Source organism: Lactiplantibacillus paraplantarum (assembly GCF_003641145.1).
Lineage (GTDB): Bacteria > Bacillota > Bacilli > Lactobacillales > Lactobacillaceae > Lactiplantibacillus > Lactiplantibacillus paraplantarum.
Genome location: NZ_CP032744.1, coordinates 345735 through 403405 on the forward strand (window position 1 = coordinate 345735; position 57671 = coordinate 403405).

At 42.6% G+C, this 57671-nt stretch carries 55 protein-coding genes, 1 pseudogene and 1 other annotated feature (2 of these 57 cut by a window edge); of the genes and pseudogenes, 46 read left to right on the forward strand and 10 right to left on the reverse strand.

The window, feature by feature from the left end:
• The 5 genes from glpK to LP667_RS01630 all read left to right on the forward strand — a co-directional run.
• Positions 1-404, forward strand: partial view of a glycerol kinase GlpK gene (glpK, locus tag LP667_RS01605; protein ID WP_021731939.1) — the 3' end only. 1114 nt of this gene lie to the left of the window's left edge; only the last 404 of its 1518 coding nucleotides appear in the window; its start codon lies off the left edge, out of view; its stop codon occupies positions 402-404.
• Between the two features lie 14 nt (positions 405-418).
• Positions 419-2248 carry a type 1 glycerol-3-phosphate oxidase gene (gene glpO / locus LP667_RS01610; RefSeq protein ID WP_021731938.1) on the forward strand — a complete coding sequence of 610 codons (1830 nt, stop codon included), beginning with the start codon at positions 419-421 and terminating at the stop codon, positions 2246-2248.
• Between the two features lie 14 nt (positions 2249-2262).
• Positions 2263-2985, forward strand: a complete 723-nt coding sequence (locus LP667_RS01615) for an MIP/aquaporin family protein (RefSeq protein WP_003641945.1) — start codon at positions 2263-2265, stop codon at positions 2983-2985.
• A 741-nt stretch (positions 2986-3726) separates the two neighbouring features.
• Entirely contained in the window at positions 3727-4296 is a 570-nt protein-coding gene (locus LP667_RS01625; protein ID WP_021731936.1) for a helix-turn-helix domain-containing protein, read from the forward strand.
• On the forward strand, positions 4296-4706 hold the full coding sequence (locus tag LP667_RS01630) for a protein-export chaperone SecB (RefSeq protein ID WP_021731935.1): 411 nt from the start codon (positions 4296-4298) through the stop codon (positions 4704-4706). Before LP667_RS01625 ends, LP667_RS01630 begins: the two co-directional genes overlap by 1 nt.
• Before the next feature lie 87 nt (positions 4707-4793).
• Here the strand turns inward: LP667_RS01630 and LP667_RS01635 are convergent, their stop codons facing one another.
• From LP667_RS01635 to LP667_RS01650, 4 genes are all read right to left on the reverse strand, one after another.
• Positions 4794-5411, reverse strand: a complete 618-nt coding sequence (locus tag LP667_RS01635) for a sugar O-acetyltransferase (RefSeq protein WP_021731934.1) — start codon at positions 5409-5411, stop codon at positions 4794-4796.
• Positions 5412-5414: 3 nt separating this feature from the next.
• Positions 5415-6575, reverse strand: a complete 1161-nt coding sequence (locus tag LP667_RS01640) for an MFS transporter (RefSeq protein WP_021731933.1) — start codon at positions 6573-6575, stop codon at positions 5415-5417.
• Positions 6576-6578: 3 nt separating this feature from the next.
• On the reverse strand, positions 6579-7370 hold the full coding sequence (locus LP667_RS01645) for a Cof-type HAD-IIB family hydrolase (RefSeq protein WP_021731932.1): 792 nt from the start codon (positions 7368-7370) through the stop codon (positions 6579-6581).
• Positions 7371-7440: 70 nt separating this feature from the next.
• Positions 7441-8313 carry an AraC family transcriptional regulator gene (locus LP667_RS01650; protein WP_021731931.1) on the reverse strand — a complete coding sequence of 291 codons (873 nt, stop codon included), beginning with the start codon at positions 8311-8313 and terminating at the stop codon, positions 7441-7443.
• 159 nt (positions 8314-8472) lie between these two features.
• Between LP667_RS01650 and LP667_RS01655 the strand changes: the two genes are divergently transcribed.
• From LP667_RS01655 to LP667_RS01675, 6 genes are all read left to right on the forward strand, one after another.
• Positions 8473-9300 carry a Cof-type HAD-IIB family hydrolase gene (locus tag LP667_RS01655; protein ID WP_021731930.1) on the forward strand — a complete coding sequence of 276 codons (828 nt, stop codon included), beginning with the start codon at positions 8473-8475 and terminating at the stop codon, positions 9298-9300.
• A gap of 67 nt (positions 9301-9367) precedes the next feature.
• Positions 9368-9648 (forward strand) — a binding site (T-box leader).
• 165 nt (positions 9649-9813) lie between these two features.
• Complete coding sequence (brnQ, locus tag LP667_RS01660) at positions 9814-11190, forward strand: branched-chain amino acid transport system II carrier protein (protein ID WP_021731929.1); 1377 nt, start codon at positions 9814-9816, stop codon at positions 11188-11190.
• 44 nt (positions 11191-11234) lie between these two features.
• Positions 11235-12419 carry a cation:proton antiporter gene (locus LP667_RS01665; protein WP_021731928.1) on the forward strand — a complete coding sequence of 395 codons (1185 nt, stop codon included), beginning with the start codon at positions 11235-11237 and terminating at the stop codon, positions 12417-12419.
• A gap of 520 nt (positions 12420-12939) precedes the next feature.
• A complete protein-coding gene (locus LP667_RS01670) occupies positions 12940-13224 on the forward strand; it encodes a hypothetical protein (protein ID WP_021731927.1) in 285 nt (94 codons plus the stop codon).
• A 40-nt stretch (positions 13225-13264) separates the two neighbouring features.
• Positions 13265-13426, forward strand: coding sequence for a hypothetical protein (locus LP667_RS16665; RefSeq protein ID WP_021731926.1), 162 nt, complete (start codon positions 13265-13267; stop codon positions 13424-13426).
• A gap of 84 nt (positions 13427-13510) precedes the next feature.
• Positions 13511-14782, forward strand: coding sequence for a glycosyltransferase (locus tag LP667_RS01675; protein WP_021731925.1), 1272 nt, complete (start codon positions 13511-13513; stop codon positions 14780-14782).
• A gap of 1165 nt (positions 14783-15947) precedes the next feature.
• Here the strand turns inward: LP667_RS01675 and LP667_RS01695 are convergent.
• Complete coding sequence (locus LP667_RS01695; RefSeq protein ID WP_021731924.1) at positions 15948-16616, reverse strand: hypothetical protein; 669 nt, start codon at positions 16614-16616, stop codon at positions 15948-15950.
• 1417 nt (positions 16617-18033) lie between these two features.
• Here LP667_RS01695 and LP667_RS01710 point away from each other — a divergent pair.
• From LP667_RS01710 to LP667_RS01740, 6 genes are all read left to right on the forward strand, one after another.
• The gene (locus LP667_RS01710) at positions 18034-18192 is read left to right on the forward strand and encodes a bacteriocin (protein WP_021731923.1); all 159 of its coding nucleotides are present in this window, start codon (positions 18034-18036) and stop codon (positions 18190-18192) included.
• A 23-nt stretch (positions 18193-18215) separates the two neighbouring features.
• Positions 18216-18371, forward strand: coding sequence for a bacteriocin (locus LP667_RS01715; protein ID WP_021731922.1), 156 nt, complete (start codon positions 18216-18218; stop codon positions 18369-18371).
• An 845-nt stretch (positions 18372-19216) separates the two neighbouring features.
• On the forward strand, positions 19217-19363 hold the full coding sequence (locus LP667_RS01725) for a bacteriocin (protein WP_003641979.1): 147 nt from the start codon (positions 19217-19219) through the stop codon (positions 19361-19363).
• A 190-nt stretch (positions 19364-19553) separates the two neighbouring features.
• Positions 19554-20882 (forward strand): sensor histidine kinase, encoded by a 1329-nt coding sequence (locus LP667_RS01730; RefSeq protein WP_033609518.1) that lies wholly within the window; start codon positions 19554-19556, stop codon positions 20880-20882.
• Positions 20883-21626, forward strand: coding sequence for a LytTR family transcriptional regulator DNA-binding domain-containing protein (locus LP667_RS01735; RefSeq protein WP_021731920.1), 744 nt, complete (start codon positions 20883-20885; stop codon positions 21624-21626).
• A 119-nt stretch (positions 21627-21745) separates the two neighbouring features.
• Positions 21746-22489, forward strand: a complete 744-nt coding sequence (locus LP667_RS01740) for a response regulator transcription factor (RefSeq protein ID WP_021731919.1) — start codon at positions 21746-21748, stop codon at positions 22487-22489.
• 303 nt (positions 22490-22792) lie between these two features.
• Here the strand turns inward: LP667_RS01740 and LP667_RS16940 are convergent, their stop codons facing one another.
• The 3 genes from LP667_RS16940 to plnE form a co-directional block, all read right to left on the reverse strand.
• Entirely contained in the window at positions 22793-23293 is a 501-nt protein-coding gene (locus LP667_RS16940) for a CPBP family intramembrane glutamic endopeptidase (RefSeq protein ID WP_244282796.1), read from the reverse strand.
• Positions 23294-23659: 366 nt separating this feature from the next.
• Positions 23660-23818: a two-peptide bacteriocin plantaricin EF subunit PlnF gene (plnF, locus tag LP667_RS01750; protein ID WP_033609517.1), complete on the reverse strand. Its 159-nt coding sequence runs from the start codon at positions 23816-23818 to the stop codon at positions 23660-23662.
• Between the two features lie 24 nt (positions 23819-23842).
• Entirely contained in the window at positions 23843-24013 is a 171-nt protein-coding gene (plnE, locus tag LP667_RS01755; RefSeq protein WP_003641985.1) for a two-peptide bacteriocin plantaricin EF subunit PlnE, read from the reverse strand.
• Between the two features lie 265 nt (positions 24014-24278).
• Between plnE and LP667_RS01760 the strand changes: the two genes are divergently transcribed.
• From LP667_RS01760 to LP667_RS01790, 7 genes are all read left to right on the forward strand, one after another.
• Positions 24279-26429 carry a peptide cleavage/export ABC transporter gene (locus LP667_RS01760; protein ID WP_056988339.1) on the forward strand — a complete coding sequence of 717 codons (2151 nt, stop codon included), beginning with the start codon at positions 24279-24281 and terminating at the stop codon, positions 26427-26429.
• Between the two features lie 16 nt (positions 26430-26445).
• Positions 26446-27822: an HlyD family secretion protein gene (locus LP667_RS01765; RefSeq protein ID WP_021731915.1), complete on the forward strand. Its 1377-nt coding sequence runs from the start codon at positions 26446-26448 to the stop codon at positions 27820-27822.
• A 90-nt stretch (positions 27823-27912) separates the two neighbouring features.
• Positions 27913-28602: a CPBP family intramembrane glutamic endopeptidase gene (locus tag LP667_RS01770; protein WP_021731914.1), complete on the forward strand. Its 690-nt coding sequence runs from the start codon at positions 27913-27915 to the stop codon at positions 28600-28602.
• A 67-nt stretch (positions 28603-28669) separates the two neighbouring features.
• Positions 28670-29338: a CPBP family intramembrane glutamic endopeptidase gene (locus tag LP667_RS01775; protein ID WP_021731913.1), complete on the forward strand. Its 669-nt coding sequence runs from the start codon at positions 28670-28672 to the stop codon at positions 29336-29338.
• Between the two features lie 87 nt (positions 29339-29425).
• On the forward strand, positions 29426-30106 hold the full coding sequence (locus tag LP667_RS01780; protein ID WP_033609516.1) for a CPBP family intramembrane glutamic endopeptidase: 681 nt from the start codon (positions 29426-29428) through the stop codon (positions 30104-30106).
• 95 nt (positions 30107-30201) lie between these two features.
• Complete coding sequence (locus LP667_RS01785) at positions 30202-30888, forward strand: CPBP family intramembrane glutamic endopeptidase (RefSeq protein WP_021731911.1); 687 nt, start codon at positions 30202-30204, stop codon at positions 30886-30888.
• Positions 30889-31043: 155 nt separating this feature from the next.
• Entirely contained in the window at positions 31044-31247 is a 204-nt protein-coding gene (locus LP667_RS01790; RefSeq protein ID WP_033609515.1) for a hypothetical protein, read from the forward strand.
• Between the two features lie 92 nt (positions 31248-31339).
• On the opposite strand, the gene helD is transcribed toward LP667_RS01790, so the two are convergent.
• Complete coding sequence (gene helD, locus LP667_RS01795; protein WP_082618910.1) at positions 31340-33649, reverse strand: RNA polymerase recycling motor HelD; 2310 nt, start codon at positions 33647-33649, stop codon at positions 31340-31342.
• Positions 33650-33907: 258 nt separating this feature from the next.
• On the opposite strand from helD, the gene LP667_RS01800 reads away from it, so the two are divergent.
• The 18 genes and pseudogenes from LP667_RS01800 (at position 33908) to LP667_RS01885 (ending at position 54301) form a co-directional block, all read left to right on the forward strand.
• Positions 33908-34684: a carbon-nitrogen family hydrolase gene (locus tag LP667_RS01800; RefSeq protein WP_021731909.1), complete on the forward strand. Its 777-nt coding sequence runs from the start codon at positions 33908-33910 to the stop codon at positions 34682-34684.
• A gap of 437 nt (positions 34685-35121) precedes the next feature.
• A complete protein-coding gene (gene trpS, locus LP667_RS01805; protein WP_021731908.1) occupies positions 35122-36138 on the forward strand; it encodes a tryptophan--tRNA ligase in 1017 nt (338 codons plus the stop codon).
• Positions 36139-36528: 390 nt separating this feature from the next.
• A complete protein-coding gene (locus tag LP667_RS01810; RefSeq protein ID WP_021731907.1) occupies positions 36529-37239 on the forward strand; it encodes a GntR family transcriptional regulator in 711 nt (236 codons plus the stop codon).
• A gap of 72 nt (positions 37240-37311) precedes the next feature.
• Positions 37312-38673: a PTS sugar transporter subunit IIC gene (locus LP667_RS01815; protein ID WP_021731906.1), complete on the forward strand. Its 1362-nt coding sequence runs from the start codon at positions 37312-37314 to the stop codon at positions 38671-38673.
• A 6-nt stretch (positions 38674-38679) separates the two neighbouring features.
• Entirely contained in the window at positions 38680-38868 is a 189-nt protein-coding gene (locus LP667_RS01820; RefSeq protein WP_003641999.1) for a hypothetical protein, read from the forward strand.
• A complete protein-coding gene (locus tag LP667_RS01825; RefSeq protein ID WP_003642000.1) occupies positions 38858-39280 on the forward strand; it encodes a DUF3284 domain-containing protein in 423 nt (140 codons plus the stop codon). Before LP667_RS01820 ends, LP667_RS01825 begins: the two co-directional genes overlap by 11 nt.
• Before the next feature lie 222 nt (positions 39281-39502).
• Positions 39503-40854 (forward strand): annotated as a pseudogene (locus LP667_RS01830) (PTS sugar transporter subunit IIC).
• Positions 40855-40871: 17 nt separating this feature from the next.
• Positions 40872-42308: a 6-phospho-beta-glucosidase gene (locus LP667_RS01835; protein ID WP_021731904.1), complete on the forward strand. Its 1437-nt coding sequence runs from the start codon at positions 40872-40874 to the stop codon at positions 42306-42308.
• Between the two features lie 120 nt (positions 42309-42428).
• Positions 42429-43325: an ROK family protein gene (locus tag LP667_RS01840; RefSeq protein WP_021731903.1), complete on the forward strand. Its 897-nt coding sequence runs from the start codon at positions 42429-42431 to the stop codon at positions 43323-43325.
• A gap of 151 nt (positions 43326-43476) precedes the next feature.
• Positions 43477-44223, forward strand: coding sequence for a MurR/RpiR family transcriptional regulator (locus tag LP667_RS01845; protein WP_021731902.1), 747 nt, complete (start codon positions 43477-43479; stop codon positions 44221-44223).
• Between the two features lie 112 nt (positions 44224-44335).
• Positions 44336-45349 carry a tRNA dihydrouridine synthase gene (locus LP667_RS01850; protein WP_021731901.1) on the forward strand — a complete coding sequence of 338 codons (1014 nt, stop codon included), beginning with the start codon at positions 44336-44338 and terminating at the stop codon, positions 45347-45349.
• Between the two features lie 416 nt (positions 45350-45765).
• Positions 45766-46683, forward strand: a complete 918-nt coding sequence (locus LP667_RS01855; protein ID WP_011101010.1) for a Ppx/GppA family phosphatase — start codon at positions 45766-45768, stop codon at positions 46681-46683.
• A gap of 27 nt (positions 46684-46710) precedes the next feature.
• Positions 46711-47985, forward strand: a complete 1275-nt coding sequence (locus LP667_RS01860; protein WP_021731900.1) for a hydroxymethylglutaryl-CoA reductase, degradative — start codon at positions 46711-46713, stop codon at positions 47983-47985.
• Positions 47978-48937: a hypothetical protein gene (locus LP667_RS01865; RefSeq protein ID WP_021731899.1), complete on the forward strand. Its 960-nt coding sequence runs from the start codon at positions 47978-47980 to the stop codon at positions 48935-48937. The genes LP667_RS01860 and LP667_RS01865 overlap by 8 nt, the downstream gene beginning before the upstream one ends.
• Positions 48938-48958: 21 nt before the next feature.
• Positions 48959-49663: an NAD-dependent protein deacylase gene (locus LP667_RS01870; protein ID WP_021731898.1), complete on the forward strand. Its 705-nt coding sequence runs from the start codon at positions 48959-48961 to the stop codon at positions 49661-49663.
• Positions 49663-50505, forward strand: coding sequence for a DUF72 domain-containing protein (locus LP667_RS01875; protein ID WP_021731897.1), 843 nt, complete (start codon positions 49663-49665; stop codon positions 50503-50505). The genes LP667_RS01870 and LP667_RS01875 overlap by 1 nt, the downstream gene beginning before the upstream one ends.
• A gap of 327 nt (positions 50506-50832) precedes the next feature.
• A complete protein-coding gene (gene metG / locus LP667_RS01880) occupies positions 50833-52884 on the forward strand; it encodes a methionine--tRNA ligase (RefSeq protein WP_021731896.1) in 2052 nt (683 codons plus the stop codon).
• A 235-nt stretch (positions 52885-53119) separates the two neighbouring features.
• Complete coding sequence (locus tag LP667_RS01885) at positions 53120-54301, forward strand: multidrug effflux MFS transporter (protein ID WP_056988340.1); 1182 nt, start codon at positions 53120-53122, stop codon at positions 54299-54301.
• Positions 54302-54369: 68 nt separating this feature from the next.
• Here LP667_RS01885 and LP667_RS01890 read toward each other — a convergent pair whose 3' ends face one another.
• On the reverse strand, positions 54370-54783 hold the full coding sequence (locus tag LP667_RS01890) for a MerR family transcriptional regulator (protein ID WP_021731894.1): 414 nt from the start codon (positions 54781-54783) through the stop codon (positions 54370-54372).
• 88 nt (positions 54784-54871) lie between these two features.
• On the opposite strand from LP667_RS01890, the gene LP667_RS01895 reads away from it, so the two are divergent.
• The 4 genes from LP667_RS01895 to rsmA all read left to right on the forward strand — a co-directional run.
• Positions 54872-55612, forward strand: a complete 741-nt coding sequence (locus tag LP667_RS01895; protein ID WP_021731893.1) for an SDR family oxidoreductase — start codon at positions 54872-54874, stop codon at positions 55610-55612.
• A 142-nt stretch (positions 55613-55754) separates the two neighbouring features.
• A complete protein-coding gene (locus LP667_RS01900; protein ID WP_021731892.1) occupies positions 55755-56531 on the forward strand; it encodes a TatD family hydrolase in 777 nt (258 codons plus the stop codon).
• A complete protein-coding gene (rnmV, locus tag LP667_RS01905) occupies positions 56518-57081 on the forward strand; it encodes a ribonuclease M5 (RefSeq protein ID WP_033609514.1) in 564 nt (187 codons plus the stop codon). Before LP667_RS01900 ends, rnmV begins: the two co-directional genes overlap by 14 nt.
• On the forward strand, positions 57078-57671 hold the 5' portion of the coding sequence (gene rsmA / locus LP667_RS01910) for a 16S rRNA (adenine(1518)-N(6)/adenine(1519)-N(6))-dimethyltransferase RsmA (protein WP_033609513.1). 297 nt of this gene lie beyond the right edge of the window; 594 of the gene's 891 nt are visible here — the first part of the coding sequence; its start codon is at positions 57078-57080; the stop codon falls past the right edge of the window. The genes rnmV and rsmA overlap by 4 nt, the downstream gene beginning before the upstream one ends.

Below are 57671 nucleotides of genomic sequence, written 5' to 3' on the forward strand. Positions count from 1 at the left end.
CTCGTGAAGATTTTATTAAAGCAACCTTGCAAGCATTGGCTTACCAAACGCGGGACGTGGTTGAAACAATGAAGAAAGATTCCGGTATTGAGATTCCAGTATTAAAAGTTGACGGTGGCGCTGCTCGTAATGACTGGTTGATGCAATTTCAGGCGGATATCTTGGATACGCAAATTATGCGGGCTGCTAATCTGGAAACGACAGCGCTTGGTGCCGCCTTCTTGGCCGGGCTTAGCGTTGGTTATTGGCAGGATTTGGAAGAATTAAAAGCGTCATATAAGCCCGGCACGAGTTTTGACCCTGAGATGGGGCCAGCTGAACGGACGAACTTATACGAGGGATGGCAGGCAGCGGTCAAAGCGACCCAAGTCTTTAAGCACACCCCATACCACGCAGGAAAATAGAGGAGGACAACAACATGGCATTTTCAGCAACGACGCGTCAACAAAATATTGAACGCTTACAAAATGAAACGCTAGATTTACTCGTTATCGGTGGTGGGATTACCGGTGCCGGTGTCGCCATTCAATCAACCGCCATGAACATGAAGACCGGATTGATCGATATGCAAGACTTTGCAGAAGGGACTTCATCACGGTCGACGAAACTGGTCCATGGGGGCATTCGCTACTTAAAGACATTTGACGTGGGGGTAGTCGCCGATACCGTTAAAGAACGGGCGGTCGTCCAAGGGATTGCGCCACACATTCCTAAGCCCGACCCAATGTTATTGCCGATTTATGATGAGACGGGGGCGACATTTGACCTCTTTTCTGTCAAAGTGGCGATGGATCTGTATGATAAGCTCGCCGAAGTTAAAGATCCTAAATTCACTAATTACACCCTTTCGCGCGAGGAAGTCTTACAGCGGGAACCACAGTTGAACCCCAAGCACTTAGTCGGTGGCGGTGTTTACCTTGATTTCCGGAATAATGATGCGCGCTTAGTGATTGAAAACATTAAGAAGGCTCACGAAAATGGTGGGATTATGGCAAGCCACGTGAAGGCAACCGGCCTCTTACATGATGATGATGGCCGGATCAATGGGATTACTGCTGAAGACTTATTGACTGGTGAATCGTTCGAGATTCATGCCCGAATCGTCATCAATACGACCGGTCCATGGTCAGACACGATTCGTAAGATGGACCATACTGAAAAGTATCAATCCCAGATGCGGCCAACCAAGGGTGTGCATTTAGTCGTTGACGCTGAGAAACTTCCGGTACCGCAACCAACCTATTTTGATTCTGGTGATCAGGATGGCCGGATGATCTTCGTGGTGCCACGTGAAAACAAGACGTATTTCGGAACGACTGATACAGATTACCATGGCGATCTGAAACACCCGACCGTTACGCAAGAAGATGTTGATTACTTGTTGGAGATCATCAACCGTCGTTTTCCAACTGCCAAAATCACCTTAGATGATATTGAGGCTAGTTGGGCCGGCTTACGGCCACTGATTGCGGCTAATGGTAGCTCCGATTATAACGGTGGCAATTCAGGGAAGATCAGCGATAAGAGCTTCAAGGAAGTTATCAAAGTTGTTGATCAGTTTGAAAGTCAGGAAGCCAGTCGTGAAGACGTTGAAAGTGTCCTGAACGATTTAGAAAGTTCACTGGCCGAAGACAAGTTGAATCCATCGGCCGTTTCACGCGGTAGTTCGTTGACTAGTAGCCCTGATGGATTGTTAACGCTTGCTGGTGGGAAGATTACTGATTACCGTAAAATGGCTGCGGGTGCCATGGCACTGATTGCCAAAATCTTAGCGGATAAGTATGATGCCCACTTTAATGAAATCAATTCGAAGAATCTTCCCGTTTCTGGTGGCGATATTGATCCGCACAACGTGGATGCAACGATTGCCTTTTATGCTAAACAGGGGACGGATAATGGTTTGGCGAATGATGAAGCGTTGCGGATTGCCAATATGTACGGTTCCAATGCTGCGCGGGTCTTTAGTTTGATTGGTAAAGTTGAACCGACGCATGGTCTCAGCTTAGCCGAAACGATTAGCTTACGTTATGCCTTGGATGAAGAAATGACCCTGACGCCAGTCGACTACTTGCTGCGGCGCACTAACCACTTGTTATTCATGCGAGATACGCTGGATGACTTAAAGGATGGCGTCATAGCGACAATGGCCGATTACCTTGGTTGGGATGCTGCAACGGTCAAAGCACAAACCGAATTATTGAATCAGACGATTGCTGAATCGGACTTAACAGCACTGAAGCAGGGCTAAGGAATGGGGTGGTCATGATGAAAGATCCATTAGCACTACAATTGTTGGGGGAATTTCTCGGGACCTTTATCTTGATTCTGTTAGGTGATGGGGTTGTAGCTGGGGTAACACTCAATAAATCCAAAGCGCAAAATGCGGGCTGGGTCGCGATTACCTTAGGTTGGGGATTTGCAGTCACGATGGGCGTCTATGCGTCCAGCTTTATGAGCCCCGCACATCTTAATCCGGCGGTCTCACTAGGAATGGCAGTGGCCGGTAAGTTCCCATGGGCCTACGTGATTCCATATAGTGCGGCTCAGATTGCTGGTGGGGTGATTGGTGGCCTCGTGGTTTGGTTGCACTACTACCCACACTGGCAAGCAACTAAGGATGCTGGCGCGATTCTCGGCATTTTTGCAACCGGTCCTGGTATCCGGCGGTATTTCTGGAACTTTATCAGTGAAGTGATTGGAACGTTCGTCCTAGTCTTTGGCTTGTTAGCCTTCACGAAAGGCCAATTTACGGCGGGATTAAACCCGATTGTTGTCGGAATTCTGATTATCGCTATCGGGCTATCTCTGGGTGGAACGACCGGGTATGCAATTAACCCGGCCCGGGATTTAGGTCCCCGCATTGCGCACGCGGTATTGCCCATCGCCAATAAGGGGACATCTGATTGGGCCTACAGTTGGGTGCCAATCGCTGGACCATTGGTTGGTGGTGCGTTAGGCGCACTGTTGTTTAATGTATTGCCATAATTTTATGACTGATTTGATATAAACCGTGAGGACTGTTGGAATTGACAACAGTCCTCACGGTTTTATTTGTGAGTATTGTGGTTCGAGTATGTTGTTTAGCGAGATTAGTAAGAAAATGTGTTTTGAAATGTGATTAAACTAAAATAAACATGTCGTATTCAACCGTGCTGTTCACGTAGAATGTGTTGAGTTTGGTAATGTTAGTCGAACCATGAATTAAATGTCTAAGATATTGGATCGGAGGCGTGTGCGGTGACATGTCTTAATTCAACTAATTAGCAGCATTTTGTAATTTCACAAGTCAATTTGTTTTTCTTGAAAAACATTTATGGTAGCATGGAGATATAAATTATGACCGATGATGGGTTGTGAATCGACATGGCGAGTCCCCAGGAAGTACGGATGATTGTTCAAGATATTAAGAAGCGGAGAAACGCGTGGCGTATTTCTAAGCGGGCAAAGAATACCGAATTAGTGAGTAAATTGGGTCTTCCCCAATCAGAGATTTTAAAAATCGTGTTCGATAAGTTGAGTTGGCAGGATTACAGTTCAGGCCCCGAGATTGATGATCACCGGCCACCACGTCCAGGATCTATTTGGAAGTTTGGGTTAATAATTGGCCCATATAATTGTTATTTAAAATTTCAAGATAAGCCCAGTGGGACCGTGTTATGGATTTCAATTCATCCAGCAGAGCGTCCAATGAACTTACCATATAGATAGGAGAAGGAGGAACTTGCGATGACGAAGGTTACAAAAAGGTTTTACAATGATGAACTGGAAACAACTGAGCTGTATACAGAAGCTTGGAAGATGGAGAAAACGCAGGTAAAAGATATCTCGGACTTGCTCGTCTGGCATCACTATTGGGTAGATGCAGATGGGGAGCTTTGGAGTGATTTTGATGATCCGATGGAAAATCCTAAAGCTGACTTTGAGGCGTATCGTGCCAGAAAGAATTATCTCAAGCCTGAGCAGATCAAACAATTTCGCCAGAATACTGGACTAACGGTTCGTGCGTTGTCCTTTTATCTAGGCATGGGGTCATCAACATTATCTCAATTGGAGAACAATAAACGAGTACAAACTAAAGAACAGGATAGCTTATTGAAAATGGCGATTGACTATTTCCGGTTGAATGGAGAATTACCTGAGCTAGGACATGAATCGTCACAGAATGATTTAGATTGTTTGATTAATACTACGCTTGCAGTTGGTACCTATGCGACAAGTTGTTCGTATCATGAAACAATCAGTAATGATGAGTTATTCGAATATGATTTAAATAATATGAATAGTGAGGCGTCGTAATGGCTGTTCTAAATTTTAAAGGCTATATTGTTGAAGATAGCAGTTATCAAAGAAATAATAATTACGTTCCGGTGGCTAAACCAGTAAATTTAACGCCGGATATTGAGACGACTAATGACGTGCAGGGTAGTAACATTCTAGTTAAGTTACGCGTTAGTGTTGGATCAACATCTAACAAGGCGATGCCTTTCAGAGCAAGCATTACGATTAATGGAACGTTTGAATTTAATGTTTCTGAAGACGACAGTGGTGTAGGTGTCGATATGTTGATTCGGAATAATGCCGTTGCGATTCTGTATCCATATGCACGAGCACTCATCGCTAATCTAACGTTATCTTCAAATGAATACCCAGCCGTAACGTTGCCAACAATCAACGTTGCTAAGGTGTTAGCAAACAGTGAACGATAGATTGGTGTTGTAACGAATAGTAAAAATCAGCTCAGTGTGTTCTGCCGTGTAAAAGGCGAAACATACTGGGCTGATTTTTTGAAACCACTAATTTAACAAGTTAGGATCAATCTGGCGGTCTTTAAAGTAGTACTGACGGTCGTGATCATTAATGTGTCGCAAGATATGGGCGGGATTCCCCACGGCGACGACGTTATCGGGTAAGTCTTTGGTCACGATGCTGCCAGCGCCAACGACGACATTGTCGCCAATCGTAATACCGGGTAGTACGATGGCACCTGCGCCGAACCAACAGTTACGGCCGATATGAACTGGCATATTGTACTGATAAGCTTGTTCGCGCAATGATGGCAAAATCGGATGGCCCGCGGTTGCAATTGTCACGTTGGGGCCGAACATCGTGTAGTCGCCAACGTAAATATGGGTATCATCGACTAGTGTTAGGTTGAAGTTGGCGTAAACCCCCTTGCCGAAGTGGACGTGGTGCCCACCAAAGTTACTGTGGAACGGTGGTTCGATGTAACACTGCGGGCCGATTTCTGCGAACATCTTGCTAAGTAGAATTTGGCGCTTGGTTAGTTCGCTGGGCCGAGTTTGGTTGAAATCATAGAGCAGATCGAGATAGCCAAATTGGCGTTTTTCAAGTTCAGGGTCGTTAGGCAAGTAGAGTTCGCCGGTATGAAGGCGATCATTATTATTAGTCATTAATTAAGCTTCCTTTCGTGGTTGGTGGCAACCAGTCATTATCGCTAAGCTTCCGAGAATTAGCATAATCCATACTAAAACGTTAGCAGTAAGGGTCTGCGGGCCAAAGTGACCGAGTCCGTTCCAGATGAGTGGGGCAAAAAACGCGCTAATGATGGTGGCAATCGTCAAGTAACTGCTTAGAACGTTGACTTGGGAGCCGTCCAAGCCAGTATTGCTAGTGAAGACTAGGTATGGTCCGGTGTACGAGTAAATAAAGTTAAAGAACACGGCGGCACTGATTGCTACGTTCGCATTGGGGGCTAACCACAATACTAAGACCGAAATAGCAGCGCCGGCATAGCCTAAGGTTAGGGTGAACCGGTGCAAATACCGGTACAGATAGCCAAAGGTCAGGCCGGCCAGCAAACCGCCGATATTCATGGCTGCTAAGGTTAGATTGATGGTGGCAGCGTTACCAAAATGGCGGGCGCTAAAGTAACTCGGCAGCTTTAATTGAACGCCCCAGATGAGCAAGTAGGTCATAAAAGTGAGGCCAAGTAATGTCCATTGACGCCGCGGTAGTCGCGTTTTTTCGGTGGTCGACTGATTCGTTGGGGTCGTTTTTGCTGGCTCGGCAGGTTCGGGAACGAAGCAGGCAACGCCCACTGCGATCATAATGAGCAGCCCGTACAACCAAAAGACGGCGTGCCAGCTAAGGCCAATTAGAATGCCCGCCAATCCTAGCAATATTGCGTTACCAAGGGCTGAGAGGCCCGTCTGGTAACCTAACAGTCGGGCCCGCAAATCACCGGTAAAGCTGTGGGTCAACAAGCTGATGGCGTGTGGTGAAAAGAGGCCGACACCTAAGCCTAATCCGAGCCGACTGACCATGATGACGGTAAAGTTAGTCGTGATAGCGGGAATCAGCCCCATGATGGCACTGATTAAGAGCCCACTAATCACGACCGGTCGCAAGCCCCACCGATTCGTTAGTCGCGGGTTGAGCAACAGCGTGATTAACGCACTACAATTGGCAATCGTGACGACCCACTCGATCATCGTCGTCGGAACGGTGGGAAAGGTCCGTTTAAGCTGAGGAATGATGCCCGTAATAACGGTAGTGATTCCCGTCACCGTAGAGAGGCTAAGAATACTGACTGTGGTGATCAACCGTGGTTGCATGGCTTATGCCTCCAACCAGTGCTTGATCCACTGTAAGACACCTTGTTCTTGGTTTGTACCTGTCGTGGCGTTGGCTACGGCCGTCACGGCTGGTTGAGCATTCGCCATGGCGACGCCGCAGCCGACTTCCCGGAGCATTTCTAGGTCGTTACCGCCATCGCCAAATGCGGCCATGTCAGCGAGGTTGATTCCTAATACTTGCCCGAGTTGCGCTAAGCCCGCTGCCTTATTCATGCCGGGTTGGATAATGTCGATGTCGCCGTGACCACTGCTGGTTGGTTCGGCGATACCCGTCAGTAACTCACGGAGTTCAGTTACAATCGCGGTGGTGCGTTCTGGTGGACACGTGATGGCGAACTTCATAATATCATCGTCAAGCTGATCGTAGCTTTCAACGACGGCTAAGTGATGATAATAATGTCGCATTTGCGCCACGTGCTCGGGATCAGTGGTCGCTAGGGTGTAAGCACTTTTGGCACCGCAAACCAGTAGCTTTAAATCCGGGATGGTTTGAATCTTAGTCAGAATCGTCTGGATTGCGTCTGGCTGAAAAGCGTTAAGTGCGTAAACGTGGTCGGCATCGCGGATGTAGGCCCCATTTTCAGCAAGGTAGATCATCTCAGGATAGTCCTTGAAGAAGGACTTGAGTTGAAAGTATTGATTGCCACTCGCAATCACGAACCGCACGCCCCGTAGTTGTAATTGTTGATAAAGCAGTGCAAATTGAGCTTCGTCGTAAGTCATATCGTCACGCAAAAAGCTGCCATCCATATCAGTTGCTATTAATTTAATCATGGTTAAAATCTCCCGTCGTTTAATTGATAGCCGTAGCTTACCACGAAATTCAGACCACGAAGGGACATTTTTAGAGGCAACTAGTATCAATTCGATGATAACGGGCATAGGCTTGGCGATAGTCGGTAGGCGTCATGCCCTTCCAAGATTTAAAATTCCGATTGAACGTCTTACTATTCGGAAAGCCGCATTGCATGGCAATATATTCAATCTTGAGATCAGTCTCTAATAAGAGGCGTCGCGCGTTCATAAGCCGGATGAGCCGCAAGTATCGGTTAACGGATAGTTGGACGTTCGCGTTGAATTGCTGATTCAAAGTCGTCAGTGAGACGTGAAACTGCTCGGCTAAAGCGTTACCGTCGATTGGTTCAGCATAGTGCTGGTTGATCGCATTCATGACGGTATCTGTCAACGTCAGATTGGGCGTAACCGCAGTAGTCGTCAGGGGCACTGTAAATGTCTGGCCAAGGGTCACCAGTAATTGATAAAAATGGCTGAGAATTTGTAACCGTAGTAGATCAGTTGTGGGAGTCATCAACAGGTCGTGAATGGCGACTAATTGTTGACGAACATTGGCATAGGCTTGAGGGTGGGCCTTAGCCGAAGCGGCCCCGTTTAAAGTCAATTGCCAGTTGACGCTTGCCGGAAGTTTGGCCTGTAAGAAGTCGTCGTCAATGATGAGACCGAACTCCACCCAGTCAACTTCGGTGGGGCCACTAGCACTGTGGACGACCCGTCGATTAGTAGTCCACAGATCACCAGGACGATATTCAGTTGTGTGGCCATCGGTGACGAATTTTAGAGTTGTGCCGCTGACGAGATAGTTCAATTCAATCCCTTGGTGCCAATGTGGGGCAACGTTGATATCAGTCAATGGATCATGTTCGTAATATTTAAAGGGGAGACGGGGGATCGTTTGGACCGTCTCGTGTAAGATTTTCATAACTAGACCTCGCTTCAGGATTTTGCAAAATCGCACCGCTTCCTTTCAAAAATCAACCTTGATGGCTGACGAGCTATGCTATATTAGAAACATAGCAAGCGAAGGACGGTGGCATGCCTTAATTGTAACCGTATTCGCGATTGAAAGGAACGAAAACTCATGACAATTAAATTAATCGCGATTGATATTGATGATACGCTCTTGAACAGCAAGGGTGAGCTGTTACCGAGTACGATTACGGCCGTTAAAGAAGCGCGTGATCAAGGAATCAAAGTAGTTCTGTGTACTGGCCGACCACTCGCTGGCGCACAACAGTACTTAGACGCGCTAGGCCTTACCGGTGATGACCAGTACGTGATTACGTATAACGGTGCTGTAATCGAGAGCATTGCTGGCCGGATCGTCGCCAAACATTTAGTGGATAATGCGCACTATCGGCAATTAACGGCGTTTGGGAAAGAACACCACGTGCCCTTTAACGTCCTCGATGCGGACAGTACGATCTATACGGCTGACCGGGACGTTAACTGGGTGACGGTGGTACAGGCGTGGGAGAATCAGGCGGGCCTGTTAATTCGGGACCCTGACGATTTACCAGCTGATTTTCAAATTGCTAAGGGCTTATTTGTGGGTGAAGGCCCGCAGCTTGACGCTGTCGAAGCGCAAGTCAAGGCAACTTTTGATCAGGATTTATACGTGGTCCGTGCGGCAACTAACTTCTTGGAGTTGATGCACGCTGGCGTTAATAAGGGGCAAGCCGTTCAGGATCTAGCCGCTGTTTTAAAACTACAACCAGACGAAGTGATGGCGCTGGGAGACGAACAGAACGATCTACCCATGTTCGCCTTTGCTGGAACAGCCGTCGCGATGGGCAATGGTAGTGACATTGCTAAGGCGCATGCCAATCATGTTACCGCTACTAATGATGCCGATGGGGTCGCGGCTGCGATTCGTCAATGGGCTTTGTTAGACTATTCCAAGAATTAGTTTCACTAAAACAGTTGACAAGTCTTCACAATGAGTTTATGATTGCAAATATTAAAAATAAATGAGACTAAACGTGATGATCAGGAGAGTAAAGTCAGGGTAATCTTAAGCGAGCCGCTGGATGGTGTGAAGCGGTGGTGAACTTGGCTGGAAAGTAGCCTGAGAACTGCTAATGCGACGGGTTGGAGTGTTAGCTGGGTGCCCCCATTAACGGGCCAACGTATCGTCAGTTAGCGATTACTGTTCGGGGAAACTCGTCATCGGTGTTGATAATTGGCCGTACGCGTAAAGGTGACGAGCTGCGGTTCGTGACGAATTAAGGTGGTACCACGCGTTAGCGTCCTTACAAAATCAATTGATGATTTTGTAAGGACGCTTTTTTAATCTCATGGCAGTTGAGAGGATGGGGACAATGCGCTTAACAAGTAGTGATGGTGGTTTGTATCGAGTGTTCCTGCGGGTGATTGTTCAAACTGGTTGATAAGAACGACGCTTAACGGAGGAATGATAAATATGCAAACAACGCGAAAATTAACAATCAAACATTATATCATTATTGGCTCAATGCTCTTTGGAATGTTTTTTGGGGCCGGTAACTTAATTTTCCCAATTCACTTAGGGCAGCTGGCGGGGGCCAATTGGTTGACAGCCGGTTGGGGATTCTTGCTGACGGGGACGTTGTTACCATTGTTGGGAATTATCGCCATTAGTGTGACACGCAGTAGTGGGATTTATGAGTTAGCACGGCCAATTGGCAAGCGCTACGCAACAATTTTTATGGTACTGACTTGCGCAACTTTGGGACCCTTGTTCGCAACGCCACGGACAGCCACCACGCCGTTTCAAATTGGCATCGCTAGCCATGTGAGTGCGGCGCAGGCACCATGGTATCTGCTAGCTTACTCGTTGATTTTCTTCAGTATTACCTACTGGGCTGCACGTAAGCCCACCCGAATCGTTGATACGATCGGTAAATTGTTAAACCCAGCTTTTCTGATTTTGCTCGCTTTGATTTTTGGCATGGCCTTTAGTCGACCACTGGGGACCACGAATGCGACGCCGACCGCGGCCTACCAACACGGGGCGTTCTTGAACGGCTTTTTGCAAGGGTATAATACGATGGACGCGTTAGCCGCCTTGTTGTTTGGGATTGCAGTTGTCACCACGATTCGGGGCCTTGGTCAACGGGATGCCGGAGCGATTGCTAAGACGGCCGCCAAGTCCAGCTTGTTGAGTATTAGTTTAGAAGCAGTCATTTATCTTGGTCTGATCTGGATTGGCGCGACGTCGTTATCGCAATTTAAGTTATCTGCGGATGGTGGCATTGCTTTTGGTCAGATTGCTAATGCTTTTATGGGTATACCAGGAGCGATTATTTTAGCAATTATGGCGACCTTGACGTGTCTGACAACGGCAGTGGGTTTGGCGACGTCGTTTGCGGAAGCCTTGCACGCTAAATTTCCCAAAATCAGTTATCGCGCTTGGAACCGCTTGGCCTGTGGGGCCTCATTTCTCATCGCTAATATTGGGTTGGATCAAATTATTGCATGGTCGACGCCGATGCTGATGTTCCTGTATCCGTTGGCGATTACACTGATTATCTTAGCAATTGCCTCACCGCTATTTCAGCGTGATCCGCTCGTTTATCGATGGACGACGGCGTTAACTTTGATTCCAGCGTTCATTGATGGTCTAGGTGCTGCACCAGCACTGATTACTCGGTTAGGATGGGTTCAAACGATTCTTGCATGGGATCAACGGTACTTACCATTAGCTAAACTAGGATTTGATTGGGCACTTCCCGCCATTATTGGTCTACTGATCGGCTTGGGCTGGCACTATGCGCGCCGCTTCCAGAACGCCCATGCTTACAAGATGAGCCAGGACTAAAGGTGTATGATAGATGGTAAGACTTTTGATGGATGGGTGAGCACATGGATTTTTTGGGAATACTTTGTTTGTTGATTTTGGCGACAACCCTCGCTGGGCACTTTGCTCACCGTGCGGGGATTCCTGCCGTGATTGGTGAGATTCTGGTCGGGGTGATATTAGGGCCGGCGCTACTTAACTGGGTCCATTTAACGACTTTAGTTCAAACGTTCTCAGATATTGGGGTCGTGGTACTGATGTTCATCGGTGGACTGGAAAGCAACTTAGCACTTTTACGTAAGTATTTGCGTCCCGCCATTATCGTGGCTATTATCGGGGTGATTTTTCCGGTCATCATTATGGGACTTACGAGTCGCTTCTTTCAGTTCAGTTGGTTTGAATCACTGTTTATCGGTGTCATCTTTTCAGCCACGTCGGTTTCGATTTCCGTGGAGGTACTAAAAGAATTTAAAGTATTGGATACTAAGGAAGGGGCCACGATTCTAGGGGCAGCGGTCGCTGATGACATTATCGGGGTGATTCTGTTGAGTGTCATGATTGCGATGATGGGTGGTCAGAGCGGCGTTGCCCAGACTAATCTCGGTATCGTGCTCTTGGAACAGGTTGGCTTCTTCATAGGGGTCTTCATCGTGATTAAGTGGGTTGCCCCGTATCTGATGCGCTTGAGTGATCATCTGTTGATGGCTGCCAGCCCAACTATTATGGCGATTATTATTTGTTTAGCGTTGGCATGGTTGGCAGAACTAGTGGGCTTGAGTGGTGCTATAGGTGCTTTCTTCGCCGGAGTTGCAATTGCACAAACTGATTACCAACACGTGGTGGACGTTAGTATTGAACCAGTGGGCTACACGACGTTTATTCCATTATTCTTCGTCAGTGTGGGTTTAAATATGACGTTCAAAGGGGTCTGGCAATCGCTACCGTTCATCGTGGTCATGACGGTACTCGGTGTGTTAACTAAGTTGTGGGGGTGTGGACTGGGCGCGAAGTTAAATGGGTTCAGTCACCATAGTAATTACTTAGTCGGTGCCGGCATGATTTCGCGTGGTGAAATGGCATTGATAACGGCACAAATTGGGTTTTCAGCGCACTTACTATCAAACGATTACTATTCGGATATTATTTTGGTCATCATTGTGGTGACGATGATTGCACCGTTCGTCTTAAAGAACGCCATTCATCGCGCCGGTCAGGTGACCGCAACACATAGCATCATAGAAGAACATTAACCACATAGATTGGGCGGAAGTTAAGAACCGCTTGGACGCCGTAGTTTGGGACTACGGCGTTTTTTTAGGGGGACGCGTGAAGTGTTATTTGGGAAGTTGGGCTAGATTTCTTGTTTGATTTTCAGTTGGGCGGGATAATTTGTGGAGTCGATTGGCGTATTGGATTATTGTAGTAAATAATTTTTATAGCAACTATCAGTAAAACTGATTCTTTTGTAAATTTGATAATCATCTTACGATAAAACTGAAAAATGTAACGTTTATAAAAATATTGTTCAACTGGCTTGTTAGGCGGTATATTGAAGGTAAAGTAAATAAGAATATTAATTTTTTTAAACGCAAGCGCTTTCTGCAATGTGCGTAAAGATAGCTTGTGATTTAGTGGTGTTTATTGAAGGGATGACTGAAATAAAAAAGTCAGTACTGATTTCTGTGACGACGTAATGAGAGATATTAAAACAATTGAATTTTTTCTTAGAGATTACTTTGAATAGTTCATATAATACGAGAGGTGTTGGGGATGGGGTTAACGAATGTTTTGTATAGACGTCAATATAAGATACAGATTGAACCATCGGTACCAGCTTTAGATTTAAGTAAATTAAGCGGTCTGGGACTTTGGATCAATCCATTAAAGCGGCATTATGTTGTTACAATAACGACTAGTGATGATCCAAATAATGATTTGGAGACATTTATAACTAATTTTAGAAGATTAACTAAATTAGAGTTAAAGGATTTTAAAATAGAAACTCAATTTGGACCGTTTACGTTACAAAATGCAGTAGATTCACCATGGTTTTGAAATGGATAAGTTGTTATTAATTATTGCAGGAGGCGCTAATATGAAAGACTTTAAAAATATTGATGCGATTTTTACTTCTTTAGAGACAGAAGATTTGGTAAAAACAAAGGGTGGTAAGAAAAGAAAAGTTCCGGGTTGGGCAAAGCTTGTAACTGCTTTCGGGTCTGAATTTAATGATGTTACTGGTAAGTTGGGTTGGTAAGTTAAAAATGTGATATTAAGTGAGTTTATATCAGTGTTAGGTATAAACTCGCTTTTATATACATTTAAAAATTGAGGGAATAAAATGGATGATAAAACGTTATTTACTGATTACAGATTTAACAATTTTGTTAATGTCTTTAATTTGATGGATTTAGGGATTTCAGAGGAACGTATAAAGCGAGATTTGGCTAATGCTAAAATAAGGCAAGTGATTTTGTCGATTTACTTGCAAATTAAAGTAAATGGTGCAATTTTAGTGAAAAATCAAGAACAAAGAATAGCCACTGCCATCAATAGTATTCAACCATTTTGCGATAAGATATTTATATTTGATACAGGTTCAACAGATCAAACTATGGATGTGGTCAGTTCTTTCCATAATAGTTCTATTGTGTTGACACAAATACAGTGGCATGAAAATTATGCCTATATGCGAAACTATGTGAATGATAATGTACCGGATGGCTGGGTTTTATTAATTGATTCTGATGAAGAACTTCAGAAAGCCCAATATTTAACTAGAAGACAATTGAAGTTTGATCTAGCAATGCTTTCTTTTTATATTGCAGAAAAAAAAGATATTGCAATAAAGTTTAAGCAAAATTTCGATAAGGAACAAGATATTAATTGGCCCACACGTTTATATAAGAAGACAAAGACTGTAACTTTTTTTGGCTTTGTTCACGAAGAAGTGAGATCAACTAAAAGCTTGAAAAGCATTAGGGCACAACTCAGAATTATTAATCATGGTTCTTTAGAAGCAGAAGTAAAAAAGTTTCAAAAAAAAGAACGTTATTATCGGTTACTTAAAAAGAATATAGAAATTGAACAGGATAATGTTCAATGGTACGCGATAATAACACCAGACCAGGTATTGGAGTGTGATCAAGAGTGGTATAAAAAACATATAATAGTTTTTGCTGATATGATTTTAAAGAATAAGCTTAAATCACCCTTTAATGAGATGCTGTTAATTAACTATATAAAGCTTTTGATGAAAGAGTACCAGGTAAACAAAGCAATTACTGTGTCTGAAGCTGCGTTTGAAATGTATCCAAGCAATCCGTATTTTTTGTATTTGAAAAATGCAAATAAATTAAATAATATTGAAATGGCCTGTCTGAAAATGTTGGACGAGCTCAAAGAGGATTCGAATAAGCTGCGAGAAGCTAGACGGGATAATGATCAGTGGCTAGTATATAATGCGATCGATTTAATACCAGATATTATGCTGAAACTATTAACTAAAGCAGAATATTATGATCATGCTAAAGAGCTTTTGAATGAAATTAATTTAACTATGGGGCATCACAATTATATTGAACCGGAGATAGGTTTATATAAATCCGAATGAGGTAGGTTATACCACGTGCTGTTTTTTGGAGGAGTTTTTCAAAAATAATTTGATTGAATCAGTGCTCTTTTTAAATTAGAGGGTCTCATTCATATCAAATCTTGAATGGAGGCAGGAAACACAAAAAGTTTATGGTTGTTATGATCAGCTATTAGCCTTTTCCGTGGTCAAATTAAGTTGTTAAGGTGGGTGATTAACCTGAAGAAGAATACCTTATTCAAAGGCTGTGCCCTTTTAATTTCTCTTTTGTTTGTGCTTTTAATGTTTCGGGTAGATAAAGACATGATATGGCTAGCATATGCCTTTGCATTGCTAGCCATACCTAGGCCCAGGCCCAAATATCCTAAAAGCTATGACAAATGGTACTATATAGCATTTTTATTTTTCTGTCTTGCATATTTATTAGAAGAAAACATTTTGGGAAATTTGGGAATTATAGTAGCTGTAATTTCTTTTAGTCCAACTACTCATTCATTCGCTAAAAATAACATCGATAAAAAATAACATGAACCTAAGTGCAGCACTAATGAGAGTTTATCTTCAATTCTTTAGTGCTGCACTTCATTTGACAATTCTGGGCATTATTCCTCGTTGGTGTAGGTGTAAATATAATGTTCAATGAGGGCTGGCAATCGTTGCTATGAGGTGTGTTAACTAAGTTGTGGGGTTGTGGACTGGACTCGAAGCTAAACGAGTTCAATCGTCATAGTAATTATTTGGTCGGTGCCGGCATGACCTCACGTAATGACGATAATTGCACTGAGAACGCTATCTATCGCGCTAATCGGTATTACGAGAGTGCGCTACTTCATTATTTACTGGTTCTTGATATTACTATGAAAAACGGCTCCACCGTGGTAATTGCCACAGTGGAGCCGTTTAAGCAAAAATCGAAAAATCATATTATCTCATTTGTCAGTTTGTCAGAAAAACATACAAATTCACGCGTATTTTTACTTTCTAGCTTTGAATAATCATTTATAATCCGCTATCGCCCAGCAGCCCCATCACTAAGCCCTTGATTAAATGAGCTAATGATTGAAGGATCACTAATTACATAGATTGCGAAAACGACAACAAGCGCTACCAGCAAGCTTCTCACTGGGTATTTCTTAATGATGTTTATTGTTTTATTGAGCATTAACGTGTGCCTTACCTTTTATATTTAAATTAATGTACCAATAATTAAAACAGCGTCTGAGATCCAATGGACATAGATGCCGCTCCGTAAAGTATTGGCAGATCGCCATGAAGCAGTTATTGGATAACGCGTAATACCGACGATTAAGGGATAAATCCAGTTGAAATGATAATGTGGAAGGTGCAAACACACAAATACGATGCACCCCAATACATTGATAATCGGCCACGTAAATTTTTTGAGCTTGGTTTGTGATAATAAGCGAATCAACGGAAGTGAAATAGAGGCCATTCCGACTTCCTCACCAACTAGTGATACTAGTAGCGTGAAGGCTATCCATACTCTTTCAATTAAAGGATAATCTCGCCCAGTTGAACTAGTTGTCAATGTTGTATTGTGAAATGACAATAAAGCATGCGAATTAATAATAGCTATAACCACAATCGCAGTGACTTCCAGAACAAACAGTAAAAGCACATACTTCACCACTATACGCCACTTTGGCGAGGGTAACGGTTGAAAAAATAGTTTTAAGTTAGAAAAACCATATAGCATTACTAAACTAATTATTCCAGCTGTAAGCATTGCTAACCAATCAAAATAAATATTAAGAAAGATCGCACCTATATAACCAGCCACAAAGAGCACTAACACTAGCGGGTAATATTTTCTTTTGAAATCAATTTCTATCATCTATTATAATCCCCCGAGACATCAGTTATAGTGCGTGCGTGCGACCGACCGATTCAAACACGTATTCAACGACATTCTTACGACTCTGCCAGCTTCGCCAGCATAAAATTTGAAACTAGACCAGAAATTTTTCCAAGAGCCTTCCAACAACGCCATTCAATTTATTATTGGAAATAGATGCAAATGCGTCTACTGTATCCAAATTCTTAAGTGTTTTATCCATAGCCATACCGCGCCATTTACTGCGGCAATTAAAATGGTTCTATGAGCTATGTTTTTAGTACATTTATTAAGATACACTACAATTCTAAAAAAATCATTTTTAAATTTATTATCGTACTATTCACTCGACTTAACGTAACTTTTAGATTGAATATCTGGCGACTCCGTTCCAAAGTTTTTCGTGGACGATTATTTAAGGTGAGAAGATGATATGGACTCAGACTGTGGTTCTTTTTATTAATTGTTTGTTGTACTTCAATTGTAAATTTGTCATTTATTACCCCTTTTTTGAAAACCAAAAAATTATAGTAGCGATAATTCCTTTCAGACTAACTGTTCATGTATTCACTAAAAACAACATTGATAAAAACAACATTAATCTAGGTACAGAATTAGTTGGAGTTTGTCTTGAATTTTTTAGTGCTATTTTTGCTTGACAATTCTAGGCCATTATTTTTCGGCAGTACAGGCTAAAACATGACGTTCAAATGGGAGTTGACAAGGGCTGCCATTTATTGTGGTCATGATGGTGCTCAGTGTGCTAACTAAGTTGTGGGGACGAAGCTGAATGGATTCAGTTGCAATAGTAATTACTTAGTCGTTGTCGGAATATAATCCCTCGTGGTGATGATGATTTTATCGTTTATTTTAAAGAACACCATTCATTACGCCAGTCAGATAACCGCAAAGTATCCGATCATAGAAGATAATTAATTACATAAATTGGACGGATGTTAATTGTCACTTGGACGCCGTGGTTTAGCGACCACGGCGCTTTTTCATGGTTGTTGAGGTAGTAATTAATCAAGTGAGTTGCTACAGGAGATTAAATTTTGAAAAGCTGATTTTATTTCACAGGATTTATCTGCGTCCTGAAACTATTTTGTGTGATTCGATAAGGGTTACGTGCGGTTATCTCTTAAAAAGATACGTTTAGGATAATATTCACTGGAATTACCAATAGGTAGTATATTTGTAAGCGTGGGGAGCGAATAGAAATTCTGGAATGTTAGGAAACTAAAATGATTTGGGAAGGTGATTAGCACATGACTAACTGGGTGTTTCCTATGGGCGTCAATAGGAAGTACAAGTTAGAGCATTAGTATGAAATTAGATTGTCTATATTTAAAAAGTCGAATACGTCTTACCTAGCGTAGATATGCAATTTATGAATAAAAATATGGAGGGCTATATTATGAAAAAATTCAAAGAACTAAAAGAAAATGAACTGACTGCAATCACTGGTGGATCTTTTGTAGGATACTATCTTGGGCGCTTTTTAGCAAGTGCAACCCATTATTATGGTAAGACAGTCACCAAGGGACATATGCACTCTTCAACCATTAACAATTAAACTATTTTAAGGGGAGATAAACTATGACAAATAATAAATTTGAAGTAATTAACGATAAAACATTGGCAACTGTAATCGGTGGTGGTAAAGGTGGAGGAATTTTGAGTTGGTTTATAGGCGAATCCAGTGATATCTGGAAAGGCTTTAAGAAAGGTATGAATCATTACAACAAAAAGTAATTATTACTTAATTATGTGACGTGATTATTTTCAATGATTTATAAATCTGCTAGGGGGATGTGATTGAGAAATTGCATTTCCCTAATTTGATTTTTTAATGTGTTTTGTTAATTGTTGCTTTGAAAATCAAAATTGTGCTAACCCTGTGCCTAGAGATAATAAATTTTTTTTGTCGGAATTTGACGTTTGTTATAGGCACTCATAAATATAAATTGTTAAGTTGATTGTATTTTGATTTACAAGCTCTAATCATTTTTCGTATAAAACTAAGTTAATGATGAAATTGAGAATTTATGCTGTTAAGAATGGAGTGATCTAAAATGAAATCCAACAATATGAAACTGAACCGCGATTTTTATAAAACATATTCTTTTTGGCTAGGGATGTTAGCTGTGATTGGTCTTGTAGGAGATGTTTTATTAAAGTACAACACCGCGGTTAGTCCGTGGATAATGATATTAATTGCAATCTATTTATTTTTGAGAGCCTTTACAAGTAAGAGAAAATAAATATTATTAACGGTATTTTTGGCATTATTTAAATTTACTTAGAGGAAATGATTTGAACTTGTTCACGAAAAATAACATTAATCTAAGTGCAGTACTAATGGGAGTTTATCTTGAATTCTTTAGCGCTGCGCTTAAGTTAATGTTATTTTATCCTCTAAGTATGTTCAAAGTAATCAAGAGCTATTCAAAATAGTGGCTTTGACATTCATCAAATATTGATTGATATCATAGTGGAAATTTTATGTTGATTCACGTTTAAATTCAAAAAATGCACGTTAATAGAAATAATCCCAGCGTACCTCAAAAACACCTTATCCTAAAAGCGAGGTGATTATTATGAAAATTCAAATTAAAGGTATGAAGCAACTTAGTAATAAGGAAATGCAAAAAATAGTAGGTGGAAAGAGTAGTGCGTATTCTTTGCAGATGGGGGCAACTGCAATTAAACAGGTAAAGAAACTGTTTAAAAAATGGGGATGGTAATTGATTTATTGAATAACTGTTTTTCAAGTTATATTTCGTATAGATGGCGTAAGGTGGGACAATTTTTAAAAAGTCACAACACTTGAAAAGAAGACTATAAAATGATATTTTGCTGATAAAGTAAACTAACAATCATTATTTTAGAATAGTTAGATAATGATCGAATAAACAATACTTTAGAGGTAGTAGCTTGATTGAAATTAGTATCTTCGATAGCGTTATTCAATCGTTTTTTATTTATCTTGGCATTACCTTGGTATATAACTTCATCTTCCACAATACGAGTATTAAAAGTATCATTTATTCGTTGATTTTATTACTAGTGCTGTCCTTAGTAGGAGCTATTTTGGATGACACTACATCGCTAATTTTGGTTTTGGGGGCAATTATTAAGGAAAAGTGCCAACCAAAAATAAATTATTATCATCTAAATGTATTCTTAATGCTGATTTCTAGTCAGATAGTAATTTTAGCTTTGGCTTCTTATTTAAGTAGAGGATTTCTGTATATCTACTTAGATGCCGATAAAATTTCTGGCTTGTCGGAGTATGGTGATTTATTCATTGGTATTGAAATTATTGTGATGTATATTATCGGATTTTTGGTGTTCAATCTTGTGTACAAAATGGTGAGACGATACACAGGCTCGTTTGATATAAGTGATGACGAAAGAATAAATAGGCATCTATTCATTATATTGTTAGCTTTCTTTGGATCAATAGAAATGTTGTTATTTATTAGCAACTTTCAAGGTGTAACAGCTACAATTCAACTAACTTTACTGTTGACATTTGTTTTGATGCTTGGGCTTATTAGTTGGCAAACATTAGAAACGATTAGAGTATATACTTGGCAAAAAAAGATAGCAGCTGAAAAATTGCAGAATAAGCAATTAAATGATTATCTTAAGAGTGTTGAGCATCAATATCTAGAATTAAGAAAATTTAAGCATGATTATAAGAACCTAATTGCTAGTTTAAATACTCAAGATAATATAAGTGAAATTAAGGATTATTTGACCGACTATACCCAGAGCGGAGAATTCAGAGCAAGCCTAAATGACGGTAGCATTGCAAGTGTTCAGCATTTGAAGAATGAGATATTGCGCGGATTAGTTGTACAGAAGTTTTTTTATGCGAAACAGTGTGGGGTTAAGTTGACGATTGAAATAGCTAACACTGACTTTATTCTCAGTTATGGTGTTACAGTGGCTGTACGCATTGTTGGTAATTTGTTGGATAATGCCATTGAGCAAGCCCAAAAAATGACTGATAAAATAGTGACAGTCGCTTTTAATGAAATTGATAACACCGCTGAAATTGCCATTAGTAATCCTGTCGATTCAGATTTTAATCAGCATCAGATTTTTGAAACTGGTTATTCAACCAAGGGTAGTAATCGTGGCTTGGGTCTGACTAATGTACGGGATCTTGTTGAACATCAGAAGGGTTTTTATATGGATGTTGAAACCAAGAAAGATTATGTCACAATGACGTTAATTGTTACGGAGGATAAATAAGTGTTTCCAATTTATTTATTAGAAGATGACGAGGCCCAAAGAGTAGAGTATATAAGTATTATAAAGAATATAATCATGATTAAAGAATATGATATGCAGTTAGTAGTGGCGACAGGAGATTTACAAGAGTTAATGAATAATATTGTGAATTCTAAAGAAGGGCTGTTCTTCTTGGATATGGAAATTGGGGAACAAACTCAGGCCGGGTTGAATTTAGCAGATGAAATTCGGCAGCAGTTACCTTTTGCACAAATTGTATTTATTACAACACATGAAGAGTTATCTTTTTTGACACTGGAGCGGCGTATCGCACCGTTAGATTATATTTTGAAAGAACAAGGCCTTGATGATATTAAGCAAAAGATAGTTAAGGATATTGATGCAACTCAAACTATTCTCAAGACAGAAACTGTGCAACATAAGGATATTTTAGGTTATAAAATCGGAACGCGTTTCTTTTCAGTTCCTATTAATGACGTTATCATGCTGAGCACTAATAAAGAACGACCGGGTAGTATTAGGCTGACTGCCAAAAATAAAGTGGCAGATTTCCCAGGCAATTTAAATAGTTTTGAGAATAAATACTCACAATTTTTTAGGTGTGATAAAAGTGCATTGGTAAATGTAGATTATATTGATAGTTATGATTATCAAAAAAAAGAGCTTACCATGATAGACAACATTAAGTGCAGTGTTTCATATAGAAAGTCTCGGGAGCTTAACAAAATATTGAAAAAGAAATAGGAAACTTATCTTTTTATAGCCAGGGAAATGAATCGTAGTATCTTGTTTCTAGATAGACTGTTTTTCATGGTAAAAGCAAGCAAACAATTGTATTTGTGACAATTTTGGAGGAAGAATGATTGTTTCCAATTTATTTATACGAGGATAATGCTGCGCAAAGAGATAATTATCGTAAGACCATCAATAATACGATTATGATTAATGAGTTTGCAATGGCGCTTAGAGTTGCAACGGATGATCAAAAAATAATTCTAGCAGATTTGAATCAACAACAAGATGGCCTTTTCTTTTTAGATATGGAAATTGGTGAGGACAAACAAGCTGGACTGGAATTAGCCAGTCGAATTCGGGCAACGATACCATTGGCTAAAATAGTTTTCATTACAACACACGATGAGCTATCGTTTGTTACTCTGGAACGGCGGATTGCACCGTTGGATTATATTTTGAAAGATCAGTCTGCTGATCTAATTACGCAAAGAATTATCAAAGACATCAATGTAGTACAGAATGAATTAAAATTGACTAATAATCAACGTAAGGATGTTTTTAACTATAAGTTGGGGACGCGATATTTTTCACTTGCATTAGATGATGTGGTTTTGTTGAGTACATCGAAATTGCGACCGGGCAGCGTACAGCTCCATGCTATTAATAAGGTTGCTGAGTTCCCAGGAAACTTAAATGCGCTCGAAGAAAAGTATCCGCAATTTTTCCGATGCGATAAGAGTTCGTTGGTTAATTTAGATCATTTGCGAAGTTTTGACTATAAAGAAAAAGAGTTATTGCTCGATGGTGAAATTAAGTGTAAGGCCTCGTTTAGAAAGTCGCGGGAATTGAATAAATTGTTGAGAGACAACTAGTTTTTTAATATTATTTAGAGCTTCTGTCAGTGTTATTTGACAGAGCTCTTTTGTTATGAATATGAAAACTGATTATATAATACGGCGCTGAAGATAGTTGGAGTAGGGCTCTAATAGTGATCTTATGAGTATTAAAATGACTAAAAAGTAAGCACAGTACTCGATCGTAAAGTATATTAGCATGGCGTTAAGACGTGAAATTTAGTTATCAATATGACTAGCTCTTAGCGTAACCCAAAACTTCAGAGATAATTGAAATTGTAGTGCTGCAAACAATAATTTATAGGAATTCAGAATGGATGATTACTCGTCTATTTTATCTTCAATATTTAGGATACTCAATAACTTCCAATGCTTAGAGGATAGGATAAACGTAGCAATGCCAATGAATAAAATGTTTAGAAAGAGCCCCTTTAGAAGAGCTTCCATTGGCCCGTTAATGGGTGATTGAGTTGGGTCAATACCTTGAGAATAGAAACTAGAAAAATCTATCAACCAATGGACACTAATGGCAGCCAGTAAGCTTCCGGTTTTTAAATAGATTGCTGCAAGTAAAATACCTAACCCAATAACATAGAGAACTTGACAAAATACTGACCATACGGGCTGTGATAAAAGGTTGACCAAATGCATAGCCGCAAAAATAAGCGAAGCAGTCAGCATCGAAGCGATGGTGGCCTGCAATGTGGCAAATTTTTTAAGGTTTAGTGCTAAAAGCGTTCTGAATATCATGCCACGAAAAGCGTATTCTTCAGTTATCGCTACAATCAACGAAAGTAATAATGAGATTAAAAATTGATACATGTGGTTTCGAAAGAAAATAAGTAGAAATATTATTGCTAGGCTCAAAGGCAGACTATTCTTCCTTAATATTGACATGATGTTAACGGGTAGCCAGTGGATAGGTTGCTTAACATATCGCCTATTCAGAATGATTACCGCGATTAATATAATAGATTCAGTTAATATGAATTGAAAGGGTCCGTCTTTTATTCCCATAATATCAGTCAAAGGATTCATTAAAAAGAGCACTATTAGGTAGTAAATGGCTGTGATTATTACTTTTATTAATGGCATAGTTAAAATTCCCCCATATAAACTAAAAAGGCTGAGCACTGCAGGCCCAGTCATAAATCGAGTGCTTTCTTATAGTAAACTTGATGGCTTGAACTATCCGTGGATGAATCCTCGGACAGCGCTAATGACCCAATCGGCAGGCCCAACAGCACTTTTATAATTGTTCCGAACGCCACGCGCGCTATAGGCATGGAAAACGCCACCTGAAATAGCGTTTAATTCACGGCCACGCAAAACTAGAAATTTTTTCATAATTGTTGATCTCCCCCAAGAAAATTAACGAATACTTTTCAAAATACCACGAATGCCTGCAACTGAACCAATTGCATCAACAACATGTCGAACACTTTTACCAAAGTTATAACCGCCCCGATTAAAACCACCAGATATTTTGGCAAGCTTTTTTTGCGGCAACCTGGAATATTGTAACTTCTCAAACTGTAGCATAAATAATCCCCCTTGTATGATGTTATTTGGAACAAATTTAGTTTAATTTATTTTTTTACCAGATTGTTGAAAAAATGATAAAAGTAAAAAAACGTTCTCTTAACGTCAAATACCAATGTTAGCTAGTTGATGTTTAACCGTTAAGGCTGATGAGGACATTTATCGTAAGATTATGTACGTTAATAGATAGTTGGCATACGATAACATTTGTTAGCCCATAATAAACTAATACTGATACTTAATGATTGGTGAGGGGAGTACAAGTATGCATTGGAGAAACTATGTTGCGCAAGTTGACGAGATGGACTGTGGGGTCGCAGCTTTAGCAATGATTTTGAAAAATTATGGTTCGACAACATCATTGGCCTATCTAAGAAATATTGCTAAGACGAGTTTGGAAGGGACTACGGCATTAGGATTAGTAAAAACGGCCGAAAAGTTAGGTTTTGAAACCAAAGCAATTCAAGCAGATATGAGTCTTTTCGAGGTCCAAGATGTACCATTGCCATTTATTGTGCATGTTACCAAAAATGGGGATCTACAGCATTTTTATGTTGTTGTAAAAACCTCAAAAACGCATGTCGTGATTGCTGATCCGGACCCAACAGTTGCGGTTATCAGTATGTCAAAGGAACGGTTTGAAAGCGAATGGTCCGGAGTTGCCCTTTTCTTTGCACCGAAGTCGGAATATAAGCCAGTTAAGCAAGATAAGGGCTCACTATGGGGATTTATTCCAAGTTTATTAAAGCAGCGCCGACTGGTTATTAATATTGTGCTTGCTGCAGTTTTAATCACGATTATTAGTATCTGTGGGTCTTATTTCTTACAAGCGGTGATTGATACTTATATTCCCAATAATATGCACAGTACATTGGCGATGGTGGCGATTGGTCTAATTGTTTTTTATACTTTTCAAGCTATTTTTACTTATGCCCAGAATTTTTTGTTGGCGGTTTTAGGCCAACGACTTTCGATTGAAATTATTTTAGGCTATATTCGGCACGTCTTTGAATTGCCAATGAGTTTTTTTGCCACCCGGCGGACGGGTGAAATTGTTTCACGGTTTACGGATGCCAGTAAGATTATTGATGCGTTAGCTAGCACAATTGTTTCGCTGTTTTTAGATGTCAGCATCGTTATTATTATGGGGGCAATCTTGGTAATCCAGAATATGACACTTTTTTGGATTACGTTACTCTCGTTGCCAATCTACGCGGTTGTCATCTTAGCCTTTAATAAATCCTTTGAACGATTGAATCAAAAGGAAATGGAAAGCAATGCTGTTTTGAGTTCAGCCATTATTGAGGATCTTCATGGGATTGAAACTGTTAAGGCGCTGAATGGTGAGACGGAACGTTATCAGAAAATTGATTCAGAATTTGTTGATTATCTACGTAAGAGTTTGGCCTATCTTAAAGCGGATACTTTGCAACAGGCATTAAAACTGTTTATACAGTTAGTCTTAGAAGTTGTTGTTCTGTGGGTGGGCGCCAATCTCGTCATTCATAATCAGTTATCAGTTGGGGAGCTCATGACATATAATGCTTTATTAGCCTATTTTGTTAATCCACTACAGAATATTATTAATTTGCAGACTAAACTTCAAAGCGCTAAGGTCGCTAACAACCGGTTGAATGAAGTGTATTTGGTCGCTAGTGAATTTGAGGCGTCACGGCCAATTCATAATGAAAGTCAATTAAACGGTGATATTAAGTTACAAGGGGTCAGCTATCGTTATGGTTACGGTGAAAATGTCTTGGATGATGTTAATTTGACGATTCGACAACATGATAAGGTTGCAATTGTGGGGATGAGCGGCTCTGGCAAGTCCACGTTAGTTAAGTTACTTATTGATTTTTATCAGCCGAATAGTGGTGATGTCATATTGAACGGCTTCAACGTTAAGAACATCGATAAGCATACATTGCGGACCCATATTAACTACATCCCGCAGGAACCATATATCTTTTCAGCGACCATTGAAGAAAATTTAAGATTAGGTAATCGCAGCGGTATTACTGAGAAAGATATTGCGAAGGCTTGCCAATTGGCGTTAATTGATACGGATATTAATAAAATGGCCATGCAATACCAAACTAAGCTAGATGAGAATGGTAATACACTATCAGGTGGTCAGCGACAACGATTAACGATTGCGAGAGCGTTATTATCACCAGCCCAAGTCTTGATATTTGATGAGTCGACAAGTGGACTGGATGCAATTACTGAAAAACAATTAATCGATAATTTAGTGGCAATGACTGACAAGACGATTATTTTTATTGCCCACCGGTTGTCGATTGCGAAGCGGACGAATCATATCATCGTTCTGCATGATGGTCGGGTCGCTGAAGAGGGGACCCATGTAGCATTGTTGAATGAACATGGTTACTATTACGACTTGATCAATAGCTGAGGGGGGGAACTGAATAATGAGAAAAGACCTGCTAGAAAGTGGCGAGTTTTACGGGATTCGGTTTCAAAATTTTTCAACATTATTAATTATTCCAGTGACGCTATTGTTAATTGGCACGATTCTGTTTTCACTCGTAGCTAAGCGCGAGATTGTTATTAATGGTACCGGGACTGTTCAACCGACCGGAACGGTTCCGGTGATTCAAGCGACTGTCAATAGTGCCATCAAAAAGAATTATTTAGTTGAAGGTGCGCGAGTGAAGAAGGGCCAAAAGCTATTGGTTTATACTAACGTTTTTAATCGCAATAAATTACGTGAAGATAATGTTAGCAAACGGCAATTGCAACGCCAAGTAACAGCCTTGGATCATTTTAAAGATGGCATCAATACTGACAGTGATGTTTTTCCAACGACCGATGAATTTGGGTACCGAGAACTATTGCAAAGTTATTTAAAACAGCGTCAAATCTATTTAACAGAGAATCAAATGTTGGCGGCAAAATCGAGCGCTGCTAGCACTAAGAAAGCCACGCTAACGAAGACCGCGCAACAAGTGGTATCAAATACTAAGACCAATCTGGATGCTTATCAGGCCTTATACAATGTGGTGGCTAATGGTGGCAAGTACGCTAATAGTGCCAAGTATGCTTATGTTTTTGCTGAGTATGACGCTAAGTCAAAGGATACCAACAACGCAAACGATAAAAAAGAAGTTAAATCCGCAACGTTAGCAGACATTCAACAGCAGATAGATACACTTCAGGATTCGTTGTCCTCAGCTAAAGTGCAGTTAGAAGAATTACAAGACTTTGATGATACGAAGTACAGTGTTGAGACTAACAGTACCAAATTAGCCATGTTAAAGAATGATCAGTTAAGCGAAGTCGCTGAGAAACGAATGAAAGCCGAGCAAGAGTTACGGACCGTGAAAGCAGATATTGATAGCTTAACGACACAAACAAAATCTTACACGATCAAGGCGACCAAAGCCGGCGTCCTACACGTTGCAGACAATTACCGTGGTGCAAAGTACGTTAGTTCAGGAGCTGAAATCGCTAAAATTTTACCGATAATCAAGCAACAACGGCGAGTGAACGTTAAGCTATATATTTCGACGGCGGATATTTCTTCCGTTAAAGTCAAGCAAGCCATTAGATTCAAAGTCACGCGGAACGTACCGAAGCCAATTATTTTGGATGGTGTGGTCACAAAGATTGGGGTCTCACCAGTCGAGGAGAGTAAAGCGACTTTTTATGAAGTGACAGCGGCCGTTCCGATTACAGCCGATCAGGCACAGTTACTACGCTACGGGATGATTGGGCAAACGGCGATTATTACGGGCAAGGTGACTTGGTTTGATTATTATAAAGATAAGGTGCTGGATAATAATTGATGATTGACCATCAGTATTAACTGACTAAATATCGCTGTGGTAAAGTAAAGTTATCTGGAAGCACATATATCCATATGAAAGAGGTAAGTAATGGCACACTCAAATAAACAATTCATCATTAACCTAGTCATTGCCAGTCTAATCAGCTTAGCGTTGGTGAGCTTTAGTATGGCACCGGCGTATCTTTTCCTAATTAAGAATAATTGGATTATGATCACGATTGGTTTTTTAATCTATGCCTTGGAGGTTTGGGGGCTATATTGGCTTTATCGGCATACAGCACGAGTTAGGCATTACCAAGTCGCGACGTTGAAGTCCCGGGTGAACATTGCACAATTAGGAACTGTGATTGTTGCGATGCTGGCAATGGTCGTGCTCATTATTGTTGATATTAAATTGAGCGCAATATTAAATATTCCCGAGACCAGCAATTCGCAGTCGCTGGTGTGGATGTTTGGTGAAGCACCGCTTCCCATGATTGTTTCTGTCGTGATATTTTCCCCCATTTGTGAGGAATTGATTTTTCGCGGTATCTTTTTCAGCTACGCGTTAACGGACCAATATAATCACCGCAATTATCAGATGATCGCGGTTGTTATTAATAGCTTAATATTTGCAAGTGTCCATGTTGATGCAAATTGGGAGCCGTGGATTTATTATACGTTAATGGGGAGCATCTTGGGGACAACTTATTTGTTGGCTAAGCGCGATATTAGAACGAATATTCTGGTGCACATGGGGACTAATTTGGCAGTTTTCGCGTTGACAGCCATTAGTTAATGTTGTGGATAAAAAATTAAAACATAAGAATTAGTTTATCCACAGGGGATAACTTGGGAGGCTTGGTATGGTTGCTCGATTGATCAGGGTATTTGGTTATGCGTTAGCGGGTTTAGGGCTATTTATATTCATTCAATTACCGGTGTTAGCGGATGGCTATTGGAATTGGTGGGGTGAGCGCCCGCAACAAATCAACATCGGCTATCATTGGTTAGCATTAGTCGTTTTAACCGTTGGTGTTGCGGTCGTACTAGTACGTTGCTATCACCATTATTTTGAGATGCCAGTCCTGTTAGGGCATTTCTCTTGGTCAATGATGAGGCTGGCTGCTTTAGTGGCAGTGGTGGTCGTGGTGATTCAAATGGGGGTAAGTGCTCTGCTAGTCAGTCCAACTGAAACACAAAATGTTGAAATCATGGCGCTGATCCACAGTCCATTAGGGTTATTAACATTAGTGTGCACAAACATCGTTAGCCCCGTACTTGAAGAATTACTTTTCCGTGGAATTGTTCAAAATACGCTGCGACGATACTTACCAGTATTAGGCGCGATTATGCTGACAAACGCAGTGTTCGCACTCGGCCATGGTTATCAGTTAGCCAGTACACTGGGCATTTTCATTACAGGGTGTGGTTTTTCATGGTTAGTACTCAAAACAAAACAGCTGAGTACCGCGATGGGATGTCATATACTGGTGAACTGGCTGGTCACACTTATTAACATGATGTGGGGATAAGTTGTTAGTTAGTGATATCCGGTCAAACATCAAGTTGTGGATTAGTTACAATTGGGGATAATTATCAGGGAATGGATGTGAAGGAGCATGGTGCAACAAAACGTCAAATTTATTGGTAGATTACTACTTGCCAGTTTATTAGCAGCAATCGTGATGGGGCTTAGTACGGCGCCCATCGATATTTTAACACTCAAGTATAACTGGATAACGGTGACGATCTTCTTGGTCGTTTACCTGTTTGCAATTTATTTATTCTATCGAATTTATCTGGAATCAGTTACTAATAATCATTTTAAGATTACGCAAATAACTGCTAAGCCGAGTGTGCGTCAATTAGTGATTACGGTACTGGCAATGGTGGTCATGCTGATCTTGGCAGCAGTGCAAGTTAAATTTGTTAGTGATGCTGTTTATCCGGTCGCGGAGAATGTTGCTGACTTGCAAGCACTGTCGCAGCGCTCACCGATATTGATGGCGTTGGCCCTGGGTATTTTTGCACCGATTTGCGAGGAATTAATTATTCGCGGCAATTTCTTCAGTTATGCGCTGGCGGAACGTTTTGATCAGCCGCGCTATCAACTAGTTACCGTTATCGTTAACGGCGTGTTGTTTGGTTTACTGCGTGGCGGTTTTAGTTGGATGCAGTTGTTATACTATACGGTTATGGGTCTCGTACTCGCGGCAACCTACATATTATCTGGCCGGGATATTCGAGTCAACAGTGTCGTGCACGTCACCGCTAATCTGGGAATCATTTTAATGGGGTAAGGTTGAATGCATTGTGAAAATGTAATCTGAGCGGGTTGATTTAAAAGTCCGTTAGTGAACGTTCTAGTTACGGTTGTTTGGATGGAGTGAGTGAAATGCTACAGAAGAATTTACGTTTTATCGGTAATTTACTAATTGTGAGTGTGCTGAGTGTCATTATTGTCAATATCAGTTCCTTACCCGTGTATATTTACTTGATTACGGCCAATTGGTTTACGCTGTTAGTTAGCTTCAGTTTATATGCCGTGATTATCATTTTCTTGTACAATATCTACAAGTCGACTGCGGAATTACGGCAATTTGATTTTCGACCGTGGCGAGCACGGCTAAATAAACGGGCCTTGCTACTCATGGTAATCGGCGCAGTCGTTATCGTGGCACTTGCTTTTGGCTATGATAAGCTGACGGCGGTATGGCACATTACTGAATCGGGTAATGAACGCGCATTAGATTTACTGTTGCGGAAAAATCCGGTAGCGATGACACTCGATGCCGTCATTTTTGGCCCAATCGCTGAGGAGCTGAGTTTCAGGGGCTTTTTCTTTAGCTACGTCTTGTCAGACCAATATCTTGACCGGGGGTACCAGGTGGCTACCGTTGTTATCAACGGACTTCTTTTTGGTTATCTGCATAGCGGGAATAGCTTGGTGCCATTAGCATATTACACGCTATTCGGCATGGTGCTGGGGACCACCTACTTATTATCTAAGCGTGATATTCGTGTGAATAGCGTGGCACATATGTTGGCAAATCTAGGGATACTCTGGCTGTTTCCTAGCTAAAATAGTTACTTTGGATCATGCTAAAATGAACAAGGTAACAGGTAGTAAGAATATTGTGAATACGGTGATTTTAGGAGTAATTGCTATAAAAATACAAAGTTTGATCTGAAAACTGTAATTGATGGATATGTGATATCAGAAGGAGTTTGGTAAGTATGGATGAAATTATATCTTTTGAATTTTCTAATGGTTCGAAAATTTTAGATAGTAATATCTATGAATATAAAGTAGGTAAAGAAAACGTTACTAAAATAGACTTGCCGGATAGCAATGGATTTGTAGCTGTTCATAAAGATAATAATAAAACAGAGTATATTAAGGCTCCTTATATGAAATTTTGCACAAATAGCCATGTTTAAAAATGGCCCAGCATTAGTTTTGTGATAACGAAAAACGACTGGAAGCAGCTAGCGTAATAACGCCGCTGCTTCCAGTCGTTTTTTAATTCCAGTTATACTCGTACCTGATGTTCAATCGTAAATAATGTTGGATCCAACTTGGCAATTAGTGGGGAGACATCGCCGATACTGAGCAACGTCAAGTGGTGCATCGCTCGTGACGCAGTCGTATATAAGATGCCAACTGAATCCGCATCGGAATAATTGGTAGCGGAGACATCGTATGCGACTACCGCGTCAAATTCTAGCCCCTTTGCAAGGTAGATTGGCATGACAATCACGCCTTGTGGCATGGTACGATCGCTATCGGCCATCAAAGTTGTTACTGTATAGCGTTTCAGGTATTGGTAGACCTGCTTGCTTTCTGCTAAATCTTTAGTTAGTACGGCAACGGTGTTAGTTGTCTTAAGCTGATGTTCAACTTCGCTACGCAGGCTGCTGAGAGCGGCGTCTTCGCCATAGCGAATCATGACCTTAGGTAAATCGCCTTTACGTGTGAATGCTTGAATCTGGTCGCCGTCGGGTAATAGCGCTTTAGCAAAGTTCGTAATCTGTTCGGTCGAACGGTAGCTCTTATTCAACGTAATCAAGTTCGCTCGCCGAACGTTGAAAGCGTCCTTGAGGCGTTCTAGTAATTGCTGTGGTAACTCAATACTCTTGAATAATGCCTGTTCACTGTCACCTAACAGTGTGAACTTAGCTAGTGGGAACGCGTGCTTGATATATAACAGTTGTGCCAGCGAATAGTCTTGCATCTCATCGACAAAGATATATTGCATCCGTCGGTTCTGACCACTGCCAGTTAGGACATCGCGTAATAACAATAGTGGCGCGCAGTCAACCAGAGCAATCCGATGGTACTCAACGGCGGCCTGGTAAGCGGCAATTCGTTGTTGCCATTGGTCAGGCGTCACGGTTGTGGGCCGCTCAACTTGCGCTAAGAAATCGTTATATTGTTCATAGGTGTCTAAGAAGTAACCATTATAGATCGCATCGTAGACTTGCCGCAGTCGTTTGGTCACGATTTGCTTACCAATATAGAAGACTTCATCGTCGAGCGATTGGAAATCACCCCGGCGCTTGGAACCTAATAAGTCGTGGTAGGCCTCGTCGCTCAATTGGTCAATGATATCATTGACCCAGTCAGCCTGGGCTTCATCGTCAATACGGTGTTTTAAGCGTTTAATCAAAGTGTTCTTGATTGCTAGGAAACGGTCAGCTGGTTGCATCGCTGCTGGTAAGGCCGCCGCAATCTTTGTAATGACCTCTTTAGCGAAGAAGATTTCGCCATTAAAGACGATGTTGGTGAAGCGTAATTGGTCGGCTGGCAGCTGATGGCAATACTGATCAACTTGGCGCATAAAGTCGGCGCTTTCTTGAAAATCACGAATTGCCGGCGTCAGTTGTTCGTGCTGGCGGTCGCTTTCGTAACGTTCGAAGAGGCTTTCAACGGTTAGGCCTTGAAAACGCGCACTGAGAAATTCGGCCAACGTGACTTGACGCATATTGCGCTCCCCTAAACTAGGCAAGACTTCGGAGATATAGTGACTGAATAAGCGGTTGGGTGAGAATAATACCATTTGGTCCGCTTCTAGGGAGGCCCGTGAGTGGTAGAGCAGAAAAGCGATCCGTTGTAAAATGGCGGACGTCTTTCCAGAACCGGCAACCCCTTGGACAACTAGTAAGTCACTAGTGGTGTCACGAATAATATCGTTCTGTTCCTTTTGAATGGTTGCCACAATGTTTTGCATGTAGGCATCATTTTGTTCCCCAAGGACGGCCTGCAAGATTTCGTCGCCGACCGTTTCATTCGTGTCGAACATATTCTTGATCTGACCATGATTAATCTGGAATTGGCGTTTTTTGATCAGCTCGGTCGTCTGTTGCCCGGCCGGCGTTTGGTACTGGACCTGACCCAAAGTACCATTGTAGTAGACTGAGGAAATCGGGGCGCGCCAGTCGTACACTAAGAAATTCTGTTCAGCGTCGACAAATGAGGCGGTGCCAATGTATAAACGCTCGGCTTCCTCGTCGGGACTATCTTGAATATCAATGCGTCCAAAATAGGGTGAGTTGCTAAGATCTTTCAAGACACCGACTTGCCGTTTCAAGATGGCTTCGGATTCCACGGCGCGTTCAACCATTTGCTTTTGTTGTTGTAGTTCCGCGTTCGTTTCAATCCGGTCATCGACTTCAAACGTGTTGACGGAATTATTATCACCATAGTTTTTTTGAATGACATCGGTTTCGTGATGAGCCTTTGCCAGCAAGTCGTCGGTCTGTTGTGCCCGTTCTTTAACTTGCTCAATGACTCGATCAACCCGCTGTTGTTCGTGTTGTTGTTCTTGATCTGATATTGCCACGTAGAGGGCCTCCCGTCTGATAATCGTCTAAATCGCTTGAACAATTTTAGGCGGGTTTAGGGATGATGTCAATCAAAGCGCCTGCAAATTCACCGATTTATGAGTTATCAAGGCAAGCGACTACCAGGCGCAAGTTAAAAAGGTGGTATTCGGTCGTTCGTCAAGTTCGGCAGCCTTACGATGTGAGGTTGAAACTTGCAACCATATGGGATTTATTCTAATATAATTTTAATCATTCTAATAAAGTAGGTGGAACGAATGCGTGTCGCATTAGCACAACTTAATATTCAGTTTGGAGACCCGGATGCCAATTACGAGCAGATCGAAGTAGCGATTCAGCGGGCAACTGAGCAAACTGTAGACGTGATCGTCTTACCGGAGATGTGGAATACCGGTTATGCGTTAACTCGCCTGAATGTCTTGGCGGATGATGATGGCCAGCGAACGTTACAATTACTCAGCAAGTTAGCCCGGCAGTTTCATGTCAATATTGTCGGTGGCTCAGTCGCGGTCGCTCGCGATGGGCATTACTATAATGAGATGTTAGTCGTCGATCGTCAGGGACAGTTACTGAGTCGGTACGATAAAGTCCATCGCTTTGGATTAATGGCGGAAGACCGTTATATTACCGCTGGTGAGACCGAGAATGTTTTTGAACTCGACGGGACCGCTGCAATGGGGGCGATCTGTTACGACATTCGTTTCCCAGAGTGGCTGCGCAAGCAAGCAGCCCGTGGCCCCCAAGTGATTTTTGTCAGTGCTGAGTGGCCGACAGTACGGCAGATGCAATGGCGGCTATTACTGCAAGCACGTGCAATTGAAAATCAAGCATTCGTGGTTGCGGTTAACCGTGTCGGCAGTGATCCTGATAATCAATTTGGTGGTCAGTCGCTAGTGATTGATCCGCTCGGCCAGATTGTGGCGATTGGCGGCGCCCATGCCCAGTTGATCACGGCCGAGCTTGACTTAGCACAAGTTGACCAAGTTCGTGGTCAGATGCCAGTGTTTGAAGACCGGCGACCGGAGTTATACTGAGGCGTAAGTAGGGACTGTGGATTGGAATACTTAACTGAATTTTAATGGCGTTGAAGGAACGCCCGCTTGAATTTCGATGGGCTTAAACGTGGAAATGGCAGTCGTTATGCTGAAATGGTAGCGGCCAGTTAGCGCGAACGATGCCCAGAATTTATTTTGACACGGTCAGGTATAACCAGTACACTAGAACTAATTAATCGTTGAAGAAAAGAACAGTAAGGCGTCCAATAACAGAGACCTAGTAAGTGCTGAGAGCTAGGGCGGGCTAATGAAATGGCTTTTTGGAGATTCGGTGAACACCGGGAACCCACCCTTATCGGTCAATGAGTGGCAGAGCCAAGCGTTCTGCAATTTAGGTGGTACCACGGTGATGCGTCCTAATTGACTAAGATGAGTTGATTGGGCGCTTTTTTAGTGCCAAAGAAAGGATGAATAAAATGACCAAAAAAGTAATTTTAACGGGTGATCGCCCAACTGGTAAGCTGCATATCGGGCATTATGTCGGTTCATTACGTAACCGGGTGGCCTTACAAGACTCTGGGGACTATGAGTCCTACATTATGATTGCAGATAATCAAGCATTGACGGATAACGCCCACGATCCTGAAAAGATTCGCAAGAGTTTATTACAAGTTGCGATGGACTACTTGGCTGTGGGAATCGATCCCGAAAAGTCGACTATTCTGGTGCAATCACAGATTCCAGCTTTAACTGATATGATGAACCAATATCTGAACTTAGTAACGGTGGCACGCTTGAACCGTAACCCCACTGTGAAGACTGAAATTAAGCAAAAAGCTTTTGGCGAAAGTGTTCCCGCTGGCTTCTTCGTTTACCCAGTGAGCCAAGCCGCTGACATCACAGCCTTTAAGGCGACGACTGTTCCCGTTGGTGATGATCAAGAACCAATGCTCGAACAGACCCGTGAAATCGTGCGGAGCTTCAATAAGACTTATCAAACGGACACATTGGTTGAACCTGAAGGCTACTTCCCACCAAAGGGCTTGGGACGGATTCCTGGGCTTGATGGGAATGCTAAGATGAGTAAATCATTGGGAAATGCGATTTACCTTTCCGATGATGCAGACACGTTGAAGAAGAAAGTCATGTCGATGTATACCGATCCTGATCATGTTCATATTGAAGATCCAGGTAAGGTCGAAGGTAACGTGGTCTTCACGTACCTCGATATTTTCGATGATGATAAGGCCAAGGTCGCAGATTTGAAGGCCGCTTACCAACACGGTGGTTTGGGTGACGTTAAGATTAAACGCTACCTGATGGACGTGTTAGATGGCGTGTTGCGGCCAATCCGCGAACGGCGCGCGCTTTATGAAGCTGATCCAGCCCAAGTCTTACAGATTTTGAAAGATGGGACGGCGAAAGCAAACGTGGTCGCTGACCAAACGTGGCGTGAGATGCAGGATGCCATTGGAATTAATTATTTTAAATAAACTGTGTTATCGAAAGTGCAACTCATCGTCAGAAGACGGTCGGTTGCACTTTTTTTAGTCGCCATTAGCACGTTATGACCAATATCGGGTTGACTCAGTGTAAATGCAGACTAAAAGTAAGAAAAAGACAGACTAAATTGAAAATTAATTTAATTTCGTTTGGATTCTTACATGAAGGAGCACTAAAAACGCGCTGCAAAAATAAGTTTTTGGCGAGAAAACTGGCGGTAAAGGCTTTGAAAACGCTTTCTATAACTAGAGTTAGCCTTGATATAAATTCATTGGTATAAAATTACGAAAAATAAAGCGTTTTCATATATTCTGTGATAATATAATTTGTGGGCACAAGTTTTACAAGCACCTACTAATTTCGAGAAAGGAGGTTTAGTCATGTATCAGGCAATTGCGCAGGCAATCATTAAATCGATAATGGCGGATGAGTATCCGACCAAGTTACCGACTGAAAAAGTGTTAATGGCTCAGTACAACGCCAGCCGCAATACAATTCGTAAAGCAATTGACGTGGTCTTCCGGCACGGTTTGTTACGGCGTGTGCAGGGGAGCGGTAATTTCATTATCAAGCAACCGCAGAACACGAAGAAAGTGCTGAACTTATCAATCGGTTTTGATCAGTCCGCTATGGTTGATGGTGGACCGTTAGTTTCAAAAATCGTGACATTTGATAAAGTAGCAGCGGATGAAGCCTTAGCACAACAGGGCAACATTGCGCTTGGTGACGAGGTCTACCGAGTCGTGCGATTACGTTATTTGAATGACGTGTTGTATGACTTGGAAGAATCTTATTTTCCGCGAGCGGTCGTGCCGTTTTTATCGAGTGAGAGCGTGCAGCATTCGATCTTCGCTTTCTTGCGTGAAGCATACGGCATTACGGGGAGTACTACGGAAAACTATGTCCATCAAGTCCGGGTGGATGCGCAACGGGCGGAACTGATCGGTTGCCCAGATGGTGACAAGACGTTGTGCTTGGAAGCAATCAATTATTTGGTTAATGGGACGGTCTTTAACTTTTCTAAGACGTTCTTCGTCTATCCGGATTTAGAACTTTATTACCATACCGAAAATATTGATTTACAAAACTAGTACGGGGGTGGCGCAACGCTTGCGCTGGGCCACTAACTAGCGAAAACCTACATTAGGAGTGAGGGATATATTATGAATTCATTTATCGAATGGCTTAACAAACACTTAGTGCCAGTTGCGGCCAAGATTGGTGCAGTTCGGTGGTTGATCGCATTACGTGACGCGTTTATAGCAATTATGCCGGCAATGATGGCCGGGTCGATCGCCACGGTTCTGAACGCTTTAGTTCGAGATATTCCAACGAAGTTCGGTTGGATGGGCATTGTTAATTCGATGCAATGGTTGATTGGAATCAACGCGATGGTTTGGACGGGGACGTTAGCCATCTTAGGCCTGATTTTCTCATTTACATTCGGGTATCAATTAGCCATCCAGTACAAAGTTGAACCAGTTACTGGTGGGATCGTGACACTTGGAACTTTCATCATGAGTTTGCCACAAAACTTTACCGGCACGCTGACGAGTACGTTGAGCAAGGGCGCTACTAAGATTTTGACGGACTCTGGCATGGCGGTTGCTGGCAAACAAGTAACGGCCTGGGGTTACTTTAACTTCAACACTTACTTTGGTTCGTATGGGTTCTTTACAGTCATGATTTTAGGGGCGATTGCGAGTGCTGTCTACATCGCTTTAATGAAGAAACACATCACAATTAAGATGCCAGATTCTGTGCCACCGGCAGTTGCGAACGCCTTCACCGGGGTTATCCCTGCCGCCGCTGCCTTTTATGTCGTTGGGATCATCAACTGGATCTTCAGTAAGTTCAACACAACGGTGATTGAATGGATCGCGAAGATTATTCAAGAACCACTATTGAATATGAGTCAAGGGTATGGCGCCGTCCTCTTAATGACGCTGTTAGTTCAAGTTTTCTGGTTCTTCGGGATTCATGGTTCCAACGTGTTGGCCCCAATCTTGGATGGAATTTGGTTAACTGCTCAGCTTGCTAATGTTAACGCTTACCAAGCCGGCAAAGCCTTGCCATACGTTTGGACGCGGAACTGTTTTGACTTATATGCATGGATTGGTGGGGCCGGCTCGACCTTACTATTATTAGTAGCGATTTTAGTATTTAGTAAACGAGACGACCAACGTTCAGTGGCTAAGTTGGCGATTGGTCCCGGATTCTTTAATATTAACGAACCCGTGATGTTCGGGATGCCAATTGTACTTGACCCAATCTACTTTATTCCGTTCGTTTTAGCACCAGTTGTGACTGTTTCGATCGCCTACGCTGCTTTATCAGCTGGGTGGGTTGCACCGATTACGAACAATATCGTTTGGTCAATGCCACCGATTATGAACGCCTTAGTTGCCACAATGGACTGGCGGTCAGTGGTCTTACAATTATTTAATGCCGCCGTTGCCTTTGCGATTTACGTGCCATTCGTTAAGGCTGCCAACAAGATTAAACCAGCAGCGATTGGAGAATAGATTGTCATGAAAAGCTTAAAGCAGTGTTTACTCATTGGGATGAACCTTGGATTATTAGCCGTTATCTTAAGTCCCCTGGCCGGAACGACCGGTCAATGGGTGACGCTCGGATTAGGTTTAGCGGTCAGCGCAGCACTTTTCGTCGTTTATCGGCGAGTGGGTCAGATAGAAAGGAGCCACCAGAATGCAGATTAAATTAACTTTGAACGCCCCTGTGGATTATTTATACCAACAGTTGATCGATTCCGCGCGGGCTGATATTCAGCAGCAAACGGGTCGGCCGGCGCCACGGCAGAGCTTACAAGGCTATGAGTATGCCAAACAGTGGTCCAACGGTCTGACCGGTAATTTGAAGATTACCCACGCGCAACCCGGTGTTCGATATGCGTATGAATTAGAAACGCCCCGCGATCATTACGGCGTCGATTATCAATTCGCACCGGACACTGATGGTCACCAAACTGTCTTAGAATATGCCGAAACCTTTTTAGGCAAGGATAAGAAGACGAATGCCAATAATAAGCTCGGCGTGCTATTCTTAGGATGGTTCCGTAAACGCCGCTTTAAGAAGATGATGAATCAGATGGCTGCTAGTTATAATCAATAAGCAGGCTGGATTCAAAAATTGATTTCGTTAGAAGAGTGCTGTAAATCCGTAAGTGGATTTACAGTACTTTTTTGAACAGATATGGTACACAGCGTTTCAGATGTGGTCGTGATACCATCACGATGGAACAAGTGAGCAACTGCATTGTAAGCGCTTTTAAAACGCATGTAGTTCACTTATACTAGCTTTTGTAAGTTAAATCAAAGGGAGGAACAACTTATGATGAACGGTTTTAACGTGTTTATGGAAAAACACATTGTACCATTTGCAGTCAAGTTGAATGAACAGCGACATGTCGCGGCAATCCGTGATGCTTTTATGTACACATTCCCAATTACAATGGCTGCATCGTTAGTTATTTTAATTAATAACTTAGTCTTTTCCAAAACGGGGTTTATTGCTCAAATTCTATTTTTACCTAAATTTTTTCCACACTTGGAAAATGCTCAAAAGTTATTAACCTCAGTTACTAACGGAACGATGAATATCTTATCGATTTTCATCGCGTATCTGGTGGCACGGAACTTAGCTAAGTATTTTAAAGCCGATGACATGTTAGTGGGGATGACGGGGATTGCCTGCTTCATGATTTTATACTCGCCATCAATCGTTAAGGATGGTGTGACCTACTTACCAACGACTTACCTAGGTGCACAAGGGCTGTTTGTTGCGATGATCGTGGGTGGCTTAGTTGGCGAATTTTTACCACGCCTAACGCGTATTAAAAGCAAATTAAGATGCCTGAGATGGTTCCGCCGGCAGTTGCACGGTCGTTCAATGGCTTAATTCCTATCGTTATTATGATTATGTTGTTTTCTATGTTGAACTATGGGTTATCACTAATTTCACCACAAGGAATCAATGATATTATTTATAAATCAATTCAAACACCATTAACCCACATTGGGGTCAACTTATTTGGCGTTATCATTATTGCTATTGTTCAAAATCTCTTGTGGCTTGTCGGTATTCATGGTCCAAACACGTTGAACGCGTTACGATCAATTATTTTTACTGAAGCTGATTTGAAAAACCAAACGTTTATTAACGCTCATGGTACAGCTTGGGGTGTGCCCAACCGTGCAACCTGGAGTGTATTGAATGATGTCTTCGCCAATATGGGTGGTAGTGGAATGACCCTTGGCTTGATTATTGCTATCTTCCTTGTTTCACGGCGTAAAGATTATCGTGAAATTGCTAAATTAGCATTAGTGCCTGGTCTCTTCAATATTAACGAACCGCTAATGTTTGGATTACCAATTGTTTTGAACCCAATCATGGCGATTCCATTCGTTCTAACACCAGTGATCAATATCTTAGTTGGTTACACAGTGACGGTTATTTTTAACTGGATACCGACGCCAGCCTTTGGATTGACATGGACGACACCGGGACCACTGATGCCGTTCTTAGGGACTGGTGGCAATTGGCTTGGCCTGATTATTGGTTTTGTTTGTTTGGGAATTTCCGTCTTGACATACATGCCATTTGTACTCGCTGCTAATAAGATGATGGCTGCAGACAGGCAATCTAAACAAGATACGGATACGACGACAGAAACGGTTAAAGCATAGTTTAAAAGGAGTTTAACATGACGATTAAAGGACGAGCGTTTCCAGAAGGATTTTTATGGGGTGGCGCAGTGGCCGCACATCAGCTCGAAGGTGGTTATAACGAGGGTGGCAAGGGTCTCAGTACGGCAGATATTATGACGTTAGGGACGAATGAGCGCCCCCGCGAAATTACGGACGGAGTAGTTGCTGGCAAGTATTATCCTAATCATCAGGCAATTGATTTTTATCATCGTTATCCTGAAGATATTAAATTATTTGCTGAAATGGGGTTTAAGTGCTTTCGAACATCGATTGCCTGGACGCGGATCTTCCCCAATGGTGATGAAAGCGAACCGAATGAAGCCGGATTACAATTTTATGATGATTTATTTGATGAATGCCTTAAAAATGGGATTCAACCAGTAGTAACGCTAGCACATTTTGAAATGCCATATCACTTAGTTAAGCAATACGGTGGGTGGCGTAATCGCAAGCTGATCCAATTTTATTTGAATTTTGCAAAAGTATGTTTTGAACGTTATCGAGATAAAGTAACGTACTGGATGACTTTTAATGAAATCAACAATCAAACTAATTTTGAATCAGACGGTGCCATGTTAACAGATTCTGGAATCATTCATCAACCAGGAGAAAACCGTGAACGCTGGATGTATCAGGCGGCTCACTATGAACTGGTGGCAAGTGCCGCGGCGGTACAGTTAGGCCATCAGATTAATCCAGATTTTCAAATTGGCTGTATGATTGCGATGTGCCCAATCTATCCACTTACATCAGCACCAACAGACGTCTTATTTGCGCAACGAGCGATGCAAACCCGGTTTTATTTTGCCGATGTTCATTGCAATGGCACTTACCCCCAATGGTTGCTTAACCGTTTTAAGTCAGAGCATTTTAACTTGGATATTACGGCAGAAGATTTGAAAATCTTGCAAGCTGGAACGGTAGATTATATTGGATTTAGTTATTACATGTCGTTTACTGTGAAGGACACAGGAAAGCTAGCCTATAATGAAGAACATGATTTAGTTAAAAATCCATATGTTAAGGCTAGTGATTGGGGCTGGCAAGTTGATCCCGTTGGGTTACGCTATGCTATGAATTGGTTCACGGATCGTTACCATTTGCCACTGTTCATCGTGGAAAACGGTTTAGGCGCAATTGATAAGAAGACGGCAGATAACCAGATACATGACGATTATCGGATTGATTATTTAACGGATCATTTACGACAAATTAAGCTGGCAGTTCTGGAAGATGGGGTTGATTTAATTGGGTATACGCCATGGGGGTGCATTGATTTAGTCGCGGCTAGTACTGGTCAAATGTCCAAACGCTATGGGTTTATCTATGTTGATGAGAACGATGATGGTTCAGGTAGTCTAAAACGTTATAAAAAGGATTCATTTACTTGGTTTCAACATGTGATTGCGACAAATGGTGCTGAAATTGAGTAGTGCGATTTGGGTATGACGATGGTCATTAATTATTGACTAGTGCTTAATTAATGATGTTTGAAATAGTTGTCAATGGCCAGCTTTGATAGCTGGCCATTGGGCGTTTAGGAGGACTGTTAAATGACAATGTATATTGGAATTGATATTGGTGGTACTTCAATCAAGTGCGGCCTAGTTGATGCTCATGGACATATTAGTCGTAAAGTAACACGACCGACTGCCACAGTAAAGGTAGACATTATGGCTGATTTAGTTGCGATGATTCAAGAACTACAAGCAGATGGACCAGTTGCTGGCATTGGAGTTAGCATGCCGGGAGTTGTTCAAAGTGACGGCTTCTTGACGACGGCAGGTGCGGTCACGGTGTTTGAAAGAATTAACTTACAAGCTGAGTTACATGCACAGACGCAGTTACCGGTCATTATTGAAAACGATGCTAACGCGGCGGCTATTGCTGAGCAATGGCTTGGAGTAGCTCAGAATGTGCCTAATTATTTAAGCTTGGTTCTTGGAACCGGGGTCGGTGGGGCACTGGTTATCAATAATCAGATTTATCGGGGGGCACACGCGCGTTCAGGCGAATTTGGTTGGATGGTTGTTGACGATGATGAGATTGATACTGAAATGGGAACCCTTAATTTCCGGGGTGCAACAGTTATTGGCCTCATACGACGTTATAATCAGTTTAGTGCGAAGCCGGTTACTGACGCGCGCGAGATTTTTGACCGGGCGGATGCGGGAGAAGTACTGGCACAACATATCTTTCATAGCTACTATTACAGTTTGGCTAAGGGTATCATTAATTTAATGGTTGCGTTTGATCCTGAATTAGTCGTAATTGGTGGTGGCATTAGTGCGAACACGACTTTTATGACTGATTTGAATGCAACGATTGCAGACTTACAGGCTAATCATAATAGTATTAATCATTTGACTTTGGCATCAGTAGTACCAGCTAAATTGCGGAATGATGCTGGGATGATTGGGGCAGTGTATCAGTTGATTAAGCGTGGTTAAGAATCAGGCGTGCTTGACTAGGTTATTAAACTAGTCAAGCACGTATTTTAATTTAAAAAATGGAGAGCTTGAATGCTAGATGTTTTTTAGAAGCGGTTACGTATTTATGGTAATCTAGTGAATAGATTATTGGATAGGGTGGTGGCTAACCGTGGCATTCTTTGGCTATAAGGATATCGATAAGTTGTCAGGAGTGGATTTAGCAATTTATCGATTTATTGTGGAGCATGATGAGCAAATCCCGTATATGCGAGTTCGTGAGTTAGCACGGGGTGCGCATGTTTCTAATTCGTCAGTTATGCGCTTTATTCGTAAAATTGGGTATGACAGTTTTCCAGAATTTAAAGTATCACTACGCAGTGAAACTCCCATTCAAAAGCCGGATGATCCGGGGATTCAATTTGTTCAGCCGAGTGCCTTTCCTGCAGATATTACTAAGATTATTCGGCTGGCAGCCCAGTTGATGGTTAATGCGGATAATATTGTGTTTGTTGGTATCGGAGCATCGGCGGCATTGGGCGAGTATGCTTCACGACAAACGTCATCATTAGGCTTTAATAGTTATGTCGTCAAAGATCCCTTCTATCCGCTATTACCACAATTACGCAATACTAGTAATAACGTTTTGGTGGCAGTATCAGTCTCTGGTCAGACGACTGAGCTGGTTGAAATGCTTAATGATTTTGTGAACAATCCTGAAGTCAATATTATTAGTATTACGAGTAATCTTGAAAGTACGATTGCCCGAATGAGTCGATATGCTTTAACGTATCGGGCGACTGAGGAGCGTATTCATCAATATTATGACTTAACTAGCCAAGTGCCATGCCTCTACATTATTGAGGCGCTGCTACGGGAACTCCGCCATCAAGAAGTCGTCCAGCACCGGTTTGAGTAAGACTTGCTGTTAATCAGCCAGCAAACGCCATTCCTGCAAAGCAGACGGATCAATGCTAGAATTAAAAGCATTCAATTCGAAAGTTAAACTAGTGATAAGGGAGTATGAGAACGTGACAGCAACACCATTCTGGTCGCAAATTGCGGCCCAAGCCAAGGCTGACGGGCGCCCATTCTTTACGATGGCCCCGATGGAAGCCGTTAGTAATACTGTTTTTCGGCAAGTCATTAGCCATGCCGCTGCACCGGACACGTTTTTTAGTGAATTCGTCTACGCTAAGAGTATTACGAACCCGAATACGAAGTTTCCGGTTCATGGCCGGTTGTACGTAGCAGCGGCTGAATCGCAAAAACCGGTCGTTCAACTGTGGGGCAACGAAGCGGCTGACTTTGCTTCGGCTACAGCTGAACTTCGCGATCGGGGCTTTGAAGCAGTTGATATCAATATGGGCTGCCCGGATGGGACGGTCATCAAAAATCATGGTGGTAGTGACTTGATTCGTAACCCGCAGTGGGCCGAAGACGTGATTGCGGCTGCGAAGGCGTCGGGACTGGCTGTTAGTGCGAAGACACGCCTAGGTTATAGTAAAGTTGCTGAATATCATGACTGGATTGCAACGTTGTTATCACAACACGTGGCAGTCTTGACCGTGCACTTGCGGACCAAACAGGAAATGAGCAAGGTGCCCGCCCACTTTGAAGTTATCGATGACTTGATTAAAATGCGGGATGCGATCGCCCCAGAAACGTTACTCCAGATTAATGGTGACGTGGCTGATTATCAGGCCGGGGTGGCGTTAGCCAAAGCCCATCCTGGATTGGATGGTATCATGATTGGTCGGGGGGTGTTCGCGAATCCGTTTGCGTTTGAAGCCCAGCCCCAATCGCATGATTTGCATGAACTATTAGGTTTACTAAACATGCAGCTCGACTTGTTCGATGACTTTGCCACCCGTTATGACGTGCCACGTTTTCCGTCCTTAAAACGGTTCTTTAAAATCTATGCGCGTCCCGAACTAGGCGCCACTGACCTGCGTAACACGATGATGGATGCCAAGTCAACGGATGATGTACGCAAAATTTTAGCGGCTTATCAAGCCCAGATGCGGCTGACCAGTCACAGCTAGGGCCAGCGACAGACAAGTTGATAATACGTTAATAAACTTCCATATTATTAGATAGAAACATCCCGACAGCGGTAATGAGCGTTAATATCGGGATGTTTTTGTGTCTAAAGGGTTATGGCAGTTGTATTCAAATCACTGGAGGCTTTGATCTTTTGCCTGTCGCTAAGCCAATTTGAATGATTGTAACGTTGTTATGTTACAATCAAGGAAACCATGTTACAAGCATTCGTTACTGCCAACTAGCTAGTCTAATGAACCCAAAATGAGCGGTCCTAGTCAAAACACTAGCGTCGCTCATTTTGGCTTTTTTGATATTTTTTGGTATGCAATCCGGCCCTAGAAGTCACAGTGTTACACCATAAATGTTAGAATAAACCTAACTAAATATTTTAAAAACGAAAAGTGAGCGTGGTGTTATGAGAAACTTAGCGATTGTGGATTTAGGGTCCAATTCGGCGCGGATGGCGGTTAGTCGGTTGCATGCTAACGGCACTGCTCAAGAGATCAAGCGCGTTAAGGAAGATACGCGTTTGTCGGAAGGCATGGGAACGGCACACGTACTCCAGCCAGCCGCAATTGAGCGAACAATCAAGGCGTTGCTCAATTTTCGCCGACTGTATGAAAAAATGCCCAATACGGATGTTATTGGCATCACCACAGCCGCAGTTCGGATGGCACAAAATCAGACTGAATTTCTCAATCAAGTCAAGCAAGAAGTGGGTCTCGATTTACGAGTCTTATCTGGTGACGATGAGGCCTATTACGATTATCTTGGGGTTGCCAATTCATTGGTCATCCATGATTGCCTAATCTTAGACACGGGTGGCGCAAGTTGTGAACTGATCTTGGTCAAAAATGGGCGTAAACAGCAACTAATCAGCATCCCATTTGGCGCGGTGACATTATCGGAACAATTCGGTCTCGACGACTTAGTGCCGTCTGCGAGTCTATTTCGGGCGCAGATGTTCCTACGTAACCGACTGGCAGATATCTGGTGGCTATCAGAAGCAGTGCACTTTCCAATCATTCTATTGGGTGGTGCCAACCGAACCTTAGCCCGCATTAATCGGCGCCGGCAACAAAAGTTAAAAGTTGAGGATATTCACGGGTATCGTCTGAAGACAGAGACGGTGTTTCACACGTTTTTGGACTTACTGTCACGGTCGAAAAAAGGCCGCCAGGAAATCTCAGGAATGGAATATGATCGTGCGGACATTATTGTTGGTGGAATGTTACCGCTAGTGACGTTATTACAAATGTTGGATAGTGATCGCGTTATCTTTTCTGAAAGTGGCGTCCGAGAAGGGATTATTTCCGAACACCTCAATCAGTAAGTCGACTAAGAGAATAGGAATGAGAATATGACAGCTGATTTTCGACATTTTTATCAAAAAAATTGGGCAGAACGTACCGCCATTGTGACGCAGCAGGCGCATTTAACGCCCGCTGAACAGGCGTTATTCAAACAATATTATTTACCACAACATCATGAAATTATTGAAAACTACTTAACAGATTATCCGTTACCGATGGGGTTGGCTGTTAACTTTGTCGTGGATGGTGTCAATCGGATCGTTCCGATGGTCACGGAGGAGCCGTCCGTGATTGCGGCCGCCAGTAATGGTGCCAAAATTGTTAAGCGCGCGGGTGGTTTTACAACGGTACTTAATCAGCGTGAGATGATTGGGCAAATTGTGTTAGAACATTTGAGCGATCCGGCTGCAACAGCTCAAATTATTGAACAGCATACTGAAACATTATTAAAAGTAGCCGATGCGGCTCATCCGAGTTTGAAAAGACGAGGCGGCGGGGCCCGGCGCTTACGGACACGCATCCTTGGACAAGGCTATTTATCAATTGATCTGTTTGTCGATGTGCAAGCTGCTATGGGTGCTAATATGCTCAATAGTATGTTGGAGGCCGTAGCTAAGTCGATCGGTGTGATGACGAAGCAGAATGCTTTAATGAGTATCTTATCGAATTACGCGACGGCTAGTTTAGTGAAAGCCATCTGTGATATTCCAGTTGGGTTACTTCAAGCTGGGCGTTATTCGGGTGAACTTGTTGCCCAAAAGATTGCTGCGGCTAGTACCGTCGCCCAGCTGGATCCATACCGGGCGACAACCCATAACAAGGGTATCATGAACGGGATTGACGCTGTGGCGATTGCGAGTGGTAACGATTGGCGAGCTTTGGAAAGTGGTGCCCACGCCTATGCTGCCAAGGATGGTCAGTATCGTGGGATGAGCACTTGGACCACCAATGGTCAGACATTGCATGGTGAGCTGGAAGTACCAATGCCGGTGGGAATCGTAGGGGGCTCCATTAAGATTAATGAACTCGCCCAATTAAATCAGCGGTTACTGGGAATTCAAACGGCGGGCGATTTGGAACGAATTATCGTGGCAGTAGGGTTGGCACAGAACTTAGCAGCATTACGCGCCTTAGTGACGACCGGTATTCAGCAAGGTCATATGCATTTGCAGCTGAAATCACTCGCTATGGCGGCTGGGGCTACGCCAGCTGAGCTCCCCACCGTGTTGCAACGGTTAGAACTAGCGCCACAACAAGATCTCGCAACGACGCAACAATTAATTGCCGACTTACGACAAATAAAGGAAGAGACCGATGACTGAAATTAAATTAAATCAAACTGTAACTGATCTATTAAGTACTGCTAACTCGTTGTATCCAGGCAATATTAGTGTTCACTTTGGGGAGGCTAAGGCTGGCTATGTCCGTCATGATCAGGCACAACAAGCTTTGAATGATGGTGACTTAACCGTGCAAGTTAGTGATATTACGGCGCCAAATTACACCGCGTCACACGAATTGCTGCATCTATTGTTGTTACTTCAAGGGTTCCCGCAGATTACGTTTAACTTGACGACGCGTGATCAGCAATTAGATCAACAATTAATGGCGATTGCGATGGAACTTTATGACATGGTTAGCCACGTCCTGGTTGTGCGGAAGCAACGTGAACATGACTTGATTGATAACCAAATTGAAGATTTATACATGCAAGGTGTAGCGGCGACGATTGAACCGGAGCAGGCTGATAAGGCCGATGCCATGATGACGTTGCGACTATTGACATTGACGGATTTACTCGTTTTCTTTAATGGCAAGGTACCAAGTGACCGTGAAGCACAAGTTGTGACGAACTACCCGCAAGCTTGGCCAGCTGCTAAACAGTTATACGCAGTTATTAGTCATAAGCCCGTTGATACACCATTCGCTATGCGGCGAACGGTCGTCAAATTATTCAAGGCCTTTGATGATCAAATGACAGCTTGGTACTTGCCCGTTTTGCATGGGACGGAATTTGTCACGGTGCAGAGTGTTCTCAGTGAACGGCAAGAACGACTAGAAGTTCGGCAGTTATTCGACGTGTACCATTCAGATTTATTAGATAAAAATAAACATACCCGGGCGTACATTGGGCTGTACAAGAGTGATCGTCAGAATGCGTTCGTTTTACCTGCGCCAGCACAGAAGAAAAGTGATGCGTTCTTCAAAGAAGTGTACGATAAGACGGTCAAGGAGTTATTCCAAGCGATGAACCTGCCCTATACGTTACGGTAAACCTATTGGGGGGATATCGTGATGAGTGACATTACGAAAGCACAAACAATTTTACAACAAGCACACCACATTGTTTTCATGACGGGAGCGGGGGTATCGACACCGTCGGGAATTCCAGATTATCGGTCAAAAAACGGCCTGTATACTGAACACCATAATGCGGAATATTATTTGAGTCACGCGTTTCTGGCTGAACATCCGTTGGAATTTTATCAATATTTAAAAGCTAATTTATATTATCCGGATGCGCGGCCAAATGTTATTCACCAGAAGATGGCAGCATTGACCCAGCAGGGACGCGCCAGCGTGATTACCCAAAATATTGATAACTTATATAATGCCGCTCAGACGGAGCAACTGGTTGAATTTCATGGTAATCTGTATCAAATATATTGTACAAAGTGTGGCCAACACGTTGATTGGCATGACTACTTGCAATCACCCTATCATCAAACAGATCATGGTTATTTACGGCCAAACGTTGTGTTGTATGATGAGGGGTTGGCTAGCGCTAATATTGAACGGGCGGTCCAGTATTTACAACAAGCTGATCTAGTTGTTATCTGTGGAACGTCATTTCGGGTTTATCCGTTTGCAGGTTTAATTGATTATCGTAATCCGAAAGCTGACGTCCTAGCAATCAATGAAGAGTCCCTGCAATTACCATTTGCATTTACGATGGTGCAACAAAATGCCGTTGACTTCTTTAAGGAGGTACAAGTCTGATGATGACAATTGGCTTAACAACTTGGACGGAACATCCGAGCTTACTCGGCGGAACCGACAAGTTAACTTTAACCGAATATTCAGGCGTACTGCCAGTTGTTGAAGTCGACACGCCGTTCTATGGCATTCCAAAGGTAACGACGGTAGCCAAGTGGCAAAAAGCAGTCCCAGATAAATTTCAATTTATTTTAAAGGCCAACCAGGTGATGACCCTCCATGATACTTATGATGAGGGGGTTTCAATGGAGGCGCTGAAGACGGCGTATCGAGAATATCGAGCGACGTTGAAGCCGTTAACGCGGCATAAGCAATTAAAGGCGGTGCTGTTCCAATTTCCACCATTTTTCGAACGCTCGACGCGCAACTTCCATTATTTACAACGGATGGTCGAATGGCTGCCTGGCGTTCCGATTGCCGTTGAATTTCGTAATCAAAGTTGGTATGAAGTAGGCGTTAAGGATGCCGTCTTTAGTTTCTTGAAGGATCTAGGGGTCATTCATGTGATTGTCGATGAACCGCACGCCTTGAATGATGGCGTCACTTTTGAACCAGTCGTGACCAATCCTAAGTTGGCTCTCCTGCGGCTACACGGGCGTAACCAGCAAGGCTGGTCAGCCAAGGGCGCTAACTGGCGCAGTCAACGAACCTTATATCGGTATAATGACCAAGAGTTGATGACATTCAAGCAGACGGTGGAGCAGTTGCAACAGCAAGCGGACGAGGTCTGCGTCATCTTCAATAACAATTCCGGTGGTGACGCAGCCGATAACGCGATGGCGCTCAAAGAGTTGCTAGGCGTCTCGTTCGGTGATTTAGGGCCACATCAATTGGACTTGTTTTAGTGGTGCTAGATAGTGGCTATCAGAAATCTGATAATTGAGAAATAGCGATAGCGAAAATGCTATCGCTATTTTGTTGAATGCTGATGGTCGCGTAAAGCTTGAAGCTTTATTTAATCGAGATTACAGCCATACGTGCAACTCTTTTGTTAGTGTTTCTTAATAAACACAGGAAATATGATACAATATAAGAGATTCTACACATTGGCCCAGCAACATGTTCTTTTAGACCAAGACGTGTTGTTTGGACGCGTGTGATTTGTTCATGGATTTTAATCAAAGACATGCTTAACGAGTTAATCATAAACTAGTTTGAAGGGAATTTACGTCATGGCAGAAACAAAACCAACTTATTATATTACGACGCCAATCTACTATCCTTCGGGGAAGTTGCACATCGGTAATTCATACACGACCATTGCGTGCGATACTTTAGCACGTTACAAACGTGCCATGGGTTACGATGTTTACTTCTTAACCGGGACAGATGAACACGGCCTCAAAATTGAAGAAAAAGCAGAAAAATTAAATACGGATCCGAAGTCATACGTTGATGGAATGGCAAAGCAAATCAAGGATTTATGGCAATTGCTAGAAATCTCTAATGATAAGTTTATTCGGACCACCGATGATTATCATGAACGTGCGGTTCAAGAAATTTTCGATCGGTTACTTAAAAATGGTGATATCTACTTAGGTGAGTACGAAGGCTGGTACTCCGTTGATGATGAAGAATATTTCACTGAGACGCAGCTAGCTGAAGTTTTCCGTGATGATAACGGCAAAGTTATTGGTGGTAAGGCGCCTAGTGGTCATGAAGTCGAACTTGTTAAAGAACAGTCCTACTTCTTTAAGATGAGTAAGTACGCAGACTGGTTGTTAGATTATTATCAAAGTCATCCTGACTTTATTGAACCAGCTAACCGGATGACCGAAATGATCAATAACTTCATCAAACCAGGTTTGGAAGACTTGGCTGTTTCGCGGACGAGCTTTACTTGGGGCGTCCCCGTCAAGAGTGATCCTAAGCACGTCGTTTACGTGTGGATCGATGCCCTGACGAACTATATTACGGCCTTAGGTTACGCAACGGGCGATTCTGAAGACTTATTCAACAAGTTCTGGCCTGCCGATGTTCAAATGGTTGGTAAAGAAATCGTGCGCTTCCATACGATTTACTGGCCAATTATTTTGCATGCACTCGGGTTACCATTACCTAAGAAGGTCTTTGGTCATGGTTGGTTATTGATGAAGGACGGCAAGATGTCCAAGTCTAAGGGTAACGTGATTTATCCTGAAACATTGGTTGAACGTTACGGCTTGGATGCGCTTCGTTATTATTTAGTTAAGGCCATGCCTTATGGTAACGATGGTTTATTCACGCCAGAAGACTTCGTGGCGCGGGTTAACTATGACTTGGCTAATGACTTGGGGAACTTGTTGAACCGGACGATTGCCATGATTAACAAGTATGAAGACGGTAAAGTGCCAGCATTCAAAGCCGGTGTGACTGAATTTGATGCTGACTTAGAAGCTACAGCTGCCACGACTATTAAGAACTTCAACGCTTGCATGGACAGCCTGCATTTATCAGATGCGCTGGCTGAAGTGTGGAAGTTGGTCAGTCGGACGAACAAGTATATTGATGAAACGGCACCTTGGCAATTAGCTAAGAGTGACGAGGCGAATGATGCTGACAAGTTAGCCAGTGTGATGGCCCATTTAGCAGCTAGTTTGCGGGTGATTGCTAGTTTGATCAGTCCAGTCATGACGCACGCACCTAAGGAAATCTTTACCCAATTAGGGTTGGACCCAGCAACTTTAGCAATTGCCGACTTACAACTGGCTGATTTGCCGGCTGGTGCACAAGTCGTTGCTAAGGGAACCCCAATTTTCCCACGGGTCGATATGGATGCCGAAGTTGAATTCTTGAAGGGTAAGATGACGAAATCCGACAAGCAGAAGGGGCGTAAAGCCATGGAAAATGCAAAACATGAAGCTGAAGTCGAACAAGGCTGGAACCCAGCTGAGACTAATTTGAACCTCACTAAACCAGCGATTACGATTGATGATTTTGACAAGGTCGAATTGAAAGTTGCTGAAGTCATTACGGTGCAGAAATTAAAAGGGGCTGACAAACTCCTACAATTCCGTTTAGATGCGGGTGATGCCGATCATCGCCAAATCCTTTCAGGTATTGCCAAGTGGTATCCAGAACCAGAAGAACTGATTGGTAAGAAGGTTGTCATCGTTGGTAACTTGAAACCACGGAAGCTTCGTGGTGAGATGAGCCAAGGCATGTTACTGTCAGCAGAACATGATGGTCAGGTGCAATTAATTACGGTACCAGATAATATGGTCAACGGATCATTGATTTCGTAAAAACTAAATGGTGAATATTAAAAATCGGGCACACTGTATGGTGGGCTCGACTTTTTATTTGTAATTCAATTGTTGTTTTTAGTTGTTTTTGACAAACGCACTAATCTCCCGTACAGTAGTACGAACAAGAAATGAGGTGAGAACATATGAAGTATGAACAGATTCTCGTATGCGTCTCCGTAGATGGAAAAGGACGTTTTTCCGCAAATTAATTAAATTTAGGAGTCTTAATTAAATGAAAAACGTCCAAAAACAAGTACCATCATTACTACTATTAATCACATTAGTGGGCTTTCCACAAATCAGTGAGTCAATCTTTACACCAATCTTACCAGCACTCAGTCAGGCAATGCATGTTAGCGCCAGCCATAGCCAGTTAACCATGAGCAGTTACTTCGTGGCTTTTGCAGTCGGGGTGCTCTTCTGGGGGCAATATGCCGACTATCGTGGGCGCCGCGGTGCGATGTTAGGTGGATTAATCTTTTATCTACTCGGTAACTTCGGGCTGTATCTGAGTCCAAACTTTACTTGGTTATTAGTTTGCCGCTTGATTCAAGCTTTTGGTGCGAGTGCTGGTTCGGTTGTGACGCAGACCATCATGCGTGAAAGCTTTACGGGTGTTACTGGTACAAAAATCTTTGCTAAGGTGAGTGCAGCTATGGCGTTATCACCCGCCCTCGGCCCACTCATTGGGGGTAGCGTCCAGACCGTCTTCGGTTATCGACATGTCTTCTCTGTCTTGATCATGATGGCGGTCGCCATTCTGATGTACGCGGGGTATTGCTTACCAGAGACCCGGCCGGAAACGGTCAAGGTGGCTTCGTGGCGACAACAAAGCGTTGTCGTTTCACGGTTATTGCACGATCCCGTGGTCTGGTGTTACGGCCTATTGATTAGTGGTATTAATGGCATTTTGTTTAGTTATTACGCTGAAGCGCCGTTTATATTTGAAACGCACTTCGGTTTTAGTGCCGTGCAATACGGTAGTCTCGGTTTAGTCTTAGCTGCGGCCAGTCTGCTGGGCGCATTGCTAGTGAATTGGCTGGTCAGCTATTGGTCACCGATGCAGGTCGCTTTAAGTGGCTTAGGATTAAGCTTAGTGGCAACGACTGGCTTGGTGATGGCCGCTGTTGGCAATCACGTCATTGGGATGTTGGTTGGGATTTTTCTGACCTTCTTAGGTCTAAATATCACCTTACCGAACGCGTTAAATCGTGCTTTGATTGGCTATGAAACGGTGATGGGGAGTGCCAGTGGCTGGTTTAGCCTAGGTTATTATCTGCTAGTGAGTGTGCTAACTTACTTAATGAGTTGGCTCCACCACGGTAGTATCGTGACATTGCCCGTATACATGTTAGGCGTGATCGTCGTGATGACGGTGGTGTACGCGGGGCTGTATTGGCGTGTACGTCATTAATTTTGCTTGAAGACCTGGGGGAACCCGGGTTTTTTTGATATGACGAATGTAAGAAGGGATTAATAGTCTTAGAATGACTGATTAGTTTCAGCGGTTTCTTTGACGTATTGCTCAGTACCATCAGCAATTGCTTGGCTATAGTAATGACATTTCCAATCGATTTCATTTAAGACCTGTTCTAACTCTTCAATTCGAAGTTTTACGGTAGCTTTGCGTTCAGTGAATAAGGAAAGTCGATCTTCCAACGTTGAATCGCCTTGTTGGATCAGGTTAAAATATTGTTGGATTTCCCTGATGGGCATACCAGTTTTTTTTAGACATTCAATTGTGTGTATGCTAGTTAAACTAGTGTTAGTAAAAATACGGGTACCATTAGTATCTCGCTTTAGACCTGCAATTAAATTTTCTTGATCATAATAACGGATCGTTGATTTTGATAAATGGAACTTTTTCGCGACATCGCTAATATTGTATGTTTTCACAATAATTCTCCTTCGTATACTCAAGTCTTGCGTTAAAGTTAACTTTAACCTGTATACTGTGCTTAATCAAGTATGGAGGTAATTGAAGATGGGTTTAGAAGGCAAAGTTGTTATTATTACAGGTGCATCAAGTGGTATGGGAGCGGCTACTGCACGCTTGTTGGCCCAACATGGTGCTAAGTTAACAATAGTGGCAAGACGAGTACAACGATTAAATGAGATGAAAGCAGAGTTTCCAAATGCTGAAATATTGCCAATTCAAGCAGATGTTACTAAATTAGAACAGATGGAAATAGTGGTTAATGAGACATTACGAGTCTATAAACATATCGACGTCTTGTGGAATAATGCTGGAATTATGCCTATTAATGAATTGAGAAATGGCGCTACAACAGAGTGGCGTAATTTAATTGATGTTAATATCCACGGTGTTTTGAACGGTGTTGATACGGTATTGCCAACTATGATCCGGCAAGGAGCTGGCCATATTATTACGACTGATTCAGTGGCTGGTTTTGTAACACGACCGAAATATGCAGTGTATGCGGGATCTAAAGCAGCAGTTAAGTCAATTATGGAAGGACTACGTCAGGAAGAAGGTCAACATGGGATTAAGACTACCGTTATTTACCCAGGACAAGTTGCAACTGAATTGGCTAATTCAATTCATGATGAGACATTACGCCATCAAGTTGCGACGAGTATTAAAAGTTCTTCGATGACTGTTCTAAGTCCTGAGGAAATTGCACAAACGATTGCTTTTATTATCGATACACCGGCTAATATGTCGATTAATGAGTTAGTTATTCGTCCGACAGCAGAAATGTAAAATCAATTATAGAGATAGGTAAGTAACCATTTTGATGTTAACATCCTTGGTAGACAATGAAAATTGGTGGAGTAGCTCGTCACATACTTGCGTCCCATGGTAAAATCAACTAAGATAACAAAAGTCGAAAAGGGGTTATTACATGCGGATTTTTGATTCTCATACCCATTTAAATAGTGAAGAATTCATCCAGGAAGTGCCACGTTACTTACAACAAGCAGCGGATCTGGATGTTACGCGGATGGCAATCGTTGGTTCGAATACACAACTGAACGCCGATGCGATTAAACTGGCGGAAACGTATCCTCAGTTAGTCGCGATTGTTGGTTGGCACCCGGAAGATGCCAAAAATTATGATCAGGCGGCTGAAAAGTTGTTGATTGAACAGCTCCAACACCCAAAGGTCGTAGCGTTGGGTGAGATTGGACTGGACTACCATTGGGATACGTCGCCACAAGACGTTCAACGGCAAGTCTTTGCCCGCCAAGTCGCCATTGCTAAGGAGATGCAATTGCCAATTTCCGTGCACAATCGTGATGCTTTCGAAGATACCTATAAGATCTTGAAAGCAGCTGATATTCGTGACACGGGTGGCGTCATGCATAGTTTTAATGGTGACCCTGAGTGGCTCAAACGGTTCTTGGACTTAGGTATGCATATTTCCTATAGTGGTGTCGCATCATTTAAGAATGCGCGTGAAGTCCATGAATCCGTCAAGCAAACGCCGCTAACACAAATGCTGGTTGAAACGGATGCCCCCTATCTAACGCCGGAACCATACCGGGGCAAGCAGAACGAACCCGGTTACACGCGGTACGTTGTTGAAGCGATTGCCAAGTTACGTGAAACGACGCCGGAAATCATAGCGGCCCAAACTTATCAAAATGCAGAGGAATTTTTTAAGATTGAAAAAGATTAAAGAAGTAATTGTGGTTGAAGGAAAAGATGACACGAAGCGGCTCGCCCTAGCCGTTGAAGCAGATACACTTGAAACGAATGGTTCGGCGATTTCTGAAGCCACCTTGGCCCAGATCAAAACATTGCAGGCTAGTCGCGGCGTGATCGTGTTCACCGACCCAGACTTTTCCGGTGAACGGATTCGGAAGACGATTTCAGCGGCCGTTCCGGGTGTCCAGCATGCCTTTTTGCCCCGTAAAGCGGGTGTCCCAACTAAAGCGGGTGGCAGTCTGGGCGTCGAACATGCAAGTCCGACAGCGATTCGAGCCGCACTCGCCCATCTATATACGGAGCAAGTCGACGAGCCCCAACAACTGATCAGTCACCATGATTTGATTGTGGCGGGCCTATTAGCCGGTCCCACGGCACGCCAACGACGCGAACAATTGGGTGAACGTTTAGGTATTGGATATGTTAACGGTAAACAGTTACCCAAGCGCTTGCAACTATTTCAAATTCAGCCGGCTGATTTTTGGGCGGCTGTTGACCAACTAACCACAGAGGAGAAATGATGAGTAGAGATTTAGATATTGCGAATCCCGCCCGCACACGGGCAATTATGCATACGTACGGGTTACAAGTTAAGAAGAGTTTAGGACAGAACTTCTTAACTGATCAGAACGTGTTACACAATATTGTGGCGACCGCTGATATTGGTGCCAATGATAACGTGATTGAAATCGGTCCTGGGATTGGCGCGTTGACTGAATACTTGGCGCGGGCTGCGCATCACGTTTTGGCTTTTGAAATTGATGACCGGTTACTACCGATTTTGGATGAAACGTTGGCTGACTATGACAACGTGACGGTCGTCAACCAAGATATTTTAAAGGCCGACTTAGCTGCAATGATTAGTGAACATTTAGATAACGAGCGGCCGTTGAAGCTCGTGGCCAATTTACCGTACTATATTACAACACCAATCTTGATGAATATTCTGGCCGGTGACGTTGCGTTTGAAAATATTGTTGTGATGATGCAAAAAGAAGTTGCCGACCGTTTAGCAGCTGAACCGGGTACAAAGGCGTACGGCGCGTTAACGATTGCTGTGCAGTACCGGATGGCTGCTGAGATGGCAATGGTCGTGCCACGGACGGTTTTC

What these genes read in the sequence shown, in the direction of transcription:
- LP667_RS16665 (WP_021731926.1), top strand. Translation starts at nt 13,265, where the DNA reads ATGAAAGACTTTAAAAATATTGATGCGATTTTTACTTCTTTAGAGACA.
- LP667_RS01835 (WP_021731904.1), top strand. Translation starts at nt 40,872, where the DNA reads ATGACGATTAAAGGACGAGCGTTTCCAGAAGGATTTTTATGGGGTGGC.
- plnE (WP_003641985.1), bottom strand. Translation starts at nt 24,013, where the DNA reads ATGCTACAGTTTGAGAAGTTACAATATTCCAGGTTGCCGCAAAAAAAG.
- LP667_RS01655 (WP_021731930.1), top strand. Translation starts at nt 8,473, where the DNA reads ATGACAATTAAATTAATCGCGATTGATATTGATGATACGCTCTTGAAC.
- LP667_RS01650 (WP_021731931.1), bottom strand. Translation starts at nt 8,313, where the DNA reads ATGAAAATCTTACACGAGACGGTCCAAACGATCCCCCGTCTCCCCTTT.
- LP667_RS01695 (WP_021731924.1), bottom strand. Translation starts at nt 16,616, where the DNA reads ATGATAGAAATTGATTTCAAAAGAAAATATTACCCGCTAGTGTTAGTG.
- LP667_RS01885 (WP_056988340.1), top strand. Translation starts at nt 53,120, where the DNA reads ATGAAAAACGTCCAAAAACAAGTACCATCATTACTACTATTAATCACA.
- LP667_RS01855 (WP_011101010.1), top strand. Translation starts at nt 45,766, where the DNA reads ATGAGAAACTTAGCGATTGTGGATTTAGGGTCCAATTCGGCGCGGATG.
- LP667_RS01790 (WP_033609515.1), top strand. Translation starts at nt 31,044, where the DNA reads ATGGATGAAATTATATCTTTTGAATTTTCTAATGGTTCGAAAATTTTA.
- LP667_RS01615 (WP_003641945.1), top strand. Translation starts at nt 2,263, where the DNA reads ATGATGAAAGATCCATTAGCACTACAATTGTTGGGGGAATTTCTCGGG.
- LP667_RS01715 (WP_021731922.1), top strand. Translation starts at nt 18,216, where the DNA reads ATGACAAATAATAAATTTGAAGTAATTAACGATAAAACATTGGCAACT.
- LP667_RS01825 (WP_003642000.1), top strand. Translation starts at nt 38,858, where the DNA reads ATGCAGATTAAATTAACTTTGAACGCCCCTGTGGATTATTTATACCAA.
- LP667_RS01630 (WP_021731935.1), top strand. Translation starts at nt 4,296, where the DNA reads ATGGCTGTTCTAAATTTTAAAGGCTATATTGTTGAAGATAGCAGTTAT.
- LP667_RS01775 (WP_021731913.1), top strand. Translation starts at nt 28,670, where the DNA reads ATGGTTGCTCGATTGATCAGGGTATTTGGTTATGCGTTAGCGGGTTTA.
- metG (WP_021731896.1), top strand. Translation starts at nt 50,833, where the DNA reads ATGGCAGAAACAAAACCAACTTATTATATTACGACGCCAATCTACTAT.
- LP667_RS01670 (WP_021731927.1), top strand. Translation starts at nt 12,940, where the DNA reads ATGGGGTTAACGAATGTTTTGTATAGACGTCAATATAAGATACAGATT.
- LP667_RS01640 (WP_021731933.1), bottom strand. Translation starts at nt 6,575, where the DNA reads ATGCAACCACGGTTGATCACCACAGTCAGTATTCTTAGCCTCTCTACG.
- LP667_RS01840 (WP_021731903.1), top strand. Translation starts at nt 42,429, where the DNA reads ATGACAATGTATATTGGAATTGATATTGGTGGTACTTCAATCAAGTGC.
- LP667_RS01675 (WP_021731925.1), top strand. Translation starts at nt 13,511, where the DNA reads ATGGATGATAAAACGTTATTTACTGATTACAGATTTAACAATTTTGTT.
- LP667_RS01785 (WP_021731911.1), top strand. Translation starts at nt 30,202, where the DNA reads ATGCTACAGAAGAATTTACGTTTTATCGGTAATTTACTAATTGTGAGT.
- LP667_RS01625 (WP_021731936.1), top strand. Translation starts at nt 3,727, where the DNA reads ATGACGAAGGTTACAAAAAGGTTTTACAATGATGAACTGGAAACAACT.
- LP667_RS01815 (WP_021731906.1), top strand. Translation starts at nt 37,312, where the DNA reads ATGAATTCATTTATCGAATGGCTTAACAAACACTTAGTGCCAGTTGCG.
- LP667_RS01820 (WP_003641999.1), top strand. Translation starts at nt 38,680, where the DNA reads ATGAAAAGCTTAAAGCAGTGTTTACTCATTGGGATGAACCTTGGATTA.
- LP667_RS01900 (WP_021731892.1), top strand. Translation starts at nt 55,755, where the DNA reads ATGCGGATTTTTGATTCTCATACCCATTTAAATAGTGAAGAATTCATC.
- LP667_RS01870 (WP_021731898.1), top strand. Translation starts at nt 48,959, where the DNA reads ATGAGTGACATTACGAAAGCACAAACAATTTTACAACAAGCACACCAC.
- LP667_RS16940 (WP_244282796.1), bottom strand. Translation starts at nt 23,293, where the DNA reads ATGTATCAATTTTTAATCTCATTATTACTTTCGTTGATTGTAGCGATA.
- LP667_RS01725 (WP_003641979.1), top strand. Translation starts at nt 19,217, where the DNA reads ATGAAAATTCAAATTAAAGGTATGAAGCAACTTAGTAATAAGGAAATG.
- LP667_RS01875 (WP_021731897.1), top strand. Translation starts at nt 49,663, where the DNA reads ATGATGACAATTGGCTTAACAACTTGGACGGAACATCCGAGCTTACTC.
- plnF (WP_033609517.1), bottom strand. Translation starts at nt 23,818, where the DNA reads ATGAAAAAATTTCTAGTTTTGCGTGGCCGTGAATTAAACGCTATTTCA.
- LP667_RS01765 (WP_021731915.1), top strand. Translation starts at nt 26,446, where the DNA reads ATGAGAAAAGACCTGCTAGAAAGTGGCGAGTTTTACGGGATTCGGTTT.
- LP667_RS01860 (WP_021731900.1), top strand. Translation starts at nt 46,711, where the DNA reads ATGACAGCTGATTTTCGACATTTTTATCAAAAAAATTGGGCAGAACGT.
- glpO (WP_021731938.1), top strand. Translation starts at nt 419, where the DNA reads ATGGCATTTTCAGCAACGACGCGTCAACAAAATATTGAACGCTTACAA.
- LP667_RS01710 (WP_021731923.1), top strand. Translation starts at nt 18,034, where the DNA reads ATGAAAAAATTCAAAGAACTAAAAGAAAATGAACTGACTGCAATCACT.
- LP667_RS01810 (WP_021731907.1), top strand. Translation starts at nt 36,529, where the DNA reads ATGTATCAGGCAATTGCGCAGGCAATCATTAAATCGATAATGGCGGAT.
- LP667_RS01780 (WP_033609516.1), top strand. Translation starts at nt 29,426, where the DNA reads ATGGTGCAACAAAACGTCAAATTTATTGGTAGATTACTACTTGCCAGT.
- LP667_RS01645 (WP_021731932.1), bottom strand. Translation starts at nt 7,370, where the DNA reads ATGATTAAATTAATAGCAACTGATATGGATGGCAGCTTTTTGCGTGAC.
- LP667_RS01800 (WP_021731909.1), top strand. Translation starts at nt 33,908, where the DNA reads ATGCGTGTCGCATTAGCACAACTTAATATTCAGTTTGGAGACCCGGAT.
- LP667_RS01760 (WP_056988339.1), top strand. Translation starts at nt 24,279, where the DNA reads ATGCATTGGAGAAACTATGTTGCGCAAGTTGACGAGATGGACTGTGGG.
- LP667_RS01770 (WP_021731914.1), top strand. Translation starts at nt 27,913, where the DNA reads ATGGCACACTCAAATAAACAATTCATCATTAACCTAGTCATTGCCAGT.
- trpS (WP_021731908.1), top strand. Translation starts at nt 35,122, where the DNA reads ATGACCAAAAAAGTAATTTTAACGGGTGATCGCCCAACTGGTAAGCTG.
- LP667_RS01635 (WP_021731934.1), bottom strand. Translation starts at nt 5,411, where the DNA reads ATGACTAATAATAATGATCGCCTTCATACCGGCGAACTCTACTTGCCT.
- brnQ (WP_021731929.1), top strand. Translation starts at nt 9,814, where the DNA reads ATGCAAACAACGCGAAAATTAACAATCAAACATTATATCATTATTGGC.
- LP667_RS01865 (WP_021731899.1), top strand. Translation starts at nt 47,978, where the DNA reads ATGACTGAAATTAAATTAAATCAAACTGTAACTGATCTATTAAGTACT.
- LP667_RS01895 (WP_021731893.1), top strand. Translation starts at nt 54,872, where the DNA reads ATGGGTTTAGAAGGCAAAGTTGTTATTATTACAGGTGCATCAAGTGGT.
- LP667_RS01665 (WP_021731928.1), top strand. Translation starts at nt 11,235, where the DNA reads ATGGATTTTTTGGGAATACTTTGTTTGTTGATTTTGGCGACAACCCTC.